The 55661-nt window shown below is 68.9% G+C and carries 54 protein-coding genes and 1 pseudogene (1 of these 55 running past the window's edge); 18 read left to right on the top strand and 37 right to left on the bottom strand.

The features are described from left to right. Positions 1-778 carry the 5' portion of a Bug family tripartite tricarboxylate transporter substrate binding protein gene (locus AC1DSA_RS23220; RefSeq protein WP_477893268.1) on the bottom strand. Its footprint begins 176 nt before the window's first position, so the window shows 778 of its 954 coding nt (coding positions 1-778); it begins with the start codon at positions 776-778; its stop codon lies off the left edge, out of view. A 110-nt stretch (positions 779-888) separates the two neighbouring features. On the opposite strand from AC1DSA_RS23220, the gene AC1DSA_RS23215 reads away from it, so the two are divergent. The 7 genes from AC1DSA_RS23215 (at position 889) to AC1DSA_RS23185 (ending at position 9896) form a co-directional block, all read left to right on the top strand. Continuing rightward, positions 889-1869: an amidohydrolase family protein gene (locus AC1DSA_RS23215; protein WP_477893267.1), complete on the top strand. Its 981-nt coding sequence runs from the start codon at positions 889-891 to the stop codon at positions 1867-1869. An 82-nt stretch (positions 1870-1951) separates the two neighbouring features. Further along, a complete protein-coding gene (locus tag AC1DSA_RS23210; protein WP_477893266.1) occupies positions 1952-2632 on the top strand; it encodes a haloacid dehalogenase type II in 681 nt (226 codons plus the stop codon). A gap of 21 nt (positions 2633-2653) precedes the next feature. Then, positions 2654-4852: a malate synthase G gene (locus tag AC1DSA_RS23205; RefSeq protein WP_477893265.1), complete on the top strand. Its 2199-nt coding sequence runs from the start codon at positions 2654-2656 to the stop codon at positions 4850-4852. A gap of 151 nt (positions 4853-5003) precedes the next feature. After that, positions 5004-7397, top strand: a complete 2394-nt coding sequence (locus AC1DSA_RS23200) for a DUF1631 family protein (RefSeq protein ID WP_477893264.1) — start codon at positions 5004-5006, stop codon at positions 7395-7397. 45 nt (positions 7398-7442) lie between these two features. Further along, positions 7443-7658, top strand: a complete 216-nt coding sequence (locus AC1DSA_RS23195) for a cysteine-rich CWC family protein (protein ID WP_477893263.1) — start codon at positions 7443-7445, stop codon at positions 7656-7658. Between the two features lie 23 nt (positions 7659-7681). Continuing rightward, positions 7682-9124 (top strand): DHA2 family efflux MFS transporter permease subunit, encoded by a 1443-nt coding sequence (locus AC1DSA_RS23190; protein ID WP_477893279.1) that lies wholly within the window; start codon positions 7682-7684, stop codon positions 9122-9124. 7 nt (positions 9125-9131) lie between these two features. Next, a complete protein-coding gene (locus AC1DSA_RS23185) occupies positions 9132-9896 on the top strand; it encodes a class II glutamine amidotransferase (protein WP_477893262.1) in 765 nt (254 codons plus the stop codon). A gap of 3 nt (positions 9897-9899) precedes the next feature. Here the strand turns inward: AC1DSA_RS23185 and gshB are convergent, their stop codons facing one another. The 3 genes from gshB to AC1DSA_RS23170 are packed head-to-tail and all read right to left on the bottom strand — an operon-like array spanning position 9900 to position 13302. Further along, the gene (gshB, locus tag AC1DSA_RS23180) at positions 9900-10862 is read right to left on the bottom strand and encodes a glutathione synthase (protein WP_477893261.1); all 963 of its coding nucleotides are present in this window, start codon (positions 10860-10862) and stop codon (positions 9900-9902) included. Between the two features lie 21 nt (positions 10863-10883). Next, entirely contained in the window at positions 10884-11831 is a 948-nt protein-coding gene (locus AC1DSA_RS23175; protein WP_477893260.1) for an alpha/beta fold hydrolase, read from the bottom strand. A 4-nt stretch (positions 11832-11835) separates the two neighbouring features. Further along, a complete protein-coding gene (locus AC1DSA_RS23170; protein ID WP_477893259.1) occupies positions 11836-13302 on the bottom strand; it encodes a flavin-containing monooxygenase in 1467 nt (488 codons plus the stop codon). 265 nt (positions 13303-13567) lie between these two features. Between AC1DSA_RS23170 and AC1DSA_RS23165 the strand changes: the two genes are divergently transcribed. After that, entirely contained in the window at positions 13568-13945 is a 378-nt protein-coding gene (locus AC1DSA_RS23165; protein ID WP_477893258.1) for a hypothetical protein, read from the top strand. Positions 13946-13969: 24 nt separating this feature from the next. Here the strand turns inward: AC1DSA_RS23165 and AC1DSA_RS23160 are convergent, their stop codons facing one another. The 11 genes from AC1DSA_RS23160 to AC1DSA_RS23110 form a co-directional block, all read right to left on the bottom strand. Then, positions 13970-15838 (bottom strand): potassium transporter Kup, encoded by a 1869-nt coding sequence (locus AC1DSA_RS23160; RefSeq protein WP_477893257.1) that lies wholly within the window; start codon positions 15836-15838, stop codon positions 13970-13972. Between the two features lie 120 nt (positions 15839-15958). Then, a complete protein-coding gene (gshA, locus tag AC1DSA_RS23155; RefSeq protein ID WP_477893256.1) occupies positions 15959-17251 on the bottom strand; it encodes a glutamate--cysteine ligase in 1293 nt (430 codons plus the stop codon). 139 nt (positions 17252-17390) lie between these two features. Next, a complete protein-coding gene (locus AC1DSA_RS23150) occupies positions 17391-18671 on the bottom strand; it encodes a glutamate-5-semialdehyde dehydrogenase (protein ID WP_477893255.1) in 1281 nt (426 codons plus the stop codon). A gap of 35 nt (positions 18672-18706) precedes the next feature. Further along, entirely contained in the window at positions 18707-19804 is a 1098-nt protein-coding gene (gene holA / locus AC1DSA_RS23145; protein WP_477893254.1) for a DNA polymerase III subunit delta, read from the bottom strand. Positions 19805-19832: 28 nt separating this feature from the next. Next, positions 19833-21119, bottom strand: a complete 1287-nt coding sequence (gene rocD / locus AC1DSA_RS23140) for an ornithine--oxo-acid transaminase (protein WP_477893253.1) — start codon at positions 21117-21119, stop codon at positions 19833-19835. Between the two features lie 166 nt (positions 21120-21285). Further along, a complete protein-coding gene (locus AC1DSA_RS23135; protein WP_477893278.1) occupies positions 21286-21846 on the bottom strand; it encodes an LPS-assembly lipoprotein LptE in 561 nt (186 codons plus the stop codon). A gap of 79 nt (positions 21847-21925) precedes the next feature. Next, positions 21926-24538 (bottom strand): leucine--tRNA ligase, encoded by a 2613-nt coding sequence (gene leuS / locus AC1DSA_RS23130; protein ID WP_477893252.1) that lies wholly within the window; start codon positions 24536-24538, stop codon positions 21926-21928. 80 nt (positions 24539-24618) lie between these two features. Then, the gene (locus tag AC1DSA_RS23125) at positions 24619-25035 is read right to left on the bottom strand and encodes an ExbD/TolR family protein (RefSeq protein ID WP_477893251.1); all 417 of its coding nucleotides are present in this window, start codon (positions 25033-25035) and stop codon (positions 24619-24621) included. 1 nt (position 25036) lies between these two features. After that, positions 25037-25696, bottom strand: coding sequence for a MotA/TolQ/ExbB proton channel family protein (locus AC1DSA_RS23120; RefSeq protein WP_477893250.1), 660 nt, complete (start codon positions 25694-25696; stop codon positions 25037-25039). 49 nt (positions 25697-25745) lie between these two features. Next, complete coding sequence (dapB, locus tag AC1DSA_RS23115) at positions 25746-26624, bottom strand: 4-hydroxy-tetrahydrodipicolinate reductase (protein WP_477893249.1); 879 nt, start codon at positions 26622-26624, stop codon at positions 25746-25748. 7 nt (positions 26625-26631) lie between these two features. Then, positions 26632-27174, bottom strand: coding sequence for an outer membrane protein assembly factor BamE (locus AC1DSA_RS23110; protein ID WP_477893248.1), 543 nt, complete (start codon positions 27172-27174; stop codon positions 26632-26634). Between the two features lie 66 nt (positions 27175-27240). Between AC1DSA_RS23110 and fur the strand changes: the two genes are divergently transcribed. Further along, positions 27241-27672, top strand: coding sequence for a ferric iron uptake transcriptional regulator (gene fur, locus AC1DSA_RS23105; RefSeq protein WP_477893247.1), 432 nt, complete (start codon positions 27241-27243; stop codon positions 27670-27672). A 4-nt stretch (positions 27673-27676) separates the two neighbouring features. Here the strand turns inward: fur and hprK are convergent, their stop codons facing one another. The 5 genes from hprK to AC1DSA_RS23080 form a co-directional block, all read right to left on the bottom strand. Next, positions 27677-28627, bottom strand: coding sequence for an HPr(Ser) kinase/phosphatase (hprK, locus tag AC1DSA_RS23100; protein ID WP_477893246.1), 951 nt, complete (start codon positions 28625-28627; stop codon positions 27677-27679). Positions 28628-28643: 16 nt separating this feature from the next. Then, positions 28644-29111: a PTS sugar transporter subunit IIA gene (locus AC1DSA_RS23095; protein ID WP_477893245.1), complete on the bottom strand. Its 468-nt coding sequence runs from the start codon at positions 29109-29111 to the stop codon at positions 28644-28646. 117 nt (positions 29112-29228) lie between these two features. After that, entirely contained in the window at positions 29229-29558 is a 330-nt protein-coding gene (hpf, locus tag AC1DSA_RS23090) for a ribosome hibernation-promoting factor, HPF/YfiA family (protein WP_477893244.1), read from the bottom strand. A 286-nt stretch (positions 29559-29844) separates the two neighbouring features. After that, positions 29845-30012, bottom strand: coding sequence for a hypothetical protein (locus AC1DSA_RS23085; RefSeq protein WP_477893243.1), 168 nt, complete (start codon positions 30010-30012; stop codon positions 29845-29847). Between the two features lie 20 nt (positions 30013-30032). After that, entirely contained in the window at positions 30033-30227 is a 195-nt protein-coding gene (locus tag AC1DSA_RS23080; RefSeq protein ID WP_477893242.1) for a hypothetical protein, read from the bottom strand. A 361-nt stretch (positions 30228-30588) separates the two neighbouring features. On the opposite strand from AC1DSA_RS23080, the gene corA reads away from it, so the two are divergent. The 6 genes from corA (at position 30589) to AC1DSA_RS23050 (ending at position 35922) form a co-directional block, all read left to right on the top strand. Beyond that, a complete protein-coding gene (gene corA / locus AC1DSA_RS23075; protein WP_477893241.1) occupies positions 30589-31584 on the top strand; it encodes a magnesium/cobalt transporter CorA in 996 nt (331 codons plus the stop codon). A gap of 63 nt (positions 31585-31647) precedes the next feature. Then, positions 31648-32013: a hypothetical protein gene (locus tag AC1DSA_RS23070; protein ID WP_477893240.1), complete on the top strand. Its 366-nt coding sequence runs from the start codon at positions 31648-31650 to the stop codon at positions 32011-32013. A gap of 54 nt (positions 32014-32067) precedes the next feature. Continuing rightward, positions 32068-33492 carry a hypothetical protein gene (locus tag AC1DSA_RS23065; RefSeq protein ID WP_477893239.1) on the top strand — a complete coding sequence of 475 codons (1425 nt, stop codon included), beginning with the start codon at positions 32068-32070 and terminating at the stop codon, positions 33490-33492. 19 nt (positions 33493-33511) lie between these two features. Then, positions 33512-34432, top strand: a complete 921-nt coding sequence (locus AC1DSA_RS23060) for a metal ABC transporter substrate-binding protein (RefSeq protein ID WP_477893238.1) — start codon at positions 33512-33514, stop codon at positions 34430-34432. Next, positions 34429-35190 carry a metal ABC transporter permease gene (locus tag AC1DSA_RS23055; protein WP_477893237.1) on the top strand — a complete coding sequence of 254 codons (762 nt, stop codon included), beginning with the start codon at positions 34429-34431 and terminating at the stop codon, positions 35188-35190. The genes AC1DSA_RS23060 and AC1DSA_RS23055 overlap by 4 nt, the downstream gene beginning before the upstream one ends. Before the next feature lie 48 nt (positions 35191-35238). Further along, on the top strand, positions 35239-35922 hold the full coding sequence (locus AC1DSA_RS23050) for a hypothetical protein (protein WP_477893236.1): 684 nt from the start codon (positions 35239-35241) through the stop codon (positions 35920-35922). Here AC1DSA_RS23050 and AC1DSA_RS23045 read toward each other — a convergent pair. The 9 genes from AC1DSA_RS23045 to AC1DSA_RS23005 form a co-directional block, all read right to left on the bottom strand. Continuing rightward, positions 35919-36620, bottom strand: a complete 702-nt coding sequence (locus AC1DSA_RS23045; RefSeq protein WP_477893235.1) for a 5'-methylthioadenosine/adenosylhomocysteine nucleosidase — start codon at positions 36618-36620, stop codon at positions 35919-35921. The genes AC1DSA_RS23050 and AC1DSA_RS23045 overlap by 4 nt on opposite strands. 144 nt (positions 36621-36764) lie before the next feature. Next, complete coding sequence (locus tag AC1DSA_RS23040; protein ID WP_477893234.1) at positions 36765-38363, bottom strand: ABC transporter substrate-binding protein; 1599 nt, start codon at positions 38361-38363, stop codon at positions 36765-36767. Between the two features lie 28 nt (positions 38364-38391). Continuing rightward, a complete protein-coding gene (locus tag AC1DSA_RS23035; RefSeq protein ID WP_477893233.1) occupies positions 38392-39411 on the bottom strand; it encodes a dipeptide ABC transporter ATP-binding protein in 1020 nt (339 codons plus the stop codon). Between the two features lie 52 nt (positions 39412-39463). Then, complete coding sequence (locus AC1DSA_RS23030) at positions 39464-40489, bottom strand: ABC transporter ATP-binding protein (protein WP_477893232.1); 1026 nt, start codon at positions 40487-40489, stop codon at positions 39464-39466. Between the two features lie 73 nt (positions 40490-40562). Then, positions 40563-41468: an ABC transporter permease subunit gene (locus AC1DSA_RS23025; RefSeq protein WP_477893231.1), complete on the bottom strand. Its 906-nt coding sequence runs from the start codon at positions 41466-41468 to the stop codon at positions 40563-40565. 1 nt (position 41469) lies between these two features. Continuing rightward, entirely contained in the window at positions 41470-42483 is a 1014-nt protein-coding gene (locus AC1DSA_RS23020) for an ABC transporter permease subunit (protein ID WP_477893230.1), read from the bottom strand. A 146-nt stretch (positions 42484-42629) separates the two neighbouring features. After that, a complete protein-coding gene (locus AC1DSA_RS23015) occupies positions 42630-44306 on the bottom strand; it encodes a long-chain-fatty-acid--CoA ligase (RefSeq protein ID WP_477893229.1) in 1677 nt (558 codons plus the stop codon). Positions 44307-44423: 117 nt separating this feature from the next. After that, positions 44424-45842 (bottom strand): Re/Si-specific NAD(P)(+) transhydrogenase subunit beta, encoded by a 1419-nt coding sequence (gene pntB / locus AC1DSA_RS23010; RefSeq protein WP_477893228.1) that lies wholly within the window; start codon positions 45840-45842, stop codon positions 44424-44426. Between the two features lie 12 nt (positions 45843-45854). Beyond that, the gene (locus AC1DSA_RS23005; protein WP_477893227.1) at positions 45855-47510 is read right to left on the bottom strand and encodes a Re/Si-specific NAD(P)(+) transhydrogenase subunit alpha; all 1656 of its coding nucleotides are present in this window, start codon (positions 47508-47510) and stop codon (positions 45855-45857) included. A 149-nt stretch (positions 47511-47659) separates the two neighbouring features. Between AC1DSA_RS23005 and AC1DSA_RS23000 the strand changes: the two genes are divergently transcribed. Both AC1DSA_RS23000 and AC1DSA_RS22995 read left to right on the top strand, forming a co-directional pair. After that, positions 47660-48772, top strand: a complete 1113-nt coding sequence (locus AC1DSA_RS23000; RefSeq protein WP_477893226.1) for a metallophosphoesterase — start codon at positions 47660-47662, stop codon at positions 48770-48772. 65 nt (positions 48773-48837) lie between these two features. Then, complete coding sequence (locus tag AC1DSA_RS22995) at positions 48838-49560, top strand: hypothetical protein (protein WP_477893225.1); 723 nt, start codon at positions 48838-48840, stop codon at positions 49558-49560. Here AC1DSA_RS22995 and AC1DSA_RS22990 read toward each other — a convergent pair. From AC1DSA_RS22990 to AC1DSA_RS22975, 4 genes are read right to left on the bottom strand one after another with little or no spacing between them, the layout of a single operon-like run. Then, positions 49523-50107, bottom strand: a complete 585-nt coding sequence (locus AC1DSA_RS22990; RefSeq protein ID WP_477893224.1) for a diguanylate cyclase — start codon at positions 50105-50107, stop codon at positions 49523-49525. The genes AC1DSA_RS22995 and AC1DSA_RS22990 overlap by 38 nt on opposite strands. Next, complete coding sequence (locus AC1DSA_RS22985; protein ID WP_477893223.1) at positions 50104-50526, bottom strand: ExbD/TolR family protein; 423 nt, start codon at positions 50524-50526, stop codon at positions 50104-50106. The genes AC1DSA_RS22990 and AC1DSA_RS22985 overlap by 4 nt, the downstream gene beginning before the upstream one ends. A gap of 4 nt (positions 50527-50530) precedes the next feature. Beyond that, a complete protein-coding gene (locus AC1DSA_RS22980) occupies positions 50531-50953 on the bottom strand; it encodes an ExbD/TolR family protein (protein WP_477893222.1) in 423 nt (140 codons plus the stop codon). Position 50954: 1 nt separating this feature from the next. After that, positions 50955-51713, bottom strand: coding sequence for a MotA/TolQ/ExbB proton channel family protein (locus tag AC1DSA_RS22975; RefSeq protein ID WP_477893221.1), 759 nt, complete (start codon positions 51711-51713; stop codon positions 50955-50957). 120 nt (positions 51714-51833) lie between these two features. On the opposite strand from AC1DSA_RS22975, the gene AC1DSA_RS22970 reads away from it, so the two are divergent. Next, positions 51834-52355 carry an NUDIX hydrolase gene (locus AC1DSA_RS22970; RefSeq protein WP_477893220.1) on the top strand — a complete coding sequence of 174 codons (522 nt, stop codon included), beginning with the start codon at positions 51834-51836 and terminating at the stop codon, positions 52353-52355. Positions 52356-52392: 37 nt separating this feature from the next. On the opposite strand, the gene AC1DSA_RS22965 is transcribed toward AC1DSA_RS22970, so the two are convergent. The 4 genes and pseudogenes from AC1DSA_RS22965 to AC1DSA_RS22950 all read right to left on the bottom strand — a co-directional run. Next, positions 52393-53379, bottom strand: a complete 987-nt coding sequence (locus tag AC1DSA_RS22965; protein WP_477893219.1) for an NAD(P)-dependent oxidoreductase — start codon at positions 53377-53379, stop codon at positions 52393-52395. After that, entirely contained in the window at positions 53376-54362 is a 987-nt protein-coding gene (locus AC1DSA_RS22960; RefSeq protein ID WP_477893218.1) for a Bug family tripartite tricarboxylate transporter substrate binding protein, read from the bottom strand. Before AC1DSA_RS22960 ends, AC1DSA_RS22965 begins: the two co-directional genes overlap by 4 nt. A 46-nt stretch (positions 54363-54408) precedes the next feature. Further along, complete coding sequence (locus tag AC1DSA_RS22955; RefSeq protein ID WP_477893277.1) at positions 54409-55164, bottom strand: class II aldolase/adducin family protein; 756 nt, start codon at positions 55162-55164, stop codon at positions 54409-54411. A gap of 101 nt (positions 55165-55265) precedes the next feature. Next, positions 55266-55661 (bottom strand): annotated as a pseudogene (locus tag AC1DSA_RS22950) (hypothetical protein); the annotation flags it as partial.

The raw sequence follows: 55661 nt of genomic DNA, 5'->3' as shown, positions 1-55661 counted from the left end.
TGACCGTGTCCGCCGGCACACCCGCGGGACCGTAGAGGCCGAAGAAGGCATCGGCCGCCATGTTGATGCCCTGCTCCTTCAGCGTCGGCACGTCGGGCAGCGACTTCGAGCGCTGCTCGCCGGTGACGGCGAGGATGCGCACCTTGCCCGCCCTGTGGTGCTCGATCGTCTCGGACGCAGTGTCGACCATCAGCGGGATCTGCCCACCGATCAGGTCCTGCGCGGCGGGCGCCCCGCCGCGGTAGGCGACGTGCGTCAGCGGCACGCCCGTGGCCTGCGAGAGCAGCAGCCCGGCGAAGTGCGGAACCGTGCCCGCGCCCGAGGTGGCGTAGTTGGCCTTGGCCGGGTTGGCCTTCATCCACGCCAGCACGGACTTGAGGTCGCCCTGCGGCGCGCCCGGGCCGACCGTCACGGCGAAGTCGAAGGTGACCACGCGGGAGATCGGCGTGAAGTCCTTGACCGGGTCGTAGCCGAGATTGCTGTAGAGCCAGGGCGCGATCACCATCGCCCCGCTGGGCGACAGCACCAGCGTCTGGCCGTCGGGCGCAGCGCGCTTGAGTTCGCCCAGCACCAGGCGGCCGGCGGCCCCGGGCTTGTTGTCGACGATCACCGTCTGGCCCAGCGAGGCTCCCATCTTCTGCGCCAGCAGCCGCGCGATCACGTCAGCCGAGCCGCCGGGCGGGAAGCCCACCAGGATCTTCAGCGTGCGGTCCTGCGCCAGCACGGCAGGGGCGGCGAGGGCAGCGCCGGCGAGGGCGGCGAAGTGGCGGCGTTTCATCAAGAGTCTCCTGCGGATCGGATCATTTAACATGTTAAACACTAGCGCACGGCGGCCGCAGCGGCCATCCGGAGCCACCCTATGCATAGGAATCGAAGGAGACAGCAGCCATGACCGTCATCGACGTGCACACGCACATGTTCACCACCCGCTGGTTGCAGCTGCTGCAGGAGAAAAGCGGCATCTACAACGTGCAGACCCGTCCCGACGGGCAGCGCGAGGTGTTCCGCGGCAACACGCCGGTGGTGCTGCCGCAGAAGGGCCACTTCGACTGGGAGCTGCGCGTCCAGCACATGGACCAGGCGAAGATCGACGTGTCGGTGGTCTCGCTCACCTGCCCCAACGTGTACTGGGGCGGCGAGGAGGTCAGCGTGCAGGCGGCGCGCGAAGCGAACGACAACGTGGCTGACGCGCAGTCGCGCTATCCCGACCGCATCCGCTGGTTCGCATCGCTGCCCTGGGAGTATCCGCAGCGCGCGCTGGAGGAGCTGGAGCGCAGCTGCGCCAAGGGAGCGGTCGGCGTGATGGTGCTGGCCAACGTCGCCGGCAAGAGCCTGACCGATCCGCTGTTCGCACCGATCTGGAAGGCGATCGACGACCGCAAGCTCCCGGTCCTGGTGCATCCGACCGATCCGCCGGGCGTCGACTTCATGGACATGAGCAAGTTCGACCTGAGCTGGTCGGTGGGCTTCATGTTCGACACCACGCTGGCCATCACCCGCATGATCTTCGAGGGCTTCTTCGACCAGTACCCGAACCTGAAGGTGATCGCCTCGCATGGCGGCGGGACCCTGCCCTACCTGGTGGGCCGGTTCGAGAAGGGCGACGAGGTCGAACTGCCCCAGCGCCGGCAAATGAAGCGCAAGCCCACGGACTACCTGCGCCATATCCATTACGACAGCATCACCTACAACCTCGGGGCGCTGCAGTACCTGGTGTCGGTGGTGGGCGCGGAGCACGTCATGTTCGGCACCGACTGGCCGCACTGGGTGCACGACACCAAGGGCGCGTTCGCCAACACCGGCGCCTTGCCGGACGCCCAGATGCAAGCGATTCGATCTCGCAATGCGGAACGCGTTTTCGGTTTCTGAGCCGAATTAGCTCGATTTTCGTCACGGATTCTGAGCCTTTGGCTGCATTAATGCGGCCCAAGGTTCGGAATACAGTAACGCCATGGACCATCCCAAGGCGGTGCTGTTCGATGCCTACGGCACGCTGTTCGACGTGTACAGCGTGGCCCTGCTCGCGGAACAACTGTTCCCGGGGCAAGGCCAGACGCTGTCCGTGCTCTGGCGCGACAAGCAGATCGAGTACACGCGCCTCGTCACCACCAGCAACGACGGCGCGCACTACCAGCCCTTCTGGGCACTGACGCGGGCTGGCCTGCGCTATGCATGCAAGCGGCTGCACCTGGACCTGACGTCCGAGCGCGAGCAGCAGCTGATGAACCAGTACCGCCACCTCTCCGCCTTCCCGGAAAACCGCGAAGTGCTGCAGGTGTTGAAAACGCGCGGCGTGACCACCGGCATCCTGAGCAACGGCGATCCCGAGATGCTGGGCATCGCCGTGCGCAGCGCCGGGCTCGAAGGCCTGCTCGATCACGTGATCAGCGTGGACCCGGTGCGCAAGTACAAGACGCACCCGGACGCCTACCGTCTCGGGGTCCAGGCCGTGAAGAAGCCGGCCAGCCAGATCCTGTTCGTCAGCTGCAACGGATGGGATGCGCTCGCGGCCACCTGGTTCGGCTACCGCACGCTGTGGGTCAACCGCTACCAGCTCCCCTTCGAGGAGCTCGGCACCCAGCCCACCCGCATCGGCGACTCGCTCGATGACGTCCTCGAATTTTTTGAATAGCAACTTGCCGGAGAAGCAACCATGACCAGCCGCACGACCATCCACGGATTGCAGGTGGACACCGCGCTCAAGAACTTCATCGACCAGCAGGTGCTGCCCGCCGTCGGCGTGGACAACGCGAAGTTCTGGCAAGGTTTCGACCAGATCGTGAAGGACCTGTCGCCGAAGAACGCCGCGCTGCTGGCCGAGCGCGATCGGCTGCAGGCCGACCTGGATGGCTGGCACCGGAAGAATCCCGGCCCGATCCAGGACCTGGCCGCTTACCGCGCCCACCTGGAGAAGATCGGCTACCTGGTGCCGCATCCGAAGAGCGCGAAGGCGACCACCACCAACGTGGACGCCGAACTGGCGCTGCAGGCCGGTCCCCAGCTGGTGGTGCCCATCCTCAATGCCCGCTACGCGCTCAACGCGGCGAATGCGCGCTGGGGTTCGCTGTACGACGCGCTCTACGGCACCGACGTCATTCCCGAAAGCGGTGGCGCCGACAAGGGCCCCGGCTACAACGAGGTGCGCGGCGCCAGGGTGATCGCGCGCGCCCGGCAGGTGCTGGACCAGGCGGTCCCGCTGGAGAACGGCTCGCATGCCGACGCCACGCAGTACCGCGTCGAGAACGGACAGCTCCGGGTGCAGCTGCAGGGCGGCAAGTCCTCCGGCCTCAAGGATCCTTCCCGCTTCGTGGGCTACCAGGGCGAAGCGGCCGCGCCTTCGTCGGTGCTGGTGAAGAACAACGGCCTGCACCTGGACATCGTCATCGACCGCAAGAGCCAGATCGGCGCAACCGATGCGGCCGGCGTCAGCGACGTCATCGTCGAGGCGGCGCTCTCGACCATTCTCGACCTGGAAGATTCGATCGCCGCGGTGGACGCGCAGGACAAGCTGCTGGCCTACCGCAACTGGCTGGGCATCCTGCAGGGCACGCTCACCGAGCAGGTGAGCAAGGGCGGCAAGAGCTTCACGCGCGGCCTCAACCCCGACCGCAAGTACAAGAGCCCGAAGGGCGATGGCGAGGTGCGGCTGCACGGCCGCTCGCTGCTGTTCCTGCGCAACGTCGGCCACCTCATGACCAATCCGGCCATCCTGTGGGACGGCGGCAAGGAAATCTACGAGGGGATCCTGGACGCGGTGGTCACCACTGCGATCGCGATGGTCGACCTGCAGGGGAAGGGCGCCAACGGCATCCGCAATTCGCGCACCGGCTCCATCTACATCGTGAAGCCCAAGATGCACGGCCCCGCCGAAGCTGGCTTCGCGTCCGAGCTGTTCGGGCGCGTGGAGCAGCTGCTCGGCCTGCCGGCCCACACCGTGAAGCTGGGCATCATGGACGAAGAGCGCCGCACCAGCGTCAACCTGCAGGCCTGCATTGAGGCCGCCGCCGCGCGCGTGGCCTTCATCAACACCGGCTTCCTCGACCGCACCGGCGACGAGATGCACACGGCGATGTACGCGGGTCCGATGATCCGCAAGGGCGACATGAAGTCCAGCGCATGGATCCAGGCCTACGAGAAGAACAACGTGCTGGTGGGCCTGGCCTGCGGACTGCGCGGCCGCGCGCAGATCGGCAAGGGCATGTGGGCCATGCCGGACCTGATGGCCGCGATGCTGGAGCAGAAGATCGTGCATCCCAAGGCCGGCGCCAACACCGCCTGGGTGCCKTCGCCGACCGCCGCCACCCTGCACGCCCTGCATTACCACCAGGTGGACGTGTTCGCCGTGCAGCAGGACCTGGAGAAGACCGATGCCAATGCGGAGCGCGAACAGTTGCTCCAGGGATTGCTGTCGGTGCCGGTCGCGGCCAACGCGAACTGGAGCGCCGAGGAGCGCCAGCAGGAGATCGACAACAACGCGCAGGGCATCCTGGGCTACGTGGTGCGCTGGGTCGACCAGGGCGTGGGGTGCTCCAAGGTGCCGGACATCCACAACGTGGGCCTGATGGAAGACCGCGCCACGCTGCGCATTTCCAGCCAGCACATCTGCAACTGGCTGCTGCACGGCGTAGTCACCGAGCAGCAGGTGCGCGAGACCTTCCAGCGCATGGCGGCCGTGGTGGACAAGCAGAACGCGGGCGACCCGCTCTACCGCCCCATGGCAGGCAACTGGGACAGCTCCTTTGCCTACCGCGCGGCGCTGGACCTGGTGTTCAAGGGCAAGGAGCAGCCGAGCGGCTACACCGAGCCGCTGCTGCACGCGTGGCGCCAGAGGGTCAAGTCGTCGGCCGCCTGACGCTTCCTGCGGGAAGATTTTTCCGCCAGAGCACGTCACTACGTCCTGTAACGTGCTGGCGACTGGCGAGGGGCGCAACGCGACCGGCGGCGCGGTGCGCGGCGTACCACGCAAGCTCTAATGGGTCGCACCAGGGACTCCAGAGACGTAGATGCCAGAGGTGACCCACACCGCCACCCGCAGCTTGCGCGAGGCCGCCAGCGACGCGGCCCGCATGATCGAGCATTGCGTGGACGCCACCGTCACCGAACTGCAGGCCGCCGAACTGCAGGCGAGCGGCGAGCAACGCCACCAGGTCACGGGCGCCTGGCGCGAGATGCTGGCGCGGCGCAAGGTGTGGAGCGAACGATTTCCGCGGCTGCTGCGGGCCGCGTTCGAAGCCGAGATGCGCGGCGGCGACCAGCCTGGCACCGCTCCCGCATTCGAGCCCACTTCCGGCTGGATGGCGCTGACGCTGGTCGACGACGCCGAGATCGCCCGCAAGATCGAAGCCTCGCGCCTGGCGCAGCAGCTCGCGGCGATGCTGGAACGGCCGCTGGCAGCACTCGACGGCCTCATGACCAGTGCGATGGGACTTCCCGGCATCCAGCCGGAACGCAATCCGCTGCGGCCCGCCGTTTACGCGCGGGCCCTGCGCAAGCTGATGGACGGAGACGGCGTCGATCCCGCGTGGCCGGCCCTGTGGCTGCGGCACATGGTGGCGACGCTGGGCCAGGAGCTCGAGCAGCTGTACCGCGCGCAAAGCGATCGGCTCACCCAGGCCAGCGTGCACGCCGCGGACTACCGGCTGCTGATGTCGGGCTCGCAAGGCGCGACCCCTGCAAGCGATGGCCGCCACGCCCATGCTTCCGGCGCCATTCCGGCGGCCGCCGCAGCCAGCGCGCCGCAGGCGGGCGCGGCTCCCGCACAGGCCGAATCCCCGATCGCCCCCGCCGGCCAGCGTGCCGCGGCCGCCGCCCGCAGCAGTGGCTTCATGGACCTGCCGCCGCAAGCCGTGGACGGACTGCGGCTGCGCCTGTTCCTGGCCCGCGACGATGCCCAGGCCAGGCAGCCGGTGGCCGCGAGCTTCCGTGCGCAGGCCGAAGCCGAGCTGCGCGAGCTGGAGGAGCGCGCGGACACGCGCACGTACGACGAGGCCGCGGCACGCGAGCAGATGCACGTGCCGGTGGTGGAGCGCGCTCAGCGCGCGGTGGACACCGACTCCCCGCTGCCCGAAGCGGTCTGGGGCGAGTACGGCACGCCGCGCCAGCGTTCGCTGGTGCGCGGCCGGCTGAAGACGGAGGCGCGCGAGATCGGCCAGGTGTTCGGCCTGGAAGTGGTGCGGCGCCTGATCAACAAGGTGGCCGAGGACGCGCGCCTGCTCGCTCCCGTGCGGGAAGCGATCGTGGCCCTCGAGCCTTCGCTGTCCCGCCTGGCGATGGTGGCGCCGCGCTTCTTCAGCGACGAGGCGCACCCGGGCCGCCTGCTGGTGGAGCGCGTTGCCGAGCGCAGCTTCAAGTACAACGACGAGTTCAGCGTCGAGTTCCAGAGCTTCCTGGTGCCGGTCGCTCAGACTTTCACGCGGCTCAACGAGATCGAGCGCTTCGAAAGCGCCATTCCCTTCCAGGCCGGTCTGGCGACGCTGCAGGCCGGCTGGCGCGCCCAGGACGAACTCGACGAAGGCGCGCAGCGCAGGGTGCTGGAGGCGGTGCAGTTCGCGGAGCGGCGGCAGCATGAGGCAGGCTGCATCGCTGCCGACCTGCGCGGACGGGAGGACCTGGCCAACGCGCCCGCGACGGTGCAGGACTTCGTGCTGGGAACCTGGTCGGTCGTCATCGCGCAGGCGCGACTGACGCACTCCGGCGGTGATCTCGATCCCGGCGGACACCTGGCCATCCTGGGCGACCTGCTTTGGAGCGTGGACCTCGACGCGGTGCTGCACAACCCCGCGCGCGCCTTCGTGCTGATTCCGCGCGTGCTGCTCAGGCTGCGCGAAGGCCTCATCGCGCTGGGGCAGTCGCCGCAGGAAAGCGAAGGCTTCTTCCATGAACTGGAGCGCCTGCACCGCCCCGTCATGAAGCTGCGCGCGAAACAGCGCCACCGCGAGCTCGCGCCGGCGGAGCGCGACGCGCCCCAAGCGGAGCCTTCGCCGCGGCGGGCGGACCAGCCCTGGATGCCGGCCGACGCCCTGCACGCCGCCGGCTTCGAGGACACGCTGCCTTCCGACTTCGCAGCGCTGCCCGCCGCCCGCCGCCCCTTGCAGGAAGAGCCTGAGCCGCTGGAGGAACAGGAAGTGGACGCGATGCTGGCTGCGCTCGCGCCCGGCTGCTGGGTGGACCTGTATTCCCGCCAGCAGTGGCGCCGCGCCCGGCTGGTCTGGGCGGCCGAACGCGGGACGCTCTTCATGTTCGTGAGCCATGGCGGCCAGCCCCACTCCATGAGCCGCCGCAGCATCCAGCGCCTGGCGCGCGACCGCCTCCTGCGCCTGATGGCCGGCGACGGCGTGGTGCCGCGTGCGCTCGAGCGCATGGCGCAGCCGTCCGCGCCCATGCCGCTGGCGGCCTGACCCGCCGGCCGGCCTCCGGTGCCGGCGCGCGGGTACGATGCGGCTGTGAGTCCCGCCGCCCCCGATCCCGGTGCCTGCCCGCTGTGCGGACAGGCCAACCGCTGCGCGATGGAGCTGCAACGCGAGACGGGCCTGCAGCAGGGCCCGTGCTGGTGCGCCCAGGTCGACTTCAGCGCCGATCTGCTGGCGCGCGTTCCCTCCGAGTCGCGCAACCTCGCCTGCATCTGCCCCGAGTGCGCCCGCCGCGCTGCGCCGGCGTGAGCGACGCCAGCTCCGGCGCGGCGATGCGCGAGCGGCATGGCCCGCGCTACCGCTGGCTGCTGCTGATCTCCGTCATGGTCGGGACCATGGCGTCCATCATGTCCTCCACCGTGGTGAACGTGGCCATCCCCGGCATGAGCCACTACTTCACGCTCAACCAGGAACGGGCCCAGTGGGTGAGTTCCGGCTTCATGGTGGCGATGACGGTTTCCATGCTGACCACGCCGTGGCTGCTCTCGCGCTACGGTTACCGGCGCACGTACGTCGGCACGATGCTGCTGCTGCTCGCCGGCGGCGTCGCCGGAGGGCTGGCGCTGCACTTCCCGCTGGTGCTGGCCGCGCGCGTGGCCGAAGGGCTGGCCGCCGGGGTGGTGCAGCCGATCCCGGCCATCATCATGTTGCGCGCCTTCGAGCCGCATGAGCAGGGCCGCGCGAGCGGCCTGTTCGGCATGGGCGTGGTGCTGGCGCCCGCCCTCGGTCCCAGCATCGGCGGCCTGCTGGTCGACTGGTTCGGCTGGCGCTCGATCTTCTTCATGGTCGTTCCCTTCTGCCTCGTGTCGATCTGGTTGGCGTACCGCTACGTCCCCACCAGTGCCCCGGGCGGGGCGAGCGCCCGCTCGGAAGGACCCCGGCTGGACTGGCGCGGCCTGTTGCTGGGCAGCGTGGGAACGCTGTGCCTGCTCAATGGCCTGGTGGAAGTGCGGGGCGGCGATCCGCTGCTGGCGGCCGCACTTCTGTTCGGCGCGGTGTGCGCGCTCGCGGCCACCATCGCATGGCTGCGCCACGCCAAGCGCAGCGGCCGCGAACCGCTGCTGAACCTGGACCTCTTCGGCTACCGCACCTATGCCTTCGGCAGCCTGGTCGCGTTCATCTATGGCATCGCGCTGTTCGGCTCCACCTACCTGCTGCCGGTCTACATGCAGCTGGCCCTGCAGTTGCCCGCGTCGCACGTGGGCACCATCCTGCTGCCATCGGGCATCGTGCTGGCCATCACCATCGGCATCGCAGGGCGGCTCACCACGCGGCTGCCGACTTACGTGATGGTGAGCGGCGGGCTCGTGCTGCTGGCCGCGTCGTTCGCGCTGATGCCGACCGTGGGGCTGCAGACCGGGCTCTGGGTGCTGGTGGCCTGGGCGATCCTGGGCCGCATCGGGCTGGGCTTCATCCTGCCCTCGCTCAACCTGGGCGCCATGCGGCCGCTGGACAAGGCGCTGATCCCGCAAGGCGCGAGCGCCATCAACTTCCTGCGCATGCTGGGCGGTGCCACCGGCGTGAGCCTGTGCGCGATCGTGCTCGAGTGGCGCCTGGCTGTCCACGGCGACGCGCTCACCCGCCCCGGCACCAGCCTGGCGCGGCTGGCCGCCTTCAACGAGTCCTTCCTGATGCTGGCCGCGATCTGCGGCATCGCGGTCGTCGCGGCCTGGCAATTGCGCGATCCCCCCGCGACGGCGGCGGCTGGCGAATAATCGACCCATGTGCCAGCTGCTGGGAATGAACTGCAACACGCCGACGGACGTGACGTTCAGCTTCGCCGGCTTCGCGCAGCGCGGCGGACGCACCGACCACCATGCCGACGGCTGGGGCATTGCTTTCTTCGAAGGCAAGGGCCTGCGCCACTTCGTCGACCACCTTCCGGCCGCTGAGTCGCCGGTGGCCGAGCTGATCCGCCGCTACCCCATCAAGAGCCGCCACGTGGTGGCGCACATCCGCAAGGCCACCCAGGGCGAGGTGGCCCTGCAGAATTGCCATCCCTTCGTGCGGGAACTGTGGGGACGCTACTGGGTGTTCGCCCACAACGGCGACCTGCAGGACTTCCATCCGCGCCTGCACGCGAACTTCCGTCCCGTCGGGTCCACCGACAGCGAACGTGCGTTCTGCTGGTTGATGCAGGAGATGTGGAAGTCGCACGCGGACGTTCCCAGCGTCGAGGAGCTGACGCTCACGCTGCGCGAGCTGGCGCCGCGCATCGCCAAGCACGGCCGCTTCAACTTCCTGCTGTCCAACGGCGACGCGCTGTGGGCGCACTGCTCCACCAGCCTCTGGTACCTGGAGCGCAAGCATCCGTTCACGCATGCGCAACTGGCAGACGAGGACCTCAGCATCGACTTCGCGCAGCACACCTCCGCGGGGGACCGGGTGGCCGTGGTGGTCACGGCGCCGTTGACTGTCAACGAGACCTGGACGCAGTTCCAGCCGGGCGAGCTGAAGGTGTTCGTGGACGGGCGGGCGCTGGCCTAGCGATCACAGCACGGTGCGGTCGCGGTCGACCGCTTCCTCGAGCGCGTCGAGGAACATCGCCGGCACGTCGAAACCGGTCTGCTGCGTGATCTCCTGGAAGCCGGTCGGGCTGGTCACGTTGATTTCCGTGAGGCAGTCGCCGATCACGTCCAGCCCGATCAGCAGCAGCCCGCGGTCGGACAGCAGCGGGCCGACCGTCTCGGCGATCTCCCGGTCGCGCTCGGAGATCGGCTGGGCCACGCCCTTGCCGCCGGCGGCGAGGTTGCCGCGGATCTCGGTGCCCTGCGGAATGCGCGCGAGACAGAACGGCGCGACCCTGCCGCCAATCACCAGCACGCGCTTGTCGCCCTGCGAGATCTCCGGGACGAAGCGCTGCACCATGATCGTGGTGGCGCCGTGGTGGTTGAGCGTCTCGATGATCGAGCCGAGGTTCAGTCCATCCGGTCCGACGCGGAAGATGCCCATCCCGCCCATGCCGTCCAGCGGCTTCAGGATGATCTCGCCGTGCTCCTCGTGGAAGCGGCGCACCTCGTCCGCCGAGCGCGTGACGAGCGTCGGGCTCACCAACTGCGGGAACTCCATGATCGCGAGCTTCTCGGGGTGGTCGCGCAGTGCCGCCGGCCGGTTGAACACCTTGGCGCCTTCGCGCTGCGCCTGCTCCAGCAGGTGCGTGGCATAGAAGAACTCGGAATCGAACGGCGGGTCCTTGCGCATGAGCACCGCGTCGAAGTCCTTCAGCGGCCGGATTTCGGTGCGATGGACCTGGAACCATTCGTCCTCGGCGGCGGTGAGCGAGATCTCGCGCAGCTCCGCATGGACCAGGTCGCCAGAACGCCAGGTCAGGTGACGCGGTTCGCAGGCGAACAGGCGGTGGCCGCGGCGCTGGGCCTCCCGCATCATGGAGAAAGTGGTGTCCTTGTAGGTCTTGAAGACCTCGAGCGGATCGGCGACGAAGAGAATGTTCATGGCCCTGAACTGTTGCACAAATCAGGCGAAGACGGCGCGGGCCGCGTCCTCCAGCCACGCCGCCGTCGCGGCTGGGTGGGTGACGGGAATCATGTGTCCGCCGGGGACGATCCGCAGGTCGGCCTGCGGCACCTTGGCCCGCAGCGCCTCGCCCTGCGCGCGCCAGTCCAGGATGCGATCGCCCTCGCCGAACAGGATGCGCAGCGGCATCCGGATGTCGGCATAGCGCTGTTGCTGCGCCCGCAGGTCGTCTTCGATCGCGGCCATGTCCGTGGACGCGGCGAAGAAGGCCCGCGGCCGCAGGCTGCGCAGGCCGCCGCCGCGCACGGGGTAGTCCTGCGGAGGGGCGTCCGGCCCGAACAGCACCGCGATTGCCGCGCGCGTGCCGATGATCGCCAGCGGCGCGGCGAGGGTGTGCGCGAACCAGCGGCGGATCCACGGCGTGCGGATCGCCAGCGCGCGAAAGGGCGCCGGAACGTTCGGGTCGAAGTGCGTCAGCGGCGCGATCACCGCCAGGCCGGCGACGCAGTCGGGGTCCTGCAGAGCGACCGACAGCGCAATCGTCCCGCCCAGGGAATGCCCCACCAGCAGCGGCGGCCGGTCGAACTGCATCGTCCGGATGAAGCCGGCAACGATGCGCGCCTGCGCGGCGATGCCGGCCTGGCTCGCGTCGCGCCGCGGCGAATGGCCGGATCCGGGCCGGTCCAGCAGCACGACGCGCCAACGCCGCGCCAGCTCCTGCAGCGGAAGGTAGTCGAAGTTGCGCGACTCTCCGCCCAGCCCGTGCACCAGCACCAGCGGCGGCCCCTGTCCGAGGTCCCGGTAGTGCAGGCGTTCGCCGCCGATCTCCAGCCAGCGTCCCGGTGCCGGAAAGGCGGCGTCGAGACGCCAGCCGACGAACCACGTGAACAGGGCGAAACCGGCGAGCGCGAGCGCGGCCACCATCAGCAAGGTGAGCAGGAAGTGCATGGGGTCAGCGCAGGGGTTCGCCCGCCCGCGCGAAGCGCAGCGCGCCGTCCCGCAGCGGCGAGAGCTTCATCGACAACAGGTCGAGCAGGTAGTTCTGGTGGATGCGCCAGGGTTTGCGGCTGCCCTGGCGCGGCAGCTGGTCGGAGCCCCGCTGGATGTAGCCGGAGCTCAAGTCCAGCGCCGGTCTCGTCGCGCCGGCATCGCCTTCCTGCACCGGCATCACCATGTCGAGCCGGCGGGCGCGCATGTGGTTCAGGATGCGGCACACCCGCCGCGCGATGAGTTCGCACTTGAGCGTCCAGGAGGCGTTGGTGTAGCCCATGGACAGCGCGAAGTTCGGCACGCCGCTGAGCATCATGCCCTTGTAGGAAAGCACGTCGCTCGATCGCAGCGGGCGTCCATCGACGGTGATCTGCGCGCCCCCGAGCATCTGCAGCTTGAGGCCCGTGGCGGTGATCACGATGTCTGCCGGCAACTCCTCGCCCGAGGCCAGCACGATGCCTTGCGGCGTGAAGCGTTCGATCTGGTCGGTGACGATGCTGGCCTTGCCGCTGCGCAATGCGCGGAACACGTCGGCGTCCGGCGCGATGCACAGGCGCTGGTCCCACGGGTCGTAGCGCGGCTGCAGGTGCTTCTCCTCGACTCCGCTGCGCCTGCGGGCCTGCTCCACGAGGAAGCGGCGCGCTGCTTGCGGCCAGCGCCGCGAAAACTGGAAAAAGGCCGTGGAAAGCAGGATGTTCTTCCAGCGGATCAGCCGGTAGGCGAGCTTGCGGGGCAGCGCACGCTGCAGCGCGCGGCCGATCGCATCGCGGCCGGGCAAGGCCATGATGTAGCTCGGCGAACGCTGCAGCATGGTCACGTGCGCGGCCTGCCGCACCAGCGACGGAATCAGCGTGATCGCCGTCGCACCGCTGCCGATGACCACGATGCGCTTGCCCGCGTAGTCGAGGTCTGCAGGCCAGTGCTGCGGGTGCACGATGCGCCCGGCGAAGCTCTCGCGGCCCGGCCACCCGGGCTCGTGCCCGTTCTGGTAGTCGTAATAGCCGCTGCAGAAGAACAGGAAGCGGCAGCGAAAGCGCTGCGGCTCGCCGCCCGCGTCGACCTGCACGTCCCACCGCGCGTCCGCGGAGTCCCAGTGCGCCGCGGTCACGCGGTGCCCGAAGCGGATGCGCGGCAACAAGCCTTCCTCGCGCGCGGTCTCGCGGATGTAGTCGCGGATGGCCGCGCCTTCTGCGATCTGGGCATCGCTGGTCCAGGGCCGGAAGGTGAAGCCCAGCGTGAACATGTCGGAGTCGGAGCGGATTCCCGGGTAGCGGAACAGGTCCCAGGTGCCGCCGATGGCATCGCGGCCTTCCAGCACGACGAAGCTGCGCTCGGGACATTCCTGCTGCAGGTAATGAGCGGCGGCAATGCCGGAGATGCCGGCGCCGACCACGACGACATCGAACTCCGTGGGCGTGGCGGCGGACATGTTCCTTCCAGCGTGACTTGGCGGGACGTGCGCTGCTCTTGCGGGCCAAGATCGTCAGGAGCTAGCGCCGAGCACGCGGGCCATGATATCCACGGACCAGGCATCGTCCCGGCGCGCGTGGCGCACTTTCCGGAGCAGGTCCGCAGAATGTCGGCGCGGCTTCTCCGTGAACAATGTCCTGCGGCAACCGTTCACCGCCGCCGGGCGGTCGCTCTGAATGTATCTAATTGTATAACCATGTAAGCACTCTCAGAAGGAGCTTCCCATGGCTATGCAAAGCAAGTTCACCGCAATCGCCCTCGCTCTCGCCTGCCTGGCCGCTCCGGCCATGGCCGCCGACTATGACTTCGACGGCGCCCTGCACTCCCTGCGCAGCGGCCGCATGTCCGAGGCGTATGGCCGGTTCCTCTCGCTGGGCCTGCAGGGCGACCCGGATGCCGCCCGCGCGGCGCTGTTCCTGGGCCAGAACGGCACGCTGCTGTACGGCGCGATGTGGGAGCTGACCGACCTGGATGCCGCCAGCCTGCGCGTGGTGTCCGCACGGCCGTCGCTGCGTCCCCAGCCTCAGCCCGATTCCGCGGGCTACGACGCGACGGGCATCAGCCAGCGCCCTATTCCCGCCGACACGGTCGCCGGCCGGTAAGCAATCCGCGGAGCCCGCGGGCTCCTAGATCTCCACCTTGCTGCCCAACTCCACCACGGAGTTGTTGGGCAGGTTCAGGAAGTCCGCCGCCGCGCTGGCGTTGTGGTGCATCTGGGCAAACAGCTTCTCGCGCCAGGATGCCATGCCGCCGCCGATGGTGGGCACCACGGTGTCGCGCGACAGGAAGTAGCTGGTGGTCATCGGCTCGAGTTCGCAGCCGCGGTTGCGGATCTGCTCCAGGGCGCGCGGCACGTCCGGATCGTTCTTGAAGCCGTAATGCAAGGTGACCTGCCAGCAGTCGTGCCCCAGGGGCTCGATCTCCGCGCGGCGGTCCAGCCCGATCCAGGGTACCTCGTGGTTGCGCACGGTGACGAACAGGTTGTGGTCGTGCAGCACCTTGTTGTGCTTCAGGTTGTGCAGCATCGCGTTCGGCACCGTGCCCGGCTCCGCCGTCAGGAACACGGCCGTGCCCTCCACCCGCGCGGGAGGCGCCTCGAACACCGACTCCAGGAAGCTCTTGAGGTCGATGGCGTCGGAGCGGAGCTTCTCGGTGAGGATGGTGCGGCCCCGCTTCCAGGTCGTCATCAGCGTGAAGATGCAGGTGCCGATCAGCAGCGGGAACCAACCGCCTTCCAGCAGCTTGAGCATGTTGGAACTGAAGAAGGCCAGGTCGACGACGAAGAACCAGCCCGTGGCCGCGATGCACAGCGGCAGGGGATAGCCCCAGCCGTAGCGGACCACGAAGAACGTCAGCGTGGTCGTGATCAGCATGTCCAGCGTCACCGCGATGCCATACGCGGATGCCAGCGCACTGGACGAACGGAACATCACCACGGCGATCACGATGGCCACGAACAGGCCCCAGTTCACCGCCGGCACGTAGATCTGCCCGGTGTCCCGCACGCTGGTGTGTTCGACGTTCAGGCGCGGCAGGTAGCCCAGCTGCACGACCTGCTTGGTGACGCTGAAGGCGCCGGTGATCAGCGCCTGCGAAGCGATCACCGTGGCCATGGTGGCGAGCACCACCAGCGGCAGCAGCGCCCAGTCCGGCGCCATCATGAAGAAGGGGTTCTTGACGGCTTCGGGCCGTGCCAGCAGCAGCGCGCCCTGGCCGAAGTAATTGAGCGTGAGCGCGGGCATCACGGCGCTGAACCAGGCGAGCCGGATCGGCTTCTTGCCGAAATGGCCGAGGTCCGCATAGAGCGCTTCCGCGCCCGTGACGCACAGGACCACCGCGCCCAGGATGATGAAAGTGGTGCCCGGCTGCAGCCACATGAAGCGCAGCGCGTAGTACGGGTTCAGCGCCTTGAGGATCTCGGGGTGCTGCACGATGTGCGACACGCCCAGGACGGCGATGGTCATGAACCACACGAGCGTGACCGGGCCGAAGAACTTGCCGATGCCGCCGGTGCCGCGCTTCTGCACGGCGAACAGCGCGAGCAGCACCACCAGCGTGAGCGGGATGACCCATTCCTTGAACGCGGGCGACACCACCTCCAGGCCTTCGACCGCCGAGAGCACGGAGATCGCCGGCGTGATGACGCCGTCGCCATAGAACAGGGAAGTGCCGAAGATGCCGATCACCAGTAGCCGCTTGCGCAGCTCGGGCCGGTCCTTCACCGCCTGCGAGGCCAGGGCGAGCATGGCAATCAGCCCGCCCTCGCCGTTGTTGTCGGCGCGCAGGACCAGCACCACGTACTTGATCGAGACGATGACGGTCAGCGTCCAGAAGAAGATGGACAGCACGCCGTACACGTTGTCCGGCGTGAAGGGCACGTGCCCGCCTCCGAACACTTCCTTGACGGCGTAGAGGACGCTGGTGCCAATGTCGCCATAGACGACACCGATGGCGCCGAGCGTCAGCGCCGCAAGCGAAGATTTCGAGTTCTGCACGAACAGCCCCGTCCCGGCACAGGGCCACCGGCGGGGTCTTGACTTTAGGGATCGCTATTGTGCGCCCGGGCCAGCGCCGATCGGCTCGATGTTGCAGCGCAGCAACTCGTGCTCGCGCGATTAGTCGTAGCTCTCTGCTTCCGGGTCGGTGGCTTCCAGCTCGTAGCTCGCGGCCAGCATGGCCAGGCGGCCGATCACCCCGTACATATAGAACCGGTTGGGCGCGCTGGCACCTGGCTTCTGTCCGGGCTGAGGTAAGCGCGTACTCTCGGCAAAAGCCAGCGGCACGAAGGTGGAGCCGGGGGTGTTCAGGTTCTCGTCGGTGCCGCGCTCGGCATGCACTCGGTAGAAGCCGCCGACCACGTAGCGGTCCATGGTGTAGACCACTGGCTCGGCCACCGCCTCGTTGATCCGTTCAGCCGTGAGCACGCCTTCCTGGATGATGACGTCGGTGATGGCCTGGCCGGTCTTGCCCAAGGGGGGCTGGCTCTTGGGCCGATCGCGCAGCGCGTCGAGGTCCTTCACGTCGCGCACGGTCATGATGCCCTTGCCGTGGGTGCCGTTGTCCGCCTTGACGATCACGAACGGCTTCTCGTTGATGCCGTATTCCTTGTATTTCTTGCGGATCTTGGACAGCAGCGCGTCCGCGTTCGTGCGCAGGCAGTCCATGCCTTCTTCCTTGAGGAAGTCGAGCTCGCCGCAGCGATTGAACATCGGGTTGACCAGCCAGGGATCGATGCCCAGCATCTTGCCGAAGCGCTTGGCCACCTCCTCGTAGCTCTGGAAGTGCCGACTCTTTCGCCGCACCGACCAGCCCGCGTGCAGCGGCGGCAGCAGGTACTGCTCGTGCAAGTCCTCCAGGATGCCCGGAGGCCCCGCCGTCAGGTCGTTGTTGAGCAGGATGGTGCAGGGATCGAAGTTCTTCAGGCCCAGGCGGCGCTTGGTGCGCACCACGGGCTCCAGCGTGACGCTGTCGCCTCCGGGCAAGTCCACCACCGTGGGCTTCTTGATCTCCGGGTCGATCGAACCGACACGCACGTTGAGCCCCGCCATCCGGAAGATCTTCTGCAGCTGGGCGATGTTGCTCAGGTAGAAGGAATTGCGGGTGTTCTCCGGCACCACCAGCAGGTTCTTGGCTTCCGGGCAGATCTTCTCGATCGCCGCCATCGCCGCCTGCACCGCCAGGGGCAGCATCTCGGGCGTCAGGTTGTTCCAGCCGCCCGGGTACAGGTTGGTGTCCACCGGTGCCAGCTTGAAGCCGGCATTTCGGATGTCCACCGAGCAGTAGAACGGCGGCGTGTGCTCCATCCACTCGAGCCGGAACCAGCGTTCCACCGCCGGCATGGATTCGAGGATGCGCTGTTCGAGTTCGTTGATCGGCCCCGTGAGGGCCGTGATGAGATGCGGAACCATCTGTTCTTCTACTTCGTTGGTTTCCCGTTGCCGTGGAAAGGAGTCACTGCGCGATCCGGTGCCGCCGCGGAACCGGCTTCGCCGGGCCGCTGGCGGCTCCCCCTCGAGGGGGAGGCGCCTCGGGCGTTTCGGGGGTGGGTCATTCCCGCACTTCGCCGTCGCCCAGCACGATCCACTTGAGCGAGGTGAGCCCCTCGATGCCGACCGGGCCGCGCGCATGGAACTTGTCCGTGCTGATGCCGATCTCGGCACCCAGGCCGTATTCGAACCCGTCCGCGAAGCGCGTGCTGGCGTTGACCATCACGCTGGCCGAATCCACCTCGCGCAGGAAGCGCTGCGCATGCTGGTGGTCGCGCGTGAGGATCGCGTCGGTATGGTGCGAGGAGTAGCGGTTGATGTGCGCGATGGCCTCGTCGATGCCCGCGACCACCTTCACGCTGATGATGGGCGCCAGGTATTCCTCGGACCAGTCCTGCTCGGTCGCGTCCTTCAGGTTCGCACCCTGCACCGCCCGCAGGATCGCCCTGGCTTCGGGATCGCAGCGCATCTCCACGCCCTTGGCGGCGAAGATGGCGCCGATCTCCGGCAGGAAGGCCTTGGCCACGCCGCGCGCGACCAGCAGCCCTTCGCTCGCATTGCACGGGCTGTACTTCTGGGTCTTGGCGTTGTCGGCGACCTTGACCGCCATGGCGACGTCGCAGGGATCGTCGACGTAAGTGTGGCAGTTGCCGTCCAGGTGCTTGATCACCGGCACCTTGGCCTCGCGGCTGATGCGTTCGATCAGGCTCTTGCCGCCGCGCGGGATGATCACGTCCACGTGCTCGGGCATGGCAATCAGCCGGCCCACCGCCTCGCGGTCGGTGGTCTGCACCAGCTGCACCGCTTCCCCCGGCAGGCCGGCCTGCGCCAGCGCCTGCTGCACCAGCCTCGCCAGCGCCTTGTTGGATTCGATCGCTTCCGAGCCGCCGCGCAGGATGCAGGCGTTACCGCTCTTGATCGACAGGCTGGCCGCCTCGATCGTCACGTTGGGACGGCTCTCGAAGACCATGCCGAAGACACCGAGCGGCACGCGCATCTGGCCCACGCGGATGCCGCTGGGCTGCTGCTTCATGCCGAGCACCTCGCCGATGATGTCGGGCATCGCGGCCAGCTGCTCGCAGCCGACCGCCAGCGTCTCGACGATGCGGGGCGTGAGTTTCAGCCGGTCCATCATCGGCTCGGCCAGCCCGGCCGCGGTGGCGCGGGCGATGTCCTTGTCGTTCTCGTCCTGTAGCGCCTGCACGTTCGCGCGCAGCAGCCCGGCCAGGGCCCGCAGGGCGTTGCTCTTCTCGGCCGCCGAGGCCGCGGCCATGCGCGCGGACGCTTCCCGGGCCTGCAGGCCCAGCGAATGCATCACTTCGGCGATGTTGAGCGCGTTCATGCCGCCATTATCCCCTGCCCCCCCTTAGGGCAGGCTTAGGCGGGGAATGGCCGGGCGGGGCCGGGCCGGGCCGGCGAAGACGGCGGCGCGCCGACGGCAAGGCACAGGTCCATGGCCAGCTTGTGCAGCGCCTGCCAGCCGTCGGTGGGCCAGCCGGGCGACTTCAGGCCCTTGACGATGCCGTCCACCACGTGCGCGCCATGCAGCAGGTTTTCCAGGGTGGTGGCGGACAGGCGCGGCAGCACCCGTTCGAACAGCTTTTCCTTCAGGCCCCAGACACGCTGTTCGCGCAAGGCCATGGGCAGCGGCCGGCCGGCCGCCATTGCATCCTTCACCCGCTTGAGGGCCCGGATGTCCTCGGACAGCGCGTAGTGCACCAGCACCTCGGCCTCGCCTTCCGCCTGCAGTCCGTCCAGCATGCGTTGCACGCGTGCCACCTGGCCTCCCAGCACGGCCTCGGACAGCTTGAACACGTCGTAGCGCGCGACGTTGAGCACGGCGCTTTCCACCTGTTCGAAGCGCAGTTCGCCCTGCGGATACAGCAGCGCCAGCTTCTGCACCTCCTGGTGCGCGGCCAGCAGGTTGCCCTCGACCCGGTCGGCGAAGAACTGCAGGGTGCGCTGGCCATCCTCGCCGGCGGCCACGCGCTGGCCGTTCTGCGCCAGCCGCTGCGAGATCCACTGAGGCAAGGCATTGCGCTCCACCGGCTGCACCTCGAGCGCGACGCCGTGGCCTTCCAGAGCGGCGAACCAGGCGGACTTCTTCGTCGCGAAATCGAGCCGCGGCAGCAGCACCAGGGTCAGGGTGCTGTCGTTGCCCGGCGCGCCTTCCGCCAGTTGCTGCAGCGCGGCGCTGCCTTCCTTGCCCGGCTTGCCGGAAGGAATGCGGATCTCCAGGATCTGCCTGTCGGCGAACAGGCTCAGCGACCCGCCCGCCGCCAGCACCGCGCTCCAGTCGAAGTGCGCGCCGGCCACCGTGTGCACGCTGCGCTCGGTGTAGCCCTGCGCGCGGGCGGCGGCGCGGATCGCATCCGCGGCCTCCTGCACCAGCAGCGGCTCGTCGCCGTGCAGGGTGTACAGCGGCTTCAGGCCGCGTTGCAGGTGGGGGGTGAGCTGGGCAGGCGCAAGCTGCATGCCGGCAGTGTACCGGCGCGCCCCTGGCTCACGGCTGCGCGGAGGGTCCCGGGGCCGCGGCGGGCGGCGGCAATCCCAGTTCGCGGACCTTCTGCACGGCCACGCGGCGGAACGCCTCCACCGCGCGGTCCATCAGCTCGAAAGAGATGGTCAGCGGCGGCGCGAAGCGGATCACGGTCGCGTGCGTCTCCTTGGACAGCACGCCGGCCGCCGCGAGGCGCTCCACCAGGTCACGTGCGCTGGTGCAGGACGGCTCGATGTCCACGCCGATCCACAAGCCGCGGCCGCGCACGTCGCGGATCAGGGGCTGCACCTCGGCCTGGACCTCGCGCAGGCGCCGGAACAGGTACTCGCCCTTTTCCGCGCAGTGCGCCACCAGTCCTTCTTCCTCGAGGACCTTCAATCCCTCCAGCGCCACCGCCGCGGCCAGCGCGTTGCCGCCGAAGGTGGAACCGTGGCTGTTGGGGACGAACACCGACATCACCTTGTCGTCGGCGCAGAAGGCGCTCACGGGCAGCAGGCCCGCGCCCAGCGCCTTGCCGAGGATCAGCGCATCGGGGCGGATGCCCTCGTGCTCGAAGGCGAACCACTTGCCGGTGCGCCCCAGGCCCGCCTGCACCTCGTCGTCGATCAGCAGGACGTTCTGCGCGGTGCACCAGTCGCGCAGGGCCTGGAAGAAGCCGGGCGGCGGCACCAGCACGCCGGCTTCGCCCTGGATCGGCTCGATCAGCACGGCGCAGGTGTTCGGGGTCGCGGCCGCCTTGACGCTCTCGATGTCGCCGTAGTCGAAGTGCTGGAAGCCGCCGCAGAAGGGCCCGAAGCCGCTGCGGTAGTCCTCCTCGGAGGAAAAGCCGACGATGGTGCTGGTGCGCCCGTGGAAGTTGCCGCGCGCCACCAGGATGCGCTGCTGTCCGTCCGGAATGCCCTTGACGCGATGGCCCCAACGGCGCGCGCACTTGATCGCGGTTTCCACCGCCTCCGCGCCGGTGTTCATGGGCAGCACCCGCTCGAAGCCCGTGACCTCGCTCAGTTTCTCCAGCAGCGGCCCGAGCGTGGTGCCGTAGTAGGCGCGGGACATCACCGCCACCTTCTCCAGCTGGCGATGCGCGGCGGCGACGATGCGGGGGTGCAGATGGCCGTGGCTCACGGAGGAGTACGCGCTCATCATGTCGATGTATTCCTTGCCGTCCACGTCCCAGACCAGGCAGTCCTTCGCGTGGTCGACCACCACGGGCACCGGCGCGTAGTTGCGCGCGCCGTGACGGGCCTCCTTGGCGATGAAGGTCTGCGTGGCGGAGGTTCCGGTGGCATCCATGACTGCTCCCGAGCGGCGTACTTCCAAGATGGGGCCGATGCCGGGCGCGCGCAAGTGCGCCCGTGCAACGTCGGACTGGAAGGTTCCCACCGAAGGACCGGCGGAGCTGTAGGACGCGCTTCGGACGCAGTGCAGGCGGCGCGAGGACGCCTTGCTCAGCCGTGTCTTACAGGCTCTTGATGGCGGCCAGCCGCCGCATGAGCTGTTGCACCAGGTCGGTCTGCATGTCTCGGTACAGCAGCGATTCTTCCGCTTCTTTCGCAAGCACCGCCGCTTCGTTGAAGGTGATGTCCCGCTGCTGCAGCAGTTCCGTCTCCGGGATCAGCTCCTTGCCCTGCGGGGTCCGCAGCCGGAAGCGGATGCGCGAGCGCAGCTGGAACTCGCGCACCTGTCCGCTGGAGTTCAGGCCGACGACGATCTTCTCGCGCAGTTCCTGCGGCAGGTCGAAGATCACCTGGTTCTGCGCGGCAGCCGCCGGCGCGGACGCCGACGCGGATGCCGGCGGGGCGGCTGCAGCCGCCGTCGCCGCGGCCATCGCCGAGGCTGGCAGCACCTTCACCCGGCCGTTGGAGGCGAGCGAACGCGAGAGCTCCGCCGCCAGCGGCGAGCTGGGCGATGCGTTCATCACCAGCACATCGAACGCGAAGTCGGGGGCCTGTCGCAGCTGGAAGCCGCAGCCCGCCAGCAGCGCGGCGCCGCCGAGCCCCAGCAGCGCGCGTCGCTGGATCCGCGGATGCGACCCCGGATCGGCTGCCATCCCGGAGGACGGCGCGGTGTCGGAAGCAAGAAGCTTGGGGGCCATCGCGCTAGACGACCACGTTCACCAGGCGCCCCGGCACCACGATGACTTTCTTGGGCGCCGCGCCTTCGGCGAACTTCTGGAAAGCCTCGCTGGCCAGCGCGATCTTCTCGATCTGCGCCTTGTCCGCGCCGGCCGGCACCAGGATGGAGCCGCGCAGCTTGCCGTTGACCTGCAGCATCAGCTCGATCTCGTCCTGCTGGAGCGCGCCCTCGTCCACCTGCGGCCACGGTGAGTCCAGCAAGTCGCCCAGGGCTCCGTAGCCGAGATCCTTCCACAAGGCATGCGTGAGGTGCGGGGTGGCCGGATAGAGCACGCGCAGCAGGATGCCGAATCCCTCGCGCAACGCGGCGTCGGCGCCGGGTTCGCCCACGCCCTTGAAGTCCTCCAGCGCGTTGAGCATCTTCATCGCGCCGGAGACCACGGTGTTGTACTGCATCCGCTGGTAGTCGTAGTCGACCTGGCGCAGCACCGTGTGGATCTCGCGCCGCAGCGCCTGCGCCTGCCTGCCGTAGCTCGCGGCCTTTTGCGCGCTGCCGGCGCCGATCTTCACGCCGAAGTTCCAGACGCGGCGCAGGAAGCGGTAGCTGCCTTCCAGCGCGGCGTCGTTCCACTCCAGCGTGGCCTCCGGCGGCGCGGTGAACATGGTGTACAGGCGCGCGGTGTCGGCGCCGTACTTCTCGATCAGGTCCTGCGGGTCGACGCCGTTGTTCTTGGACTTGGACATCGTGGTCCAGCCTTCGTACAGCACCGGCTGGCCGTCGGCCCGGGCGGTCGCGGAAATCACCTTGGCGTGCTCGTCGCGCACGATGTCGAGGTCGTGCGCCCAGTAGTACTGCTTGCCGGTGGTGGTGCGCGAGAAGGCCTCGTTCAGCACCATGCCCTGCGTCAGCAGCTTGGTGAAAGGCTCGTCGATCTTCACCAGGCCCAGGTCGCGCATCACCTTGGTCCAGAAGCGCGCGTACAGCAGGTGCAGGATCGCGTGCTCGATGCCGCCGATGTACTGGTCCATCGGCATCCAGTACTGCGTGCCTTCGCCGACCATCTGCCGGTCATTCTTCGGGTCGCAGTAGCGCATGAAGTACCAGGACGAATCCACGAAGGTGTCCATGGTGTCGGTCTCGCGGCGCGCCGGCTTGCCGCACACCGGGCAACTGCAGGCGAGGAAGTCCTCGCGCTTGTTCAGCGGATTGCCGCTGCCGTCCGGAACGCAGTCCTGCGGCAACACGACGGGCAGGTCCTTCTCCGGGACCGGCACCGCTCCGTGGACGTCGCAGTGGATGATGGGGATGGGCGTGCCCCAGTAGCGCTGGCGGCTCACGCCCCAGTCACGCAGGCGCCACGTCGTCTTCTTGTCGCCCAGGCCCTTCTGCTTCAGTGCGTGCGCCACCGCGTCCACGGCCTGCTGGTACGCAAAGCCGCTGAAGATGTCCGAGTTGATGGTGACGCCGCGCTCCTTGTCGGCGTACCACTCGTGCCATTCATGGTAGTCGTAGTGTTCGCCGTCGATGTGGATCACCTGCATGATCGGCAGCCGGTACTTGATGGCGAACGCGAAGTCGCGCTCGTCGTGGCCCGGCACCCCCATCACGGCGCCGTCGCCGTAGCTCATGAGCACGTAGTTGCCCACCCACAGCGGCACCTGCTCGTTGGTCAGCGGATGCGTGACGTGCAGGCCCGTGTCCATGCCTTCCTTCTCGCGCAGCGCGAGTTCGGCTTCGGTGGTGCCCCCCTTCTTGCAGTCCTCGATGAACCGCGCCAGCTTCGCGTTGCCGCGCGCCGCGTGCTGCGCCAGCGGGTGCTCCGCCGCGACGGCGCAGAAGGTCACGCCCATGACGGTGTCGGCGCGGGTCGTGAACACGTACATGCGGCCATCGCCGATCAGCTTGCCGTCCTCGCCGCGAATGTGGTGCGGGAAGGCGAAGCGCACGCCCTCGCTGCGGCCGATCCAGTTCTCCTGCATCAGCTTCACGCGCTCGGGCCAGCCGGGCAGCTTCTCCTGCACGTGCTCCAGCAGTTCCGCGGCGTAGTCGGTGATCTTCAGGTAGTAGCCCGGGATCTCGCGCTTTTCCACCACCGCGCCGGTGCGCCAGCCCTTGCCGTCGATCACCTGTTCGTTGGCCAGCACGGTCTGGTCCACCGGATCCCAGTTGACGACCTGGGTCTTGCGGTAGGCGATGCCCTTCTCCAGCATCTTCAGGAACAGCCACTGGTTCCACTTGTAGTAGCTGGGATCGCAGGTGGCGATCTCGCGCGACCAGTCGATGGCCAGCCCCATGGCCTGCATCTGGCCCTTCATGTAGGCGATGTTCTCGTACGTCCACTTCGCGGGCGGCACGCCGTTCTTCAGCGCCGCGTTCTCCGCCGGCAGGCCGAAGGCGTCCCAGCCCATGGGCATGAGGACGTTGTAGCCGTTCATGCGCAGGTAGCGCGTCAACATGTCGTTGATCGTGTAGTTGCGCACGTGGCCCATGTGGAGCTTGCCCGAGGGGTAGGGCAGCATGGAGCACGCATAGAACTTCTTCTTGCGCGCGTCCTCCGTCACGCGGTAGGCATCGCGCGCGGTCCACTCAGCCTGGGCGGCCTGTTCGACCGCCAGGTGGTTGTACTTGTCTTCCATGATGGGGAAATTGTAGGCTGCGCGCCCGTCCCGCCCCTGACCGAGGGCATGCGGCCTCCGGCCTGGGATCGCGACGCCGCCTATTGCGCCGGTTCGGCCACGAAACCGATGCGCGAGAGGCCCGCCTTGTGCGCGATGCCCATCACCTCCACCACCTTGCCGTAGGGCACGCCCTGGTCGGCCCGCAGCTGGATTTCGGTCTCGGGGTTCTGCTTCGCGGTCGCGGCGAGCTGCTCCGCCAGCTGGGGGGCGGCGACCGGCTTGTCGTTCAGGAACAGCTGGCCTGCCTTGTCCACCACCAGCGTCACGAACCGCGGCGCGTCACCCGGCTGCGCGCCCTCGGCCTTGGGCAGGTCCAGCCGGATGGAGCTGGCCAGCAGCGGCGCGGTGATGATGAAGATGACCACCAGCACGAGCATCACGTCCACCAGCGGCGTGACGTTGATCTCGCTCATGGGCGGCTCGCCCTTGGTGCGCTCGAGCCGGCCGAAGGCCATGTCAGTGCGTCGCCGCCGGCGCGGTGCCGTGCGCCAGCAGCTCGCGCAGGTCGCGCGCGAAGCCTTCCAGGTCGGCCTCGATCCGGCCGATCAGGCGGCCGAAGATGTTGTAGCCCAGCACGGCCGGAATGGCGACCGCCAGGCCGGCCGCCGTCATGATCAGCGCTTCCCCGACCGGGCCCGACACCTTGTCGATCGTGATCTGGCCGGCGCTGGCGATGCCGGTGAGCGCGTGGTAGATGCCCCAGACCGTGCCGAGCAGCCCCACGAAGGGCGCGGTGGAACCCACCGTGGCCAGCAGCACCTGCCCGAACTGCAGCTTGTCCAGCACCCGGTGCAAGGCATTGCGCAGCACGCGGGTGAGCTGCTGCGACTTTTCGCCCGCCGAAGCCAGCGACCCGGGCAGCTGCGCCTCGGTGGCCGACAGCAGCGGCAGCACGAGCGCCTCACGGTCGAACGCGGCGACTTTCTGGTGCGCCTCGGCCACAGACCCCGCCTGCCAGAAGGCCGCGGTGCTGCGGGCGACGTCGGCGGTGGCCCGGTGCAACATCCAGGCTTTCCACAGGATGACGACCCAGCTCGACACGGACATCGCGAGCAGCAGGATCGCCACCACCTGGGTGATCGCGTCGCCCTGGCGGAACAGGCTCATGAAGCTCATGCGGTCCGTCGCCCCGTGTCGGGGCCCGTGCCCGGGCAGGCGGCGCGGATCATTCCCGCAGCCCCAGCACGTCGAACATGTCGAACAGCCCCTTCTGCTGGCCGGCCAGGAAGCGCACGGCGCGCAGGCTGCCCTGGGCGTAGGTGGAGCGGCTGGCCGACTTGTGGGTGATCTCGATGCGTTCGCCGGTTCCCGCGAACAGCACGGTGTGGTCGCCCACGATGTCGCCGCCGCGGATGGTGGAGAAGCCGATGGTCGACGGGTCGCGTTCGCCGGTGTGGCCGTAACGCTCGTAGACGGCGCAATCCTTCAGGTCGCGACCCAGCGCCTGGGCGATCACCTCGCCCATCTTCAGGGCGGTGCCCGAGGGCGCGTCGACCTTGTGGCGGTGGTGCGCCTCGATCACTTCGATGTCGTAGCCGGTCGCCAGCGCCTTGGCCGCCATCTCCAGCAGCTTCAGGGTGACGTTGACGCCCACGCTCATGTTGGGCGCCATCACGATGGCGATGTCGCGGGCGGCCTCGGCGATCTGCGCCTTCTGCGCGTCGGTGAAGCCGGTGGTGCCGATCACGGCCTTGACGCCCCGCTCGCGGCACGCCTTCAGGTGCGCCAGCGTTCCTTCCGGGCGGGTGAAGTCGATCAGCACCTGGGCGTGCTGGAGCCCGGTGGCGATGTCCGCCGTCACCGGCACGCCGCTGGCGTGGCCGAGGAAAGCCGCCGCGTCGTTGCCGATGGTGGGACTGGAGGCGATGTCGAGCGCGCCTGCGAGCCGGCAGTCCTGCGAATCCCGGATCGCCTCGATGAGCATGTGGCCCATGCGGCCGGAAGCCCCGGCCACCGCCACCTGGTGCGCGTCGTCGCCGGCGGGGACGCGCTGCACTGCGCCGGCGACCGCCACTTTCTTGAGTGCCTGGGTGCCCTTGCTCATGTCGCGGTCAGCGCGGCGCCTGCTCGAGCGGAGGGTAGCTGGTGTTCGGCGCGGGCGCCGTGTCCGGCTGCGCCGCCGCGGGCGCGGCCGACTTCGGGAAAGCGCCCAGCTCTGCCTCGGTCGCTTCCAGGCGCGGCACCTTGCCCGGCCGGTTCCTGACCTGCAGGGTGGAGACGAACTCGGCTTCGCTGGGCATGGTGTCGCCTTCCGCGCGCTCCATCATGTCGTCCTTGAAGTAGACGGTCAGGCGGCGCTGCTGGGTTTCGACCCCCTGGCGCTTGAGGCTGAAGACATAGTCCCAGCGATCGTTGTGGAACACGCTGCTGACGAGAGGCGTGCCCAGGATCTGGCGCACCTGCTCGCGGCTCATCCCCTTCTGCAGGGCCTCGACCTGTTCCTTGGACACGAAGTTGCCCTGGACCACCTCGACGCGGTACGGGGTGATGACACTGGTGACGCTGCGGCCGACGTCCTGCATCGAGCCGCAACCCGCGAGGAGGACAACGGCCGCAGCGACAGCCAGCACGGGGCGCGTGTGGCGCGGGGGCATGGCAGGCATGGGAAGGCTTGCGGAAAGTGCAGGCGATATGATCGGGGCATTGTAGCGGCAGCACCCATGGCCAACATCGACGAACTCAAGAGCACGGGGCTGAAGGCCACGCTCCCCCGCCTGAAGATCCTGGATGTCTTCCACAAGGGCGACCAGCGCCACATGACGGCGGAAGACGTCTTCCGCGTCCTGCTGGAGGAACGCTCGGACATCGGGCTCGCCACCGTCTACCGCGTGCTCACCCAGTTCGAGCAGGCCGGCATCCTGAGCCGCAGCCACTTCGAGAGCGGCAAGGCGGTCTACGAACTCAACGAAGGGCAGCACCACGACCACCTGGTGTGCCTGGACTGCGGCCGGGTCGAGGAGTTCTACGACGCCGAGATCGAGAAGCGGCAGAACGATGTCGCCAAGCTCAAGGGTTTCGAGATCGCCGACCACGCGCTGAGCCTGTACGCGCACTGCACCAAGCCGAACTGCCCGAACAAGCAGCAGCGCTGAGCCCCTACGAACCCTTCTCCATGGCGCGGCGATGCCGCTCCACGAACTCCTGGTAGGTGTCCACCCCCCGCAACTGCAGGATGGTGTTGCGCACGGCGGCTTCCACCAGCACGGCCATGTTGCGGCCGGCGACCACCGGGATCACGGCCTTGCGCACCGGCACGCCCAGCACGTCCTGCGTGAGCGGCTCGTAGGGCAGCCGTTCGTATTCGCGCTCCATCGTCTCGCGCCGCACCAGGTGCACGATCAGACGCAGGCGCATCTTTCGCCGCACCGCGGTCTCTCCGAAGATGGCGCGAATGTCCAGCAGGCCGATGCCGCGCACTTCCAGCAGGTTCTGCAGCAGTTCGGGGCAGCGGCCTTCGATGGTGGTCTGGTTGACGCGGTACAGGTCCACCGCGTCGTCGGCCACGAGGCCGCTGCTGCGGGTGATCAGTTCCAGGCCCAGCTCGCTCTTGCCCAGGCCCGATTCACCCGTGATCAGCACGCCCAGCCCCAGGATGTCCATGAACACGCCGTGCATCGAGGTGCGTTCGGCGAAGTGCTTGGACAGGTAGGCCCGCAGCACGTCGATCACGAAAGCCGAAGGCTCGTGCGTCGCGAACATCGGGATCTGCGCGCGTTCGCACATCGACAGCAGCGCGTCGGGCGCCACCTGGCCGTCGGTCAGCACCAGCACCGGCGGCTCCAGCGTGACGATCCGCGAAATGCGCCGGGCGCAATCCTCCTGCGTGGCGTTGGTCAGGTAGGCGACCTCGCGCTCGCCCAGGATCTGCACCCGGTAGGGATGGATGTAGTTGAGGTAGCCGACCAGGTCGGCGCCGGAACGGGCAGCCCGCACCGCCACCTCGTCGAAGCGGCGCTCGGACGCGCCCAGCCCCGCCACCCACTCCCACTTCAGCGTGGACCGGTGGTCTTCGAACAGGACGTCGGCGCTGACGACGGTGGGCTTCAAGCGCGGCGCATCCCGGCTATTGCGGCTGCGCCGACTGCCAGGTGGCGATCAGCTGGTGCAGCTGGCCGGCATCGCTGCTGGCCTTGATCTTCTCGCGCAGCGCGGCATCGCTCAGCAGCTCGGCGATCTCGGAGAGGATTTCCAGGTGCTTCTGCGTGGCCGCTTCGGGCACCAGCAGGAAGATGAGCAGGTTGACCGGTTGCTCGTCGGGCGCGTCGAAGCCGATCGGGTTGGCCAGCTGGAACAGCGCGGCCATCGGCGCCTTCAGGCCCTTGATGCGTCCATGCGGGATGGCCACGCCGTGGCCCAGGCCGGTGGAGCCCAGGCGTTCGCGGGCAAACAGGCTGTCGGTGATCAGTGCGCGCGACAGGCCGTGCAGGTTCTCGAACAGCAGGCCGGCCTCTTCGAACGCGCGCTTCTTGCTGGTCGCGTCGACCCCGACCAGGACCTGGGCGGGCGGCAGGATGGACGCGAGGCGGTTCATGGTGGCTGGGGCGGATTATGCACAGATGACAGTGCGCCGCACCAAAACGTCCGGGAGCTCTCCGCGGTGGACAGCCCGGCAGATAAACAAGGCCCCGAAGGGCCCCGTGGTTCTGCTTTACATCACCCGTTTCGGGGCGTCGCAGTGGTGGTCCTGCATCCTGGTCTTGTGCTTTCCGACCTGCCGGTCGAGCTTGTCGACCAATTCATCGAGCGCGGCGTACAGGTCCTCGTGGGCGCTCTCGGCAAACATGTCGTTGCCCTTCACGTGGATCTTGCATTCGGCGCGCTGCCTTCGTTCCTTCTCCTTCTGCTTCTCGACGGTAAGTAGAACCTTGATGTCCACGACCTGGTCAAAGTGGCGGGTGATTCGATCGAGCTTGGTGGTCACGTAGTGGCGTAGGGCGGGGGTAACTTCGAGATGGTGACCGCTGATCGTCAGGTTCATGGAGCCTCCTGTTTGCACCTGGTTGGAGTCGCGCCGTTGCGGCGCGGGGAAGGAATGCCGGATCCCGATGTCTTGAATTCACTATGCGCGCGGGTCCCGCAAAAGTCCATTGATTTCCCTCAAGGCTCAGAAGCGAATTCGGGCATCGCGCCGGAGGGCGCGCGCAAGTGCTTGCCGCCACTGGAATTTCGCCAACGCTTGCCCAAAAACGAAGCGGCCCGCTGAGGGCCGCCGACAAGCGTGAAAGGCGGCCCGCGGCCGCCTTGACAGGGTCAACGCTTCGTGCTCAGCGCAGGCGCCACAGGGCGGCTGCGTCCAGGGTGTTCCAGCCCCCGGCCTTGGGGTGAGCCTGTGCGCCCGGGCGCTCCAGGTTGGCGTGCTCCACGCGCTCCGCCTGCGGCTTGTCGCGCGGCGTGTCGTTGTGGCGGTTGTTGGACTTCGGTTCCTTGTACATGATCAACTCCGTGCGAGGGCTTAGCTGCCGCTCTCGCTGCTGGGGGTGCGCTGGGTGTTCTGCTGGGCCCCGGCACGCTCGCCGTGCCGGCTGATGAAGGGCCAGGCGTGGCCGCTGCGCGGGCGCCGGGCTGCCTCGGAAGCTTGCTTGGCGTCGGCCGCTGCCGGCCGCCAGTTCAGGCGGCTTGCATTCGGGTCGGTCGCGAGCTGGATCATCTGGGCTCCTTGCGGGATCAATACCGGACCGAAGCCCGGGGCGATGGAGTCAATGTAGGGTCGCCTCCTGGGCCGTGGTGTCGGACGTTCTGGCTCGGCGGTGTAGGATTTGTCCTGCCCCCACCTCTGCGGTGGCAAGTGCCCCCGGCATGAACCCGGGCATCCCGGCCTGACGGGCTGGTGACCGCGGGCTGCCGCCCGAGCCGGGGGCAACGGCAGGCGCGGCATAATCGCCCATCTTTTTCCGGAGACGCTCCTTGGAAACCTACCCCAGTCGGTAGCTTTCAACGCCCCGTGACGCGGTGCGTTGGAAGCACCCAGCCACCGCACAGCCGCACCACCAACGCACGGGACCGGAGCCATGCTCAACATCTTCACGCTCGCCAACGGCCGGCTCTTCCAGGAAGAGATCGAGTCGCTGGAGGAGCTTTCCCGCTTCCAGCCGGTCTGGGTCGACCTGGAAGCGCCCACGCCCGAGGAAAAGCGCTGGGTCAAGCAGTACTACGACCTGTCCATCCCGGACGACGTGATGGACGAGGACATCGAGGAGTCCGCCCGCTTCTACGAAGAGGACAACGGCGACCTGCACATCCGCAGCGACTTCCTGGTGGCCGGGGGCGCCGAGGACACCCACACGGTGCGGGTCGCCTTCATCCTCAACCTGATGAACAGCGCACTGAAGAGCCACGGCGTGCTGTTCTCCATCCACGACGAGGACGTCCCCGTGTTCCGGCTGCTGCGCCTGCGGGCGCGGCGCGCTCCCGGGTTGATCGAGGACGCCAAGGAAGTCCTGTTGAAGCTGTTCGACGCGGACGCCGAGTATTCGGCCGACACGCTGGAAGGCATCTACGATGAGCTGGAAAAGGTCAGCAAGCAGGTGCTGTCCGGCGAAGTCAGCGACACGCTGGCCGGCGAAGCGCTGGAGGCGATCGCCCGGCAGGAAGACCTGAACGGGCGCATCCGCCGCAACGTGATGGACACCCGGCGCGCGGTGAGCTTCATGATGCGCAGCCGGATGCTCAACGCCGGGCAGTTCGAGGAGGCGCGGCAGATCCTGCGCGACATCGAATCGCTGGACAACCACACGGCCTTCCTGTTCGACAAGATCAACTTCCTGATGGACGCGACGGTCGGCTTCATCAACATCAACCAGAACAAGATCATCAAGATCTTCTCGGTGGCCAGCGTGGCGCTGCTGCCGCCCACGCTGGTTGCGAGCATCTACGGCATGAACATGAAGTTCCCTGAACTGGACTGGCTGGGGCCGGCGTTCAGCTATCCCTACGTGGTGGTGCTGATGGTCGCCAGCGCCGCCGCGCCCATGTGGTACTTCCGCAAGCGCGGCTGGCTGCGCTGAGCGCGGCGCCCGCGCCCGGGCGCCCGGCCCGGACCTCGCGCTGCGCGTAAGATCCGAGCCGCCATGGAGTTCGCCGCCCTCCGCTCCGCCGTTCGCACGCGCCGCTTCGCGTGGCTGCTGGCGCTGGCCCTGTGGCTGCCGGTGGCGCAATGGACGGCGGCGACGCATGCGCTGCTGCACCTGCACGCGGCGACCGGCACCCAGGGCGCCGCCGAAGATGAGCGCCGGCAGCCGGCGCAACTGCCGGGCGCCTGCGACCTGTGCGTGGTCGCCGCGGCGATCGGCGGGGCGGCGCCGCTGCCGGACGCGCCCAGCGTGCCGGTGGCGCCAATCGCCGGCAACCCGCCCGAGCACCGCCCCGCGCCCGCGCTGTTCGCAGTGCCGGCCCTGGCCTACCGGATTCGCGCTCCCCCTGCCTTGCACGCCTGAGTCGTCGCCATGCGCGTTCGCGCGTGGCTGTCCTCTTCGTGCAAGGAGACTGCAATGCAACAGGCCATTCGCCGGGCGGGCTTCGTGCTCAGCCTGGCCGCGGGCAGCGCCATGGCGCAGCCCGCTTCCGAAACCCAGACCCTGCGGCGCGAGCTGGATGCGCTGCGGGCCGACTACGAAAGCCGCATCCAGGCGCTCGAGCAGCGCCTGAAGGCCGCCGAAGCGGCGGTCGCCGCGCAGCAGCCAGCCGCCGCCGCGACGACCCCTGTGCCGGCACCGCCGCCGGCCGTCGCAGTGACCCCTGCGCCGGCCCCTGCCCCGGCACCCGCCGTGGCAACGACGCCGGCAGCGAGCGGCGGTGGTTTCCAGCCGGCCTTGTCGCTGATCCTCAGCGGCCAGTATGGGCAGACGCAGCGCGATCCCTCGACCTACCGGATCCAGGGCTTTCCCCTGCCGCCCGACGCGGAAATCGGTCCGGGCACCCGCGGCTTCAGCCTGAATGAAACGGAGCTGTCGCTGTCCGCCAGCATCGATCCCTGGTTCCGCGGCGTCGCGACGATGGCCTTCGCGCCGGACAACAGCGTTTCGGTCGAAGAGGCGTACGTGCAGACGACAGGGCTCGGACGGGGCCTCACGCTGCGGGGCGGGCGCTTCCTCTCCGGCATCGGCTACCTGAATTCGCAGCACGCGCACGCCTGGGACTTCACGGACGCGCCGCTTGCCTACCAGGCGATGCTGGGGACGCAGTACGGCGACGACGGCGTCCAGCTGAGCTGGGTGGCGCCCACCGACCGGCTGATCGAGGTCCGCGGCGAACTCGGGCGCGGTCGCAGTTTCCCCGGCAGTGACCGCAACAAGAACGGCGCCGGAATGGCTTCGCTGTCCCTGCACATGGGGGACGACGTCGGCACCAGCCACAGCTGGCGTGCGGGCCTTTCCTATTTGCGCGCGAAGGCCGAGGACCAGGAAGTGCTGGCCCCCGGCGCCTCGGGCGCGGAGCTGAGCAATGCCTTCACGGGCGACACCCGCGTCTGGATCGCCGACGCGGTCTGGAAGTGGGCGCCGGACGGCAACGCCACCCGCACCAACTTCAAGCTGCAGGGCGAGTACCTGCACGGCATCCGCGACGGCAGCCTGGTGGTGGACACCGCCGGCCTGGCCAGTCCCGGCAGCTACCGTGCAGTGCAGTCCGGCTGGTACCTGCAAGGCATCTACCAGTTCATGCCGCGCTGGCGGGTCGGGCTGCGGACCGAGCGCCTGGACGGCGACAACCCCGACTTCGGCGCCAATGCCGGCCTGCTTGCGGTCGATGCCGGCAACGCCCGCAAGACCACGCTGGTGCTCGAACACAACCCGAGCGAGTTCTCGCGCATCCGCTTCCAGGTGGCCCAGGACCGCGCGCGGCTGGGCATCAGCGACTGGCAGTGGCTGATCCAGTACCAGATGAGCCTGGGCGCGCACGGCGCGCACAGCTACTGAACCGAACGGAGAAATTCCCATGAAGATCCATTCCAGCCTGCTCGCCGCTGCCACCCTGGCACTGGCCTTCGCGGCCGCCCCCGCCCACGCCGCCCTGCGCGTGCTCGCCTGCGAACCCGAGTGGGCCGCCCTCGTGCAAGAACTGGGCGGGCCGCTGGTCGAGGTGGCCTCGGCCACGACCGCGTTGCAGGACGCCCACCAGGTCCAGGCACGGCCCAGCCTGATCGCGCGCGTGCGCAACGCGGACCTGCTGGTGTGCACCGGGGCCGAACTGGAAGTCGGCTGGCTGCCGGTGCTGCTCCAGCAATCGGGCAACGACCGCGTGCAGCCGGGGCAGCCGGGCAACTTCGCGGCCGCCGACTTCGTGCGCAAGCTGGACGTTCCCGCGCAGGTCGACCGCTCCCAGGGCGACGTGCACGCGGCGGGCAACCCGCACTTCCAGACCGACCCGCGCAACATCGCGGCGGTCGCCACGGCGCTGGCCACCCGCCTGCAGCAGGTCGACAAGGAGCACGCCGGCGAGTACGTCCAGCGCGCGACGGCGTTCCAGCAGAAATGGCAGCAGGCGATCGCGCGCTGGACCGCCCAGGGCGCGCCCCTGCGCGGCGTGCCGGTGGTCTCGCAGCACAAGGGCTACGTCTACCTGTACGACTGGCTGGGCCTGAAGGAAGTGACGGTGCTGGAGCCCAAGCCCGGCGTCGAGCCCAGCGCCGCCCACCTGCAGTCGGTGCTGGCGACGCTGAAGGCGACGCCGGCGCGCATGGTGCTGTACTCGGCCTACCAGGACCCGCGCCCGTCCGAATGGCTGTCGCGCAACGCCGGCATTCCCTCGGTGAAGGTGCCCTTCACGGTGGGCGGCAGCGATGCCGCCAAGGACCTGTTCGGCCTGTTCGACGACACGGTGACGCGCCTGGTGGCGGCCGCGGCGGCGGCCCGATGAACTGGGGCGCCATCGATGCCGGCATCCTCGGCCCGGCGCTCGCCGCCGGCCTGCTGGTGCTGGCCACCCACGTCCCCCTCGGCATGCAGGTGCTGGACCGCGGCATCGTGTTCATCGACCTGGCGATTGCCCAGATCGCCGGGCTGGGCGTGATCGCCGCCGATGCGCTGGGCCTGCCGGAACACGGCCTCGCCGTGCAAGGCGCTGCGCTGTGCGCGGCGCTGCTGGGCGCGGCGCTCCTGACCTGGACCGAGCGGCGCGCCGCCGCGCAGCAGGAGGCGCTGATCGGGGTGCTGTTCGTGCTCGCGGCCTCGGTCGGCCTGTTGCTGCTGGCGAGCAACCCGCACGGCGGCGAGCACCTGAAGGACTTGCTGGTCGGCCAGATCCTGTGGGTGGGTCCGCGGCAGCTCGTGCCGCTGGCGGCGGTGACGGCCTTGCTGCTCGCCGCCATGGCCTTCGGGGTGACGCGCCGCCTGGGGCGCTTCGGGTTCTACGCCGCCTTCGCGCTGGCCGTCACCGCATCGGTGCAGCTGGTCGGGGTGTACCTGGTGTTCACCAGCCTGATCGTGCCGGCGCTGGCCACGCTGCGCTGGCAAGGCCGCCCGCGCATGGTCGTTGCCTACGGCGTGGGAGCGGCCGGCTACGCGATCGGCCTGGCCCTGTCGGGGCTGTTCGACCTGCCTTCCGGGCCCACCATCGTCTGCGCGCTCGCCGGTGTCGCCCTGTGCGCGCCCTCGCTCCGCAGGCGCGCCGCCTGAGGCATCATCGCTGCCCACGGGCGCCGCTGCGGCGCGCGAGGGAGGGCCATGAGGGACAGGGACAAGCTGGCGCGGCGCGCGCTGGCCGCCATGGTGCTGGGCTGTGCATGTGTCGCGAGCCACGCAGCCGGCGGCCATCACGCGGTCGACGACGCGGAGATCCTGCCGCGCGGCGAATGCGAGCAGGAGACCTGGTTCAGCCGCGCGAGCGACGGGGAACGGCTGGTGCATGCCGGCGTGGGCTGCCGGGTCGGCCCGGTCGAGCTCGCCGCCGCCGGCGAGCACGCGCGAGCCGGCGACGAATCGGCCACGGCCTGGAACCTCGAGGTCAAGTGGGCCCGTGAGATCGTGGACGGGTTCAGCGTCGGCCTCGACCTGCAGCCCACGTGGCTGGCGCACCGAAGCCCGCGCTATGCCGGCACCCGCGTGGCCGCACTGGCCACCTGGAAACCCATCGACACGCTGGCGCTGCACTTCAATGCCGGCCGCAGCTTCGTGCGCGGCGAGCGCGACCTGCCCAACGGCGGCATCGCCGCGGAGTGGGCACCCGTGACGCGCTGGTCCTTTGTCGCCGAGCGCTACCTGGATGTCGAGACGCACTTCGTGCGCGGCGGCGCGCGCTGGGCCGCCGGCCGGCAATGGACCGTGGACCTGAGCTACGCCCGGCGCCTGAGCGGCCCGTTACCGTCCTTCTGGACGCTGGGCCTCTCGATCGACCTGGACGACGATTAGGCCGGCGCGCGCAGGAAGGCTTCGACGATCGCGGCCGAATGCCGGCTCGCCACCTGGTCGATGAAGGTGAGGAAGTCGCCATGCGCCTCGTCGTCGGCGCGGTCGGAGACGGTGCGCACCGCGGCGAAGGGGACGCCGTAGTCGTGGCAGACCTGGGCGAAGGCCGCGCCCTCCATCTCCACCGCCAGCGCCTCCGGCAATGCGCTGTGCAGGGCCTGGCTCTCCGCGGCGCTGGAAACGAACCGGTCGCCGCTGGCGACCAGCCCCCGGTGCACGTGCGTGCCGTGCAGCGCCTGGCGCACCGCCGCGGCGAGCCGTTCCGTCAGCGCGGGATCGGTGGCGAAACGGTCGGTGCCATAGAGCGGCACCTCGTAGCGCGGGAAGATCGGCGACGCGTCCAGGTCGTGCTGCAGGAAGCTGTCGGCCACCACGACATCGCCCCGGTTGACGCCCGGGGCGATGCCGCCCGCGACCCCGGTGAAGACGATGCGATCCACCTGGAATCGTTCGATCAGCGCCGTCGCCGTGGTGGCCGCCGCCACCTTGCCGATGCGCGACAGCACCGCGACCACCTCCTGCCCGTGCAGGTGCCCGACCCAGAATTCGCGGGCGCCCGCCACCTGCTTCTGCTCGTCGGGCAGCAGCGCGAGCACGGCGGCCAGTTCCTCGTGCATGGCGGAGACGATGGCGGTGCGCATCACGCCATTCTGCCCCGCCGGGGGCCGCGCCCCCCATCCAATGCACGCCGTGAGCGCCCCCAATGAGAAAGCGCGGCCGGGCCGCGCTTTCTTCTTCCATCAGGGCACCCGGAAAACGCCCTGGCGCTTCCGGGCCGGACGCCCTTATTTCATGTCGACGCCATAGAAGTTGTGGCGGCCGAACGGCGACAGCTTGAAGTCGATGACTTCCTTGCGCACCGGCTTGAGCTGCACCGCGTGGGCGATCGTCAGCCAGGGTTCCTGCTGCTTGAAGATCACCTGCGCCTGCTTGTACAGCGCGTCACGCTCGGCCGGCTTGGTCACCGTCTTGGCCTTCAGCACCAGGTCCTCGAAGGGCTGGTAGCAGAACTTCGCGACGTTGGAACCGTTGGTCTTGGCGGAGTCGCAACCCAGCAGCGTGTGCAGGAAGTTGTCCGGATCGCCGTTGTCGCCGGTCCAGCCCAGCATGCCCATCTGGTGCTCGCCGGCCTGCATGCGCTTGCGGTACTCGCCCCACTCGAAGGTCTTGATCTCGGCCTTGATGCCCACCTTGGCCAGGTCGGCCTGCATCAGTTCGGCGATCCGCTTGGCGTTCGGGTTGTAGGGGCGCTGCACCGGCATGGCCCACAGGTCGGTGCTGAAGCCGTCCTTCATGCCGGCTTCGGCCAGCAGCTTCTTGGCGCCTTCCGGATCGAAGGGCGTGTCCTTGACCGCGTCGTTGTAGGCGGACATGGTCGGCGGGATCGGGTTCTTCGCCACCACGCCGGTGCCCAGGTACACGCCGTCGATGATCGCCTTGCGGTTGATCGCCATGCTCACGGCCTTGCGCACGCGCACGTCGTCGAACGGCTTCTTGGTCACGTTGTACGCGAGGTAGCCGATGTTCAGGCCGGGCTGCTCCAGCACCTGCACGTTCGGGTCCTTGCGGATCGCCTCCAGGTCGGCCGGGTTCGGATAGGGCATGACGTGGCACTCGCCCTTTTGCAGCTTGGCCCAGCGCACGGACGCATCGGGCGTGATCGCGTACACGAGGTCGTCGATCTTGGCCTTGCCGCCCCAGTACTGCGGGAAGGCCTTGTAGCGGATCACCGCGTCCTTCTGGTACTGCACCAGGTAGAACGGGCCGGTGCCGATCGGCTCCTGGTCGATCTTCTCGGGCGTGCCGGCCTGCAGCATCGCGACCGCGTATTCCTTCGACTGGATGGCCGCGTAGGGCATGGCCAGGTTCGACAGGAAGGGTGCTTCCGGCTTGTTCAGCGTGATGCGCACCGTGAGGTCGTCCACCTTCTCCACCGACTTCAGCAGCTTGGGCATCGCCATGTCGTTGAAGTAGGAGTGGTTGGTGCTCGTCACCTTGTAGTACGGGTCCGCCTCCTTCCACTGGCGCTCGAAGGCGAACACCACGTCGTCGGCGTTGAAGTCGCGGCTGGGCTTGAACGCGCGCTGGTTGTGCCACTTCACGCCCTTGCGCAGGTGGAAGGTGTAGGTCATGCCATCGGCCGAGATGTCCCAGCGCTCGGCCAGGCCCGGCACGACCTTGGTGCCGCCGCGCTCGAACTCGACGATGCGGTTGTAGATCGGCTCGTTCGCGTCGAACGAGGTGCCGGTGGTGTTGACGCCGGGGTAGAAGTTTTCCGGGCTGCCCTCGGAGCAGAACACCAGGGTCTTGGCGCCTGCGCCCGCGGCGGCAGCGAGGGCCAGGGCGGCGATCGCGAAATGCTTCGTCAGCGGAACACGTTTCATGGGAACTCCTTGCAGTTGAGGCCCCGGCTCAGCCGGGAAGGGACGCATTATCGGAAACTGCCGCTTCGGGGAAACCCTTGGCGAGGAAGTCGTCCGCGAAGTGGCAGGCGACCAGGCGTTCGTCCACCAGGCGCGGCAGCGGCCGGTCGCGATGGCAGACCTCCTGCGCATACGGGCAGCGGCTGGAGAACACGCAGCCCGCCGGCGGATGCAGCGGCGAAGGCAGCTCGCCCTGCAGCACGATCCGCTTGTTCATGCGCGGTCCGATGCCGGGCGTGGAGGCCAGCAGCGCGTTGGTGTACGGATGCAGCGGCTGGCCGAAGATCTTTGCACGCGGCCCCTGCTCCATCACGTGGCCGAGGTACATCACCAGCACGTCGTGCGCGATGTGGCGCACCACGGCGAGGTCGTGCGAGATGAACAGGTAGGCGAGCTTGAACTCCTGCTGCAGGTCCGACAGCAGGTTGAGCACCTGCGCCTGGATCGACACGTCCAGCGCCGACACCGGCTCGTCCGCCACCACCAGCCGGGGTCCCGGCATCAGCGCGCGCGCGATCGCGATGCGCTGGCGCTGGCCGCCGGAGAACATGTGCGGATAGCGGTTGGCGTACTCGGGGCGCAGCCCCACCTGCGCCAGCATGGAGCGCGCGCGCGCCGCTCGCGCTGCCGCGTCCAGGTCTGTGTTGATCGCCAGCGGCGCTTCCAGCACCGCGCTGATCTTCTTGCGCGGGTTCAGCGAACCGTAGGGGTTCTGGAAGACGAGCTGGACCGCTTGCCGCAGGCGGCGGCGCTCGCTGGCCGGCGTGTCCACCGCGTCGGTGCCTTCCAGTTGCAGCGTGCCCTCGGTCGGCTTCTCGATCAGCGCCACCATGCGCGCCAGCGTCGACTTGCCGCAGCCGGACTCGCCGACCACGGCCAGGGTCTTGCCCTCTTCCAGCGTGAAGGAGACGCCGCCCACCGCCTGCAGCTGCGCCGGCTCGCGGAACATGCCGCGCCGGATCGGGTAGACCTTGCGCAGGTTCTTCGCTTCGACGACGACCTTGCTCATGGGGCAACCTCCCCCGGTCGGGTGCGCTGCGCGCGCTGTGGCCGTGGAGCGCTCATGCGATCACCTCGATCGGCACCGGGACGTCGTGCTGGATCCGCTGCGCCCGCGACGGGTCGCCCAGCGGATAGTGGCAACGCACCTGGCCACCCTGCCAGTCGCGCAGTTCGGGTCGGACCGTGCGCGAGTGCTCGGTGGCGTAAGCGCAGCGTGGTGCGAACAGGCAGCCTGCGGGGCGGTCGAACACGCCCGGCACGACGCCGGGGATGGTGGCCAGGCGGTGCCCGGCCTCGCCCTGCTCCGGCAGCGCGGCCAGCAGCGCTTCCGTGTAGGGATGCTGCGGCTTGGCGAACAGCGCTTCGACGCGCTGCTGCTCCATCACCTGGCCCGCGTACATCACGGCGATGCGCTGCGCCATCTCGCTGACCACGCCCATGTTGTGCGTGATCAGCACCAGCGCCATGCCGCGCTCCTTCTGCAGGTTGCGCAGCAGGTCCAGGATCTGCGCCTGGATGGTCACGTCGAGCGCGGTGGTCGGCTCGTCGGCGATCAGCAGCCGCGGGTTGCAGGAGATCGCCATCGCGATCATCACCCGCTGGTTCATGCCGCCCGACAGCTGGTGCGGGTAGTCGTTCATGCGCGAAGCAGCGGCGGGAATGCCGACCTGCTCCAGCAATTCGATCGCCTGGCGCCGGGCGCTCTTCTTGTCCAGCGGCGAGTGCAGCAGCAGCGCCTCCATCAGCTGGTAGCCGATGGTGAAGCAGGGGTTCAGGCTGGTGGTGGGCTCCTGGAAGATCATCGCCATGTCCTTGCCCACCAGGCGGCGGCGCTCCTTGTCGGAGATGCCCAGCAGGTCGTTGCCGGCGAAGCGCAGTGTCCTGGCGCGCACGCGGCCGGGCCAGGCGATCAGGCCCATCAGCGCCATCATGGTGACGCTCTTGCCGGAGCCGGACTCGCCGACGATGCCCAGCACTTCGCCCTGGTCCAGCGTCAGGCTCACGCCTTCCACGGCATGCATGACGCTGCCCTGCGTCGGGAACTCGACGTGCAGGTCTTCGATTTCGAGCAGGGGAGCGGTCATCCAGCCTCCGGCGAGCCGCCTCCAGGAGGCTGCGCGCCGTCCTGGTGCAGAGAGCAAAGCGAACGTGGGGGTCTCATCTCTTGAGCTTGGGGTCGAGGGCGTCGCGCAGTCCGTCGCCCATCAGGTTGAAGGCCAGCACGGCGGCCAGGATCATCAGGCCGGGGAAGGTCACGACCCACCAGGCACGCAGCACGAACTCGCGGGCGTCGGCCAGCATGGTTCCCCACTCGGGCGACGGCGGCTGCGCGCCCAGGCCGAGGAAGCCGAGCGCGGCGGCGTCCAGGATGGCGGTGGACACGCCCAGCGAGGCTTGCACGATCAGTGGCGCCGCGCAGTTGGGCAGCACTTCGCTGAACATCAGCCGCAGGGTGCCCGCGCCGCTGACCCGCGCGGCCGTGACGTAGTCCCGCGCCACCTCGGCGATCACCGCGGCGCGGGTGATGCGCACGTAATGCGGCAGCACCACGACGGCCACCGCCAGCATCGCGTTGACCAGGCCGGGGCCGAGGATGGCGACGATCACGATCGCCAGCAGCAGGCTGGGCAGCGTCAGGATGATGTCCATCAGCCGCATGATGAAGATCTCGGTGATGCCGCGCGCGAAGCCGGCGATCAGGCCCAGCGCGATGCCGACCGCCACCGAGATCGCCACCACCGCCAGGCCGATCGACAGCGACAGGCGCGCGCCATGGATCAGGCGCGACAGGATGTCGCGGCCGATCGCGTCGGTGCCCAGCAGGAACTGCGCCGAGCCGCCCGCCGTCCAGGCCGGCGGCTTCAGGAAGGCCGCGCTGTTGGTGACGTCCGGCGCGTGCGGCGCGATCCAGGGCGCGAACACGGCCAGCAGCAGCAGCACGGCCACCACCACCATGCCGCCGACGGCGCCGTGGTTGGCGGAGAACGAGAGCCAGAACTCGCGCCAGGGCCCCGGGGGCGTGGGCGCCGTCTTGACGATGACGGTGGGAGCGACGTCAGCCATCTCAATGTCCCCCTTGGCGGATGCGCGGGTTGATCAGGCCGTAGGCGACGTCGACCAGCAGGTTCACGGTCATCACGATCACGCCGAGCAGCAGCATGCCGCCTTGCAGCACCGGGTAGTCGCGCCGGTTGATCGCCTCGATCAGCCATTTGCCGACGCCCGGCCACGAGAAGATGGTTTCGGTCAGGATGGCGCCGGTGAACAGCACGCCCACCTGCAGGCCGATCACGGTGACCACCGGGATCAGCGCGTTGCGCAGCGCGTGCACGCCGATCACCTTGAGCGGCGGCAGGCCCTTGGCCCGCGCGGTGCGGATGTAGTCCTCGCCCAGCACCTCCAGCATGGCCGAGCGCGTCATCCGCGCGACCACCGCCAGCGGGTTGGTGCCCAGCACGATGGTGGGCAGGATCAGGTGCTTGACCGCGGAGAAGAAGGCCCCCTTGTCGTCCGACAGCAGCGAGTCGATCAGCAGGAAGCCGGTCTTCGGTTCGATGAAATACAGCACGTCGAGCCGGCCCGACACCGGCGTCCACCCGAGCTGCACCGAGAACAGCAGGATCAGCAGCAGGCCCCACCAGAAAATCGGCATCGAGTAGCCGGTGAGCGAGGTGGCCATCACGCCGTGGTCGAACACCGAGTTGCGCTTCACCGCGGCGATGATGCCGGCGGGGATGCCCAGCACCAGCGCGAACACGATGGCGCAGACGGCGAGCTCGATGGTGGCCGGGAACAGCGCCGCGAATTCGCGGATCACCGGCTCCTGCGTGATGATGGACTTGCCCAGGTCACCGTGCAGCACGCGGCCGATGTAGATGCCGTACTGCACCAGCACGGGCTTGTCGAAGCCGTACTCCTGGATCAGCTTGGCGTGGCGGGCGGCGTCGATGCCGCGCTCGCCCGCCATGGTCTCGATCGGGTCGCCCGGCACCAGCCGGATCAGGAAGAAAGCCAGCAGCGTCATCCCGAAGAAGGTTGGGATGACCAGCGACAGGCGGGTCAGGAGGAAACGGAGCATGGGGCGTGATTGTCGGGCGGCTCGGCAGTCTGTCACCCCCGGGGATGCACCCGGGGGGTGTCACGAAGGAGGCAAAAGCTGCCAGCCGGCGGCTGGATGCAAGGACCGAGCCATGGGTCCGCGGGCCGGACCCGGGCCCGGCCGGGCTACTTCTTGTCGCGCAGCTCGCGCCGCAGGATCTTGCCCACCGGCGTCTTGGGCAGGTCGGTGCGGAACTCGATCACCCGCGGCTGCTTGTAGCCGGTGAGGTTGGCGCGGCAGAACTCGCGCACCTGTTCTTCGGTGAGCGCCTGGTCGCGCTTGACGATCACCAGCTTCACCGCCTCGCCGGTCTTTTCGTCCGGCACCCCGACCACCGCGCATTCCGCGACGCCCGGCAGCTGCATGACCAGCTCCTCGACCTCGTTCGGGTACACGTTGAAGCCGGACACCAGCACCATGTCCTTCTTGCGGTCGACGATCTTGAAATAACCGCGCTCGTCCATGACGCCGATGTCGCCGCTCTTGAAGTAGCCGTCCGCGGTCATGACCTTGGCGGTCTCGTCGGGACGCTGCCAGTAGCCGGCCATGACCTGCGGGCCCTTGATCGCGATCTCGCCCGGCTGGCCCAGGGGCACTTCGTTGCCGTCGTCGTCGATGCACTTCATCAGGGTGGACGGCAGGGGCACGCCGATCGTGCCGGTGAATTCGGTGCTGGTCACCGGGTTGCAGCTGGCCGAGGGCGAGGTCTCCGACAGGCCGTAGCCCTCGCAGATCGCGCAGCCGGTCTTCTGCAGCCACAGCTTGGCCACCGCGCCCTGCACCGCCATGCCGCCGCCGACCGACACCTTCAGGTTGGACCAGTCCACCTTGTCGAAATCCGGGTGGTTGGCCAGGCCGTTGAACAGCGTGTTGACGGCGGGGAAGCTGTGGAACTTCTGCTTCGACAGCTCCTTGAGCACCGCCGGCAGGTCGCGCGGATTGGGGATCAGGATCAGCTTCCCGCCGGTGCGCAGGTTCAGCATCATCCCGACCGTGAAGGCGAAGATGTGGTACAGCGGCAGCGCGCAGATGGCGGTCGGCTGCTCGCTGGCCGGAACCTTGCCCATCATCGGCTGGTTCCAGGCCTCGGACTGCAGCACGTTGGCGATCACGTTGCGATGCAGGAGCACCGCACCCTTGGAGACGCCCGTGGTGCCGCCGGTGTATTGCAGCACCGCCACGTCGTCCGGCTTGATCTCGGGCTTGCGCAGCGTGCCGCGCTGCCCGCGGTCGATCGCTTCCCTGAACCTGACGGCGCCCGGCAGGCTGTACGCCGGCACCATCTTCTTGACCTTGCGCACCACGTAGTTCACCAGCGCGCCCTTGAGCCCGCCCAGCATGTCACCCATGGTGGCCAGCACCACGTGCTTGACCGGCGTCTGGGCGATGCACTGCTGCAGCGTGCCGGCGAAGTTCTCGATGATGACGATCACCTTGCTGCCCGAGTCCTTCAGCTGGTGCTCCAGCTCGCGCGGCGTGTACAGCGGGTTGACGTTCACCACCACGAAGCCGGCGCGCAGGATCGCCGCCACCGCCACCGGGTACTGCGGCACGTTGGGCATCATGATCGCCACCCGGTCGCCCTTGGCCAGCCCCAGCCCCTGCAGGTAGGCGGCGAACGCGCGGCTGAGCGAGTCGGTCTCGCCGTAGCTCACTTCCTTGCCCATGAAGGAGTACGCGGTGCGCGCCGCGAACTTCTGGAAGCTTTCCTCCATCAGCTGCACCAGCGAGGCGTACTGCGCAGCGTCGATGTCCGCCGGCACCCCTTGCGGGTAGGCGCCGAGCCAGGGGCGAGTGTCCATGCGAGTCTCCTTTATTCTTCTTCCAGCGATGCCGGACGGAGGACAGGCCGCCCCGTCGTCCTCGGCCCGCCGCCGGGCCTTGCCGGTCGTCATCCTACCGACGAACCGGCCCCGGCCTCAGGCCATCAGCGCGGCCAGCACCTCGTCGAGCATCTTCTTGGCGTCGCCGAACAGCATGCGGTTGTTGTCCTTGTAGAAGAGCGGATTGTCGACGCCGGCGTAGCCGGAGGCCATGCTGCGCTTCATGACGATGGAGTGCCTGGCCTTCCAGACTTCCAGCACCGGCATGCCGGCGATGGGACTCGCCGGGTCTTCCTGCGCGGCCGGGTTCACGATGTCGTTGGCGCCGATCACCATGGCGACGTCGGTCTCGGGGAAGTCCTGGTTGATCTCGTCCATCTCCATCACGATGTCGTAGGGCACCTTCGCTTCGGCCAGCAGCACGTTCATGTGGCCGGGCATGCGGCCCGCCACCGGATGGATGCCGAAGCGCACCTTGACGCCCTTCTCGCGCAGCAGCTTCGTGATCTCGTACACCGTGTGCTGGGCCTGCGCCACCGCCATGCCGTAGCCGGGCACGATGATGACGTTCTTGGCCTCGCGCAGCATCTCCGCGGTTTCCACCGCGCCGACCGGCGATACCTCGCCGGCCGGCTGCGCATCGCCCGCCGAGGGCGCCGGCGTGCTGCCGCCGCCGCTGCCGAAGCCGCCGGCGATGACGCTGATGAAGTTGCGGTTCATGGCGCGGCACATGATGTACGACAGGATCGCGCCCGAGGAGCCCACCAGCGCGCCCACCACGATCAGCAGGTCGTTGCTGAGCATGAAGCCCGTGGCCGCCGCGGCCCAGCCCGAATAGCTGTTCAGCATCGAGACCACCACCGGCATGTCGGCGCCGCCGATGGCCATCACCATGTGCACGCCGAACAGCAGCGCGATCGCGGTCATCACGATCAGCGGGGTCATGCCGGCCTGGATGGTCTCGGCGTGGAGGAACTCCCGGCCGAACCAGATGACGACCAGCAGGCCCGCGAGGTTCATCCAGTGCCGCCCCGGAAGCAGCAGGGGCTTGCCGCCGATCTTGCCCGAGAGCTTGCCGAAGGCGATCACCGAGCCGGAGAAGGTCACGGCGCCGATCAGGATGCCGATGTAGATCTCCATCTCGTGGATCGCCTTTTCAGCCGGCGTCGGGAACACGGTCGACGTGTCGACGTAGCTGGCGAAGCCGACCAGGCAGGCGGCCAGGCCCACCAGGCTGTGCATCAGCGCGACCAGCTCCGGCATCTGCGTCATCTGCACCTTCTTCGCAGCGAAGAGGCCGATGCTGCCGCCCACCACCAGCGCGCCGATGATCCAGGCATAGCCGGCCGGCGAGACACGCGGGCCGAACACGGTGGCCAGCACGGCCACGGCCATGCCGATCATGCCGAAGACGTTGCCGCGGCGGGCGGTCTCGGGGTTGGCGAGGCCGCCCAGGCTCAGGATGAACAGGATGGTCGAGCCGATATAGGAAACGGTGGCGAGGCTTGCGTTCATGTCCGTGCCTTCTTATTTGCGGAACATCGCCAGCATGCGCCGCGTGACCGCGAAGCCGCCGAACATGTTGACGGCCGTGAGGGCCAGCGAGAACACCGCCAGCCCCAGGATCAGCAGGGACGGCCGGTTGGCGGCGTCCGTGAGCGGCGGCGCGACCTGGATCAGCGCGCCGATGGCGATGATCGACGAGATGGCGTTGGTCACGCTCATGAGCGGCGTGTGCAGCGAAGGCGTCACGTTCCACACCACCATGTAGCCGATGAAGCAGGCCAGCACGAACACGGTGAAGTGGGCCAGGAAGGAGATCGGCGCGTACAGGCCGACCAGCAGGAACAGCAGCGCGCCGACGCCGAACACCGTCGCCAGCGACTTGGCCGACATCGGTTCGCCGGCGCCGTGGCCGTGCCCCTTGGGCGCAGCCTGCGGCATGGCCGCCGGCTTCTTCGGCGCCGCGGCCGGGATCTTGGGCGGCGGCGGCGGCCAGGTGATGCTGCCTTCCTTGATGACCGTCAGGCCCCGGATGGCGTCGTCGTCCATGTTGACGTTGATCCGGCCGTCCTTGGCCTTGCAGAGTTCCTCGGCCAGGCGCAGCAGGTTGTTCGAATACAGCGTCGAGGACTGCTTGGCCAGCCGGCTGACCAGGTCGGTGTAGCCGACGATGGTGACGCCGTGCTTCACCACGGCCTGGCCGGGCTCGGTCAGTTCGCAGTTGCCGCCTTGCTCCGCCGCCATGTCGACGATCACGCTGCCCGGCTTCATGCTCCGGACCATCTCGGCGGTGATGAGCTTGGGTGCGGGCTTGCCCGGAATCAGGGCGGTCGTGATGATGATGTCGGCTTCCTTGGCCTCCCGGGCATACATCTCGCGCTGGGCCTGGAGGAAGCCCTCGCTCATCACCTTGGCGTAGCCACCGCCGCCCGAGCCTTCCTCCTCGTAGTCCACCTTGACGAATTCGCCGCCCAGCGACACCACCTGGTCGGCCACTTCCGCGCGCGTGTCGTTGGCGCGCACGATGGCGCCCAGGTTGGCGGCCGTGCCGATGGCGGCCAGGCCGGCGACGCCGGCACCGGCGATGAAGACCCGGGCCGGCGGGATCTTGCCGGCGGCGGTGATCTGGCCGTTGAAGAAGCGGCCGAAGGCGTTGGCGGCCTCGATCACCGCGCGATAGCCGCTGATGCCGGCCATGGAAGTCAGCGCATCCATCTTCTGCGCGCGCGACAGCTGGCGCGGCAGCGAGTCGATGGCGAGCACGGTGGCCTTGCGGTCCGCCAGCTGCTGCATGAGTTCGGGATTCTGCGCGGGCCAGACGAAGCCGATCAGCGTGGCGCCTTCGCGCAGGAGCCGGACTTCCTCCGGGCTGGGCGGGCGCACCTTGAAGACGATGTCGGCCCGGGACCAGAGTTCGGCCGCGGTCGGCGCGATCTCGGCGCCGACGGCGCGATAGGTGTCGTCGGCAAAGTTGGCGGCATCGCCGGCGCCGCTTTCCACGGCGACCGAGAAGCCGAGCTTGACGAGCTTCGCGACCACGTCGGGGACGGTCGCGACCCGCTTCTCGCCGGCCGCCGTTTCCTTCGGAACTCCGATCAGCAACGTTTCGGGGATCGCCCCGGGGGCGACGGCAAGGCGGGCTTCGCCCGCCGTGGTCTCGGCGGAGGCGCCGGTCTGCATGGATGTCTTCTCCTCGTTGTGAAGAGTTGGGGTCGATCAGGAATTTCGTGTCCTCTCCCCGGACACGTGACTGAACGCAAGCTTACATGAAACCCTGTCGAGCTCCAGGCATCACCTGGGAGCGATGAAAGCCATAAGCTACGCCACCGATGTCGTTCTCCACCGTCTTCGCGCTCTCCGCCGTGCTCCATCTCTACATCGGGGTGCGGCTCGCCTCCGCGCTGCCCGCCGCCGCCGGGATCGCCCTGGCGCTGGTGCTGCTCGCGTCCGCGGTGCTGATGCCGGCCGGCCTGCTGGCGCGTCGCCTGCTGCGGCCGCCGGCGGCCGACCGCCTGACCTGGGTGGGCATGCTGTTCATGGGCCTGTTCTCGTCGCTGCTGGTGCTGACCCTGCTGCGCGACCTCGCCGTGCTCGCACTGAATCTCGCCGGCGGGCCGGACCTGGACGAAGCCACGGCCATCGCCGTGCCGCTGCTGGCGCTCACTGTCACCGTCCTGGGTTTCTTCAACGCCCGCCGCCCCGCGCGGGTCAAGCGCGTGGACGTCACCTTGCCGACGCTGGACCCGGCGCTGGCGGGCTTTCGCATCGTCCAGATCAGCGACATCCACGTGGGCCCGACGATCAAGCAGGATTACCTGCAGGCGATCGTCGATCGCGTCAACGCGCTCGACGCCGACGTCGTCGCCATCACCGGCGACCTGGTGGACGGGTCGGTGGCGGAACTGCGCGCCCACGTCGCGCCGCTCGCGCAACTGCGCGCGCGCCACGGCGTCTACTTCGTCACCGGCAACCACGAGTATTACTCCGGCGTGCATGGCTGGGTCGACGAACTGCGCCGCCTGGGCGTCCGTGTCCTGCACAACGAGCACGTGGTGCTTCGGCACGCCGGTGCCGAACTGGTGCTCGCGGGCGTGCCCGACTACGGCGGCCATCACTTCGATCCGGCCCACGGCAGCGACCCCGAGGCCGCGCTGCGCGGCGCACCCGCGCACGCGGCGCGCGTGCTGCTGGCGCACCAGCCCCGCACGGCCGCCGCGGCGGCGCGCGCGGGCTTCGACCTGCAGCTGTCGGGGCACACGCATGGCGGCCAGTTCCTGCCCTGGACCTTCTTCGTGGCCCTGCAGCAGCCATATACGGCCGGGCTGCACCAGCTCGGCCGTTTGCAGGTCTACGTCAGCCGTGGGACCGGTTATTGGGGTCCGCCGAAGCGTTTTGGTGCACCATCTGAAATTGCCGAGCTGCGTCTGGCGGCGTCCGGCTGAGTCCTACGGCCCGGGAAGGCGTTGTCCTACGCTGTCGAGCTTGAAGCGTGCCGAACACTGCCTTCATGGCACGTGCAGCTTTCCTCTCGACCCCCCTCACCGGCGCCGGTGCCTCCAACGTCATTTACCTCGGAGCGGCCCTCTGCCGCCGCAAATTCGAACTGTTCTATCCCGATGGCTTCGAGGACGAGACCTACCTCGTGGCCGAGCGCTCGCACAAGGAGCGCGCCCACCTCGATTGGGAGACCGAGCTGGCTCCCGCGACCTTTCGCAAGCTGCTGGCGCGCGGCGAATTCCGCGCGATCGCCGATGCGGCGGTGCGCGTCGAGGCCCGCGCCAACCTGCTGTTCTCGTTCGAGCGCATGGCCTTGCGCGACGCCGTCAAGACGCCGGCGGGCGCGCGGCTGTTCGCGACCGAGCTGTACGCTTTCCTCTACGGTCACGGTTCGCTGCAGCGCCGCTTCAGCGACTGGATCGAAGCGCTGCGCGACCTGCCGCAACGCCAGAGCCGGGTGCTGACCTGGCCGATGGCCACGGTGTTCGGCTTCATCGCCCGACCCGAGCGCCACATGTTCTGCAAGCCGCGTGCGACCCGCAAGGCGGCGCGCGACTACGGCTACGCCCTGTCGTCCCGCACCCAGCCCACCTGGGCCGACTACCAGGACCTGCTGACCTTCGCCGCCGTGCTGCGCCGGGACCTCGACCGCAAGCCCGGCTTCAAGGCGCGCGACATGATCGACCTGCAGTCCTTCATGTGGGTGCAGGGGGCGGCGGAGTACGAGGCCTAGGCGGCAGGCCGCGGGCGCGCCAGCAGCGCCGCGCCTCCTCCGCCATCGGCAGCACGTTGAAGAGCAGCACGGCGCCGGCCACCGCCAGCAGGTAGGCCGGTGGCCAGGGCGAGCGCGTCGCGCGCAATGCGAAGTCGGCGCGTCCGCCGTCGAACAGCGCCTGGCCCTGGTCCCAGCCGATCACCGCCAGCAGCCCCAGCAGCAGCAGCGGCAGGATCTCCATGAAGCTGTGGATCATCTGCTCCAGCGGCGCCACCTCGCGGCGCGGCACGGTGTAGCGCAGCTCGATGAAGGTGGTCACCTCGTGCAGCAGGAAGGCCGCGGACACCAGCAGCAACAGCGCCGCGTTCACCTCCAGCAAGGCGACCGCGCCCAACGCCATGCCGGCTTCGGCGAACAGCAGCCAGTGGAACAGGTTCTCGCGCAGGCCGCTGGTGCGTTCGATCGCGGTGCGCCGGTGGCACCACCAGTCGGCCAGCCCGGCCAGGATCCAGAGCGGCACCACGCCGCCCATCAGCAGAAGCCGGGCGCCGTCCTGTGGAGTCATGGTGCGAACTGCTCCGTGCCCACCAGGCCGATCTTCACCAGGCCCGCGCGCTGCGCGCTGGTGAGGGCGGCGGCGACCGCCGCGTACTTGGCATGGCGGTCGGCGCGCAGGTGGATTTCGGGTTGCTCCGGCGCCTTCGCGGCGTCCGCCATCCTGGCATCGAGCGCGGCGCGGTCGGCCAGCGGCTCGCCGTTCCAGAGGAACTGCCCGGCGGCGTTCACGTCCAGCTGCACCACCACCGGCGGCGTCGGCGGGCGCGGCGCGGTGCGGCCGGGCATCTCGAGCCCGACGGCGTTGAGCTGGATCGGGATGGTGATGATCAGCATGACCAGCAGCACCAGCAGCACGTCCACCAGCGGCGTGGTGTTGATGTCCACCAGCGGTTCGGCATCGGGCTCGGCACCGGCGCGGATCTGCATGGCGTCAGCGCGAAGGCGGCTCGGTGAGGAAGCCGATGCGGGCGATGCCGGCCTGCTGCGCCGACAGCACCACGCGGCCGATCGCCTCGTAGTCGGCGCGCACGTCGCCGCGGATGTGCAGCTCGGGCTGCGGCTGCATGGCGGCGATCTTCACCAGCAGCTCGGTCAGCGCCGCCTGGTCGGGCAGGCGCGTGTCGAACCAGTAGGTGGCGCCGCGGGCGTCCACCGTCACGATCACGTTCTCCTGCTGCGCGTCGCTGCGCTGGTTCTGCTCGCGCGGCAGGTTCACCGCGATGGAGCTGTTCACCACCGGGATGGTGATCAGGAAGATGATCAGCAGCACCAGCATCACGTCCACCAGCGGCGTGGTGTTGATCTGCGCGATCAGCGTGTCCTCGCGGTCCTCGCCGGCGAACTGGATGGCCACGCTAGCGTCCTGTCCCGCCGGTGGCCAGCAGCACGGTGTGCAGGTCGGAGCCGAAGGCGCGCACGGTGTCCATCGCCACCTTGTTGCGGCGGACCAGCCAGTTGTAGCCCAGCACCGCCGGCACCGCGACCGCCAGGCCGATGGCCGTCATGATCAGCGCCTCGCCCACCGGCCCCGCGACCTTGTCGATCGACGCCTGCCCCGAGGCGCCGATGCGCACCAGCGCGTTGTAGATGCCCCAGACCGTGCCGAACAGCCCGACGAAGGGCGCCGTGGAACCCACGGTCGCCAGCACGGCCAGGCCTTCCTGCGTGCGGCTGTGCACCGTGCCGACGGCGCGCTCGATGCTTTGCGCCACCCAGGTGTTGAGGTCCACCTTGCCGATCAGCCCCCCGTGCTTGTGCGTGGCCTCCAGCGCCGACTCGGCGATGAAGCGGTAGGGGCTGCCGGGCTGCAGCGCCTGCGCGCCCTGCTGCACCGTGTCGGCCTTCCAGAAGCTGGCGTTGGCCGCCCGCCCCTGCCCGCCCAGGCGCGATTGCGCCAGCAGCTTGGTGATCAGCACGTACCAGCTGGCCAGCGACATCACGACCAGGATCACGATGGTGGTGCGCGAGACGATGTCCCCCTGCCCCCAGAGCGCGCCGAACCCGTAGGGATTCGACGGCGCGGGCGGCGCCTGGATCGCGGGCAGGCTGGATTGCGCGGCGGCCGGCAGGACGGCGGCGAGGAACAGGAGGAAGGCGGCAGCGGTTCGGAGCATGGAGGTGCGGGGGCCGGGAAGGCCACATTCTGCGGCCAGACGGCGGCCACGTGCCCGGACGCCCCGTTGCAGGGACTGGCGCGCGCCTTGGGCCGGGAAGGAGCCCCGATAATGCGCGCCATGGACCACCGTTGGCGACCGAGCGTCACCGTGGCCGCCGTGATCGAACGCGACGGCCGCTTCCTGATGATCGAAGAAGAAACGTCCGAGGGCTTGCGGATCAACAATCCCGCCGGCCACCTGGACCCCGGCGAGACGCCGGCGGAAGGCTGCGCGCGCGAGGCGCTGGAGGAGACGGCCTGGCATTTCCGGCCGACCGGCCTGCTGGGCGTCTACATCTCGCGCTTCCAGCGGTCCGTCACCGGCGAGGACATCACCTACCTGCGCTTCGCCTTCACCGGCGAACTGGGCCACGAGGAAGTCGGCCGGGCGCTGGACGTGGGAATCATCCGCACGCTGTGGATGACGCCGGACGAATTGCGCGCCACCGCCGAGCGCCATCGCAGCCCCCTGGTGCTGCGCTGCCTGGAGGACTACCTGGCCGGCGTGCGTCTTCCGCTGTCCGCCATCTACTGCGACCCCAGCATCCGCGGCCCCGGCCAGGAACGCGACCAGGATCCCAGCGACGGCGAAGGGCGTTAGGAGTCTTCGCGGCAGAGAAACGGGCCTGCGCAGCCTCCTAGGCCACGAGGTTGCGCAGGGGCTCGCCGGCGTTCCAGCGCCGCAGGTTGTCCAGGAACAGGCCCGTCACGCGCGCGGCATTGCCGTCGGAAAAGCCCGCGCTGTGCGGCGTCACCAGCACGTTGGGCAGCGCCCAGAGTGGCGACGCCGCCGGCAGCGGCTCGTGCGCGAACACGTCGAGGAAGGCGCCACCGAGGCGACCGGACTGCAGCGCCGCGACCAGCGCCGCTTCGTCCACCAGTTCGCCGCGCGCCACGTTCACCAGCCGCGCATGGGCCGGCAGCAGCGCCAGCGCGCGGCCATCGATCCATCCGCGCGTGGCCTCCGTCAGCGGGCACGCCAGCAGCAGCCAGTCCGCCTGCGGCAGCACCTCGTGCAGCCGGGTGCCGGGCACCGTGGCAAAGCCTTCGCCCGCGGGGCGGTCGTGCTGGCGCACCACCGTCACGCGCAGCCCGAGCGCCAGCAGCAGCCGTCCCAGCTGCTGGCCGATCGGCCCCCAGCCCACCAGCACGGCGTGCTGGCCCTGCAGGTCGCGCGGCAGGCCGCTGGCCAGCAGCGGCGCCCAGGTGCGCTCGCGCTGCGCGGCCCACAGCTGCGGCAGGTGCCGCGCCAGCGCCAGCAGGCCGGCCAGCGCGCTGTGCGCCACCACCGCTGCGTTGACACCCGATGAGGTGGTGACCTGCACGCCGCGCTCGCGCAGCCGCACGTACACCGGGCGGTCCGCGCCCGCCGAATGCACGTGCACCCAGCGCAGCGCGGGCGCGGCCTCCAGGGCGTCGTAGAACGCCTGCGTCGCCGGCTGCACCTCGTGCTTGGTGGACAGCCCGGTGACGTCGCGCGACACGAAGGCCACATCGACTTCGCCTTGCGCCGTGTCGGGCGCGAGCAGGCGATGCGGCCGTCCGCCCAGCGCCAGCGCGATGTCGTTCGCGAGGGCCGAGGCCGACGCGCGCGACAGCAGGATGCGCAGCGGCGCGGCGCTCACTCGGCGGTGGCCTTCGATTCGCGCACGATGCCCTTCCACTTCTCGTGTTCCTTCTGCACGAACAGGCCGAACTGCAGCGGCGTTCCGCCCACCGGGTCGGCGCCCTCGCGGATCATCTGTTCCTGCAGTGCGGGCAGCGCCTCGTTGACGGCCCTGTTCAATTCGGCGATCACGTTCTCCGGCGTGCCCTTGGGCGCGAAGAAGCCGAACCACGAACCCGCCTCGAAGCCGGGGAAGCCCTTGTCCGCCACCGTCGGCACGTTGGGCAGCGAGCGCGAGGGTTTCACGCTGGTCACCGCCAGGGCGCGCAGCTTGCCGGCGTGGATGTGCTGGATCACGGAAGGAATGGTCGCGAACATGAACTGCACGCGGCCGGCCAGCAGGTCCTTCAGCGCCTCCGCGCCCTTGTACGGGATGTGCGTCGTTTCGATGTTGGCGCGCTGGCTGAGCATGAAGCCGGACAGGTGCGAGGAGGTGCCGATGCCGGTGGAGCCGTAGTTCAGCTTGCCCGGGTTCGCCTTCGCATGGGCGAGCAGTTCTTCCACCGAGTGGGCCGGCACCGAGGGATGCACCACCAGCACGTTGGGCACGTCGGCGATCTGCACGACCGGCACCAGGTCGGACAGCGGATTGATGTTCAGCTTGCTGTACAGCGAGGGGTTCACCGCCATCGGCCCCACCGAGTTGACGATCAGCGTGTAGCCGTCCGGCGCCGAACGCGCCGCCAGTTCGGTGCCCAGGTTGCCGCCCGCTCCCGGCTTGTTGTCCACCACGAAGGGCTGCTTGAACCGTTCGCTCAGCTTCTGGCTCACCGCGCGCGCCAGGATGTCGGTGGTGCCGCCGGCGGTGAACGCGACCAGGACGCGCACCGGCCTGGCGGGATAGTCCGGCGCCTGCGCGAACACAAGGGTGGAAGGCAGGGCCAAGGCCGCCGCGGCGGCCAGCAGGCTGCGGCGCCGCAGCGCGGATTCGGAACGGCTCACGATGTGTGTCTCCTGTCGTCGTGGACTGGGTCGCGTCTTCGCGCGCTCAGTTCCGGAAGCCCGGGTCGATGCGGTCCAGCTTGCGCAACAGCGCCGGCCACTCCATCACGCCATAGGGCCGGCGCGTGCCGGGCTGGTAGTTGTTCCAGGTTTCCTCCAGCACCGGCCGGGGCACCTGCCGCAGCGGCGTGTTGCAGGACATGGCCCCGATCTGCGAACGGCAGGCCAGCTCCAGGCGGTGCGTCCAGTTGAAGGCCTCGCCGGTGGTGCGGCCCACCACCAGCGCGCCGTGGTTGCGCAGGATCACCGCCTCGCCGTCGCCCAGGTCGCGCAGCAGCGATTCCTGCTCCTTCGTGTCGAGAACCACGCCCTGGTAGTCGTGGTAGCCGATCTTCAGGAAGCGCATCGCCGTCTGCGTGATGGGCAGCAGCCCGCACTCCAGCGCCGACACCGCCATCGACGCCCAGCTGTGCGTGTGGATCACGCAGCCGATCTCCGGGCGCGCCGCATGCACCGCGCTGTGGATCACGTAGCCCGCCTTGTTGACGCCGTAGTTCAGGCCGCCGAAGTCGGGACTCGACAGGATGTTGCCCGCGACGTCCACCTTGATCAGGCAGGAGGCCGTGATCTCCTCGTACATCATCCCGTAGGGGTTGATCAGGAAGGCGCCCTCCTCGTCCGGCACGCGGCACGAGATGTGGTTGGCCATCATGTCGGCCATGCCGTAGATCTCGACCAGCCGGTAGCACGCCGCGAGGTCCACGCGCGCCTGCCATTCCGGCTCCGAACAACGACCCTGCATCGACGGGATGTCGAGAACTCCAGCCTTCTTCTGCACTGCCTGTCTCCTGCTTTTGCGGCGGCCTCAGGGTACAGGCTCCCCCGCGCCTTCGACAAGCCCGCTTACTTCGGACAGTTGCCCGACAGCGCGCGCCCCACCACCGAGGGCGCATTCAGCAGGCCGTTGACCGTGCCCGCCTTCTCGCTGCCGTGCAGGCAGTCCTGGCGGGCCGCGCCTTCCATGCCCGCTTCCAGCGCGTCCTTGGGCTTGCCGCGGCGCAGCTGCTCGTTGGCCATGTCGGACAGGCTGCGGCGCTGCGTGTTCCAGGGGCCGGGGACGATCTGCCGCGGTGCCGGGGGCAGGATCACCGGTGCCGGCGGCAAGGCCGGCCGCCCGGCGGCGGGCGGCGCCACACCGGGCGGGCCCCACTCCGGTGACGGCGCGGGGACCGGCGACGGTGAGCCGGCTTGCGGGGGACCGGGAGCGACCGGCGCATCGACGACCGGCCCTTGCGGGCG

This window comes from Ramlibacter sp. P4_H7, assembly GCF_056400765.1.
Note: the sequence above shows the minus strand (reverse complement) of the source record. Positions and strands in the feature narration are given on the sequence as shown.

Bases quoted from the DNA above. Each gene is read 5' to 3' on its own strand.
- AC1DSA_RS23215 (WP_477893267.1), top strand. From the start codon at position 889: ATGACCGTCATCGACGTGCACACGCACATGTTCACCACCCGCTGGTTG.
- AC1DSA_RS23210 (WP_477893266.1), top strand. From the start codon at position 1,952: ATGGACCATCCCAAGGCGGTGCTGTTCGATGCCTACGGCACGCTGTTC.
- AC1DSA_RS23200 (WP_477893264.1), top strand. From the start codon at position 5,004: ATGCCAGAGGTGACCCACACCGCCACCCGCAGCTTGCGCGAGGCCGCC.
- AC1DSA_RS23190 (WP_477893279.1), top strand. From the start codon at position 7,682: ATGCGCGAGCGGCATGGCCCGCGCTACCGCTGGCTGCTGCTGATCTCC.
- AC1DSA_RS23185 (WP_477893262.1), top strand. From the start codon at position 9,132: ATGTGCCAGCTGCTGGGAATGAACTGCAACACGCCGACGGACGTGACG.
- gshB (WP_477893261.1), bottom strand. From the start codon at position 10,862: ATGAACATTCTCTTCGTCGCCGATCCGCTCGAGGTCTTCAAGACCTAC.
- AC1DSA_RS23175 (WP_477893260.1), bottom strand. From the start codon at position 11,831: ATGCACTTCCTGCTCACCTTGCTGATGGTGGCCGCGCTCGCGCTCGCC.
- AC1DSA_RS23170 (WP_477893259.1), bottom strand. From the start codon at position 13,302: ATGTCCGCCGCCACGCCCACGGAGTTCGATGTCGTCGTGGTCGGCGCC.
- AC1DSA_RS23165 (WP_477893258.1), top strand. From the start codon at position 13,568: ATGGCTATGCAAAGCAAGTTCACCGCAATCGCCCTCGCTCTCGCCTGC.
- gshA (WP_477893256.1), bottom strand. From the start codon at position 17,251: ATGGTTCCGCATCTCATCACGGCCCTCACGGGGCCGATCAACGAACTC.
- AC1DSA_RS23150 (WP_477893255.1), bottom strand. From the start codon at position 18,671: ATGAACGCGCTCAACATCGCCGAAGTGATGCATTCGCTGGGCCTGCAG.
- holA (WP_477893254.1), bottom strand. From the start codon at position 19,804: ATGCAGCTTGCGCCTGCCCAGCTCACCCCCCACCTGCAACGCGGCCTG.
- rocD (WP_477893253.1), bottom strand. From the start codon at position 21,119: ATGGATGCCACCGGAACCTCCGCCACGCAGACCTTCATCGCCAAGGAG.
- leuS (WP_477893252.1), bottom strand. From the start codon at position 24,538: ATGGAAGACAAGTACAACCACCTGGCGGTCGAACAGGCCGCCCAGGCT.
- AC1DSA_RS23125 (WP_477893251.1), bottom strand. From the start codon at position 25,035: ATGGCCTTCGGCCGGCTCGAGCGCACCAAGGGCGAGCCGCCCATGAGC.
- AC1DSA_RS23120 (WP_477893250.1), bottom strand. From the start codon at position 25,696: ATGAGCTTCATGAGCCTGTTCCGCCAGGGCGACGCGATCACCCAGGTG.
- dapB (WP_477893249.1), bottom strand. From the start codon at position 26,624: ATGAGCAAGGGCACCCAGGCACTCAAGAAAGTGGCGGTCGCCGGCGCA.
- AC1DSA_RS23110 (WP_477893248.1), bottom strand. From the start codon at position 27,174: ATGCCCCCGCGCCACACGCGCCCCGTGCTGGCTGTCGCTGCGGCCGTT.
- fur (WP_477893247.1), top strand. From the start codon at position 27,241: ATGGCCAACATCGACGAACTCAAGAGCACGGGGCTGAAGGCCACGCTC.
- AC1DSA_RS23095 (WP_477893245.1), bottom strand. From the start codon at position 29,111: ATGAACCGCCTCGCGTCCATCCTGCCGCCCGCCCAGGTCCTGGTCGGG.
- hpf (WP_477893244.1), bottom strand. From the start codon at position 29,558: ATGAACCTGACGATCAGCGGTCACCATCTCGAAGTTACCCCCGCCCTA.
- AC1DSA_RS23085 (WP_477893243.1), bottom strand. From the start codon at position 30,012: ATGTACAAGGAACCGAAGTCCAACAACCGCCACAACGACACGCCGCGC.
- AC1DSA_RS23080 (WP_477893242.1), bottom strand. From the start codon at position 30,227: ATGATCCAGCTCGCGACCGACCCGAATGCAAGCCGCCTGAACTGGCGG.
- corA (WP_477893241.1), top strand. From the start codon at position 30,589: ATGCTCAACATCTTCACGCTCGCCAACGGCCGGCTCTTCCAGGAAGAG.
- AC1DSA_RS23070 (WP_477893240.1), top strand. From the start codon at position 31,648: ATGGAGTTCGCCGCCCTCCGCTCCGCCGTTCGCACGCGCCGCTTCGCG.
- AC1DSA_RS23065 (WP_477893239.1), top strand. From the start codon at position 32,068: ATGCAACAGGCCATTCGCCGGGCGGGCTTCGTGCTCAGCCTGGCCGCG.
- AC1DSA_RS23060 (WP_477893238.1), top strand. From the start codon at position 33,512: ATGAAGATCCATTCCAGCCTGCTCGCCGCTGCCACCCTGGCACTGGCC.
- AC1DSA_RS23055 (WP_477893237.1), top strand. From the start codon at position 34,429: ATGAACTGGGGCGCCATCGATGCCGGCATCCTCGGCCCGGCGCTCGCC.
- AC1DSA_RS23050 (WP_477893236.1), top strand. From the start codon at position 35,239: ATGAGGGACAGGGACAAGCTGGCGCGGCGCGCGCTGGCCGCCATGGTG.
- AC1DSA_RS23045 (WP_477893235.1), bottom strand. From the start codon at position 36,620: ATGCGCACCGCCATCGTCTCCGCCATGCACGAGGAACTGGCCGCCGTG.
- AC1DSA_RS23040 (WP_477893234.1), bottom strand. From the start codon at position 38,363: ATGAAACGTGTTCCGCTGACGAAGCATTTCGCGATCGCCGCCCTGGCC.
- AC1DSA_RS23035 (WP_477893233.1), bottom strand. From the start codon at position 39,411: ATGAGCAAGGTCGTCGTCGAAGCGAAGAACCTGCGCAAGGTCTACCCG.
- AC1DSA_RS23030 (WP_477893232.1), bottom strand. From the start codon at position 40,489: ATGACCGCTCCCCTGCTCGAAATCGAAGACCTGCACGTCGAGTTCCCG.
- AC1DSA_RS23025 (WP_477893231.1), bottom strand. From the start codon at position 41,468: ATGGCTGACGTCGCTCCCACCGTCATCGTCAAGACGGCGCCCACGCCC.
- AC1DSA_RS23020 (WP_477893230.1), bottom strand. From the start codon at position 42,483: ATGCTCCGTTTCCTCCTGACCCGCCTGTCGCTGGTCATCCCAACCTTC.
- AC1DSA_RS23015 (WP_477893229.1), bottom strand. From the start codon at position 44,306: ATGGACACTCGCCCCTGGCTCGGCGCCTACCCGCAAGGGGTGCCGGCG.
- pntB (WP_477893228.1), bottom strand. From the start codon at position 45,842: ATGAACGCAAGCCTCGCCACCGTTTCCTATATCGGCTCGACCATCCTG.
- AC1DSA_RS23005 (WP_477893227.1), bottom strand. From the start codon at position 47,510: ATGCAGACCGGCGCCTCCGCCGAGACCACGGCGGGCGAAGCCCGCCTT.
- AC1DSA_RS23000 (WP_477893226.1), top strand. From the start codon at position 47,660: ATGTCGTTCTCCACCGTCTTCGCGCTCTCCGCCGTGCTCCATCTCTAC.
- AC1DSA_RS22995 (WP_477893225.1), top strand. From the start codon at position 48,838: ATGGCACGTGCAGCTTTCCTCTCGACCCCCCTCACCGGCGCCGGTGCC.
- AC1DSA_RS22990 (WP_477893224.1), bottom strand. From the start codon at position 50,107: ATGACTCCACAGGACGGCGCCCGGCTTCTGCTGATGGGCGGCGTGGTG.
- AC1DSA_RS22985 (WP_477893223.1), bottom strand. From the start codon at position 50,526: ATGCAGATCCGCGCCGGTGCCGAGCCCGATGCCGAACCGCTGGTGGAC.
- AC1DSA_RS22975 (WP_477893221.1), bottom strand. From the start codon at position 51,713: ATGCTCCGAACCGCTGCCGCCTTCCTCCTGTTCCTCGCCGCCGTCCTG.
- AC1DSA_RS22970 (WP_477893220.1), top strand. From the start codon at position 51,834: ATGGACCACCGTTGGCGACCGAGCGTCACCGTGGCCGCCGTGATCGAA.
- AC1DSA_RS22955 (WP_477893277.1), bottom strand. From the start codon at position 55,164: ATGCAGGGTCGTTGTTCGGAGCCGGAATGGCAGGCGCGCGTGGACCTC.